Source organism: Elusimicrobium sp., from assembly GCA_015062115.1.
Lineage (GTDB): Bacteria > Elusimicrobiota > Elusimicrobia > Elusimicrobiales > Elusimicrobiaceae > Avelusimicrobium.
The window spans coordinates 173,015-230,685 of the sequence record SUVG01000001.1 but is presented as its reverse complement, the minus strand read 5'-3'; the positions used below and the strand labels follow the sequence as shown (position 1 = coordinate 230,685).

Here is a 57,671-nt window from a genome sequence, read left to right as displayed (position 1 = left end):
TGCTAGAATTCAGGTATCTTATAAAGCGAGGTCCGTTTATGGGCATGATTGCGGTAATAATTATTTTCTTGTGTATCTGTGTGGACAATATGGTAAGTGCCAATATGTCCTCTATGAAAATGACCCTGGAAAAAAAGAACGTATTTTCCATTAAAATGGCGCTTTTCTTTTCCGGTTTTAACGGGTTATTTTTTGCGCTGGGCTATTTAGTCAGTATTATTTTCTTTCGCGATTGGGTACACTTCGCCCACAACTGGGTAGCGTTTGCGTTCCTTCTTTTGTTGGGAATTAAATTTATGATGGAATCTATTGAAAAATCGCCGAGTTTCAGCGATTTGGACGCCGATGATAACCGCAAAATGGTAAAAGTTTCTTCAATCTTTGGGCTCAATGCTTTCCTGGTAGGATATGCCGTGGAAACGATGGACAAATCTTGCTTTCCGCAAATAATCTTCCTGATGCTGATTACCTTTGCGTTGACTATGTTGGGTTTTCATTTGGGCAAAAAGACTTCCAAAACTATTGTCAGCAAACGGGTGGAGTTAGTGGCCGGGCTGATTTTAATTGTGATGGCGATTCAGCAGATCATTATTTAGAAAATTTTATAAGAAAAAAGGGGCGGAATTTTCCGCCCCTTTTTTTGTGCCGTTAAACCCACCATTACCCAATTTATAAAACGCGCCTTGGGGCGACTGATTTTTTGTTTTTTTGGAGCCGTAAAAAAAGAGGGTTTCTCGCCCAAGGCTTGACCCGTTTTTTTTTCTTACAATGTACCTAATCAGCAGGCAGGAAGAATTAAAATGTTGTTTGCTTGCCGAAAACCAGTTTATAAGAGGTTTTGTATGAAAAAGGGTTTTGCTTTGATAGAACTTTTAGTCGTAGTGTTAATCATCGGTATCTTATCTGCGGTGGCACTTCCGCAATATGAGCGGGCTGTGGCCCGCGCCCGATTGTCGGAAATTTTGGTGGTATCCCGCGCAGTGGAAAATGCCGAAAGACTTTATTTTATGGCAAATGGGGACTATAGTTACAATTTTGAGGATTTAGATATCAGCCTTCCGGCCGGTGCGACCAAAGGGGCCGATAATTTTTTCTATGTAGGAGATTTACGTTACAGATTGGAAGGCCCGGAGGGTGGAGCGCGGCTCCATGCTCAATCAGCAAAATTGCCTATTGTTTTTCAGACCCTGTTTTGGGTGAATTCTAACCAGTGTATTGTTACCAATTCAAATAAAAAAGTTTTGGCTGAATACTTATGCAAAAGTATCGGTGGGGTGAATCCCTCCCCCCAGGGGACCGGAGCGACAATTTATCAAGTTCCCAAATGAAAATAAAAACCCCCGCCAAAAGCGGGGGTTTTTATTATGCAAAACTTATTTGGCTAAGTTTTTCCAGGCTTCTTTTTCGGCTTTCAAAGCGGCTTCGGCATCTTTAGCGGCCTTTTTGGCTTCGGCTTTTTTGGCTTCGGCGGCTTCTTTGGCGGCTTTTTCTTTGGCCTTGGCATCGGCTTTGGCTTGTTTCAAAGCGGCTTTTTGTTCTTCGGCTTTGGCTTTGGCAGCTTCTTTAGCGGCTTTGGCTTTCGCTTTGGCTTCTTCTTTGGCTTTTTTAGCGTCTTCTTTAGCTTGTTTTGCTTTGGCTTTAGCTTCTTCTTTTTTGGCTTTGGCTTCGGCTTTAGCGGCGGCTACTTTTTCTTTGGCTTCTTTGGTAGCGTCCGTTTCGGCTTTTTTGGCTTCGGCTTCGGCTTTGGCGGCTTTCACTTTGGCCACGGCGGCTTCTTTGTATTCTTGAATGTTTTTTCTCAACGCGCTGACTTTGGACAAAGTGCAGTTGTTGATGCAGGTAACATCTCCGGCGGTGCAACCGCAGGAATCATTGGCGGCGGCAGCGGGCAACGCGGCAAAAGCCAACGCAAAAGCAAATACGATAATTTTTTTCATGCTTTACTCTCCTTTAATATAACAACTTGATATTTTTATTTTACTATATTTCCACCCCTAAACAGAAAGTGATTTTGAATAAATAAAATTTATTTTAGAAATTCTATTTTGCTACAATATAGGCAGTGGAAACGACCCTAGCTACCCAAACCCCGTTGTGGGTGAATATTTTATTAGGAATAGTGGCCCTAAACTTACTTGTTTGGCCGCTTGTTTCGCGTTGGGTGGAAAGCCACCTGGAACTTTTTTTATTGGGTATCGGCGCGGCGGCTGTAACCGTTAGCGGCGGGTGGAGTGTAGATTTGATTTATGAAACGCTCCAATTCCCCGTAAATGTGGCTTTTATTGTATTGGTTGTCAGCGTTATCTTCAATAATTATTCCCGTTATATTTTTAGAGTCTTGTTCGCTTTCTTTAGGCGTTTGGAACCGCGGTACAGTTTTGCGGCGCTTATTTTCCTGTTGGGCATGAGTTCTTCTCTTGTCAGCGTAACGGTTTCTGCCTTGGTGCTGGCCGAAGTGTTGAAAGTAGTAAACTTAGAGCGAAACGCCACGATTCGTATTACCGTTTTTGCCTGTTATGCCATCGGTTTGGGTGCTGTGCTGACTCCGTTGGCGGAACCCATGGGTTTAACTATCAGCAAAGCTCTTTCCGGCCCGCCGCACAATGCTGATTTCTTTTTCCTGCTTCGCCATTTCTTTTGGTGGATTTCCCCGGCCATTTTGCTCCTGTCCGTAGCCGCCGGTTATTATGCCCGCAACGCAGGGACTACCTTGCGTATGCATATTCGCGAAGATAAAGAAACTTACGCTTCCGTTTTGCGCCGCACCTGGCACATTTATATGTTCGTGGCCGCGCTTAATTTGATTAGCGCAGGGTTGCGTCCTTTGGCACAGAGCACCATTACCCATTTGGGCGGGAAAGTACTTTTTTTGGCCAATGCCGTTTCCGTTATCATTGATAATGCCACCTTGGCCGCTATTGAAATTGTTCCCACCATTTCCACGAGCGATTTGATTTATATGGTTATCGGCCTTGCCGCATTTGGAAGTATGTTGGTACAAGGGAACCTGCCCAACATTGTGGCCGCCGAAAAATTGGGAATCAAAAGCCGTGAGTGGGCGGCTGTTGCCGTGCCGACGGGGCTTGTGCTCATGGGTGGTTATTTTATTCTTCTTTTAATCTTCCTCTAGGCCCTTCCTAAAATTTTATAGGTCTTTTGGCCCTTGTTCCCGTTTTCTTGCTTTTGTATCCTAAAATAAGAACTTAAAATATTGGAGCAAAAATGCGTTCCGTTTTGTATATTTCTTTAATTTGCTTTGCCCTTCCTTGTTTGGCCCAAAGTCTTCCCGCAAAACATGCGGCCAAAGCCTTGGCCGGCCAAGGGGTATTGGAACAAGCCCTCAAGCAAGCCAGCGCACAGCAGTTGCGTGTGGTGCAAGGGAAAATTTTGCTTTCCGGCAAAAACCCTGCTTTAAGCGGCGGCTTTGTTGCCTTGGAACGCCATGAATTGGAACATAATGTGTTTGCCGCTCTTCCGGTACCCCGCTTGGAAAATATGAAGTTGGGTATCGTTGCTCCCACTGCCAAACAAAAAGAAATTATTTTTACCAAATATGCCGACTTGGCCGAAAAGACCCGCGCTTTTAAGGCGGAGATAGACGGCCTTTTGTATTATCAATCTCGCCCTTCGGAACGAAGAGAACTTTCCGTACAGGAAAAACAGTATTGGTTGGAGAAAATTTCCGCACTGAGCCGCGAATTAAATATTTTGTCTCTGTCTGTTGAAGAAACAGATCCGGTATTTATGCGGATAAAAAAATATTTACGATATGCCCTGTCCGTAGTGGCTCCGGAAATGGAAGGGGCCTTTTTAGATTTGTTCCCTACCGATTCCCGCACAGACCGCGTTTTGAAAGTGGAGGAATTTTATTTGCATGACCCCACCGCTAACCGTTTTGAGCTTTGGCGTAATTTTTTCAAAAAAGAAAACCCGACCCAACTGGTTCCCAAAGGGCTCAAAATTGCGGTATTAAACGACCGCCAAAGTTTTTTATGGGCGATAGAAGAATCTTACCAAGAAAAACTATTATTTAAGGGACATTATGTAAAAACATATGCCCATGCCGCCAACTTGCTTGACGATATGCGCGTGGGGAGAGAAACCTTTGATGTTATCTTGTCCGACTTGCATGTTCCCGGAGGAGGCGGATATCATGTGGTGCAGACCTTGCGTGCTCGGGGATACAAAGGCGTTATTATAGCGGCCTCGGCCTATCCCGAATTAACATACATGGCGCAGGCGTTGTATAAGCGAGGTTTTGACGGTATGTTTGCTATCCCCGAAATTTTTGAGTTGAACCCTCATTGGTATGACCGCCTGAACCAAGGTTTGCGTAACTATTTTTATTATCGCCACACAAACGGTTGGATGCGTTAGTTTTTTCCCTGCCTTGACACCGTTTTTAGAAGAAGATAAAATGGAAGAAACGGTTCCCGTTTTTTGTTTCATAATCAAATAAAGTTTTGTGTTGTTGTTTTGCCGTACGCAGTTTGTTATGCTGTGCGTTTTACCACATATATAGGAGAACTTATGACAGACAGATTCAAACCTGCCGTGCAGATCTTAAAAGACCACGACTACGATAGTTCCAAACTAATCCCCATCCTCCAAAAAGTGCAAGATGCTTATCGCTTTTTACCCGAGGATATTATGCGCTTTATTGCCAACGAATTGGAAATTTCTCCCGCTAAGGTTTTTGGAGTAGCCACTTTCTTTGCGCACTTCGCCATTACCCCGAAAGGGAAACATATTATTAAAGTATGTAACGGAACTGCCTGCCACGTAAAAGGTTCTTCTTTTGTCATCAATACCGTAAAAGATAAATTAAAATTGAAAGACGGCCAAGACACGACCGAAGATATGATGTTTACGTTGGAATGCGTATCTTGTTTGGGTGCGTGCGGCTTGGCGCCGGTACTCGTTCTTGATGATGTGGTGCATGGGCAAATTACCCCGGCAAAAGCAGTGGAACTAATTGATGCGGTTATCGCTTCGGAGGCTAACAATGGCAAGTAAAAATATCGAACAAATCGCCAAAGATTATAACGAGGCGTATAAAAAAATTACGGGTCGTGTGGTTATTTGCGGCGGTACGGGTTGTATTGCCGGCGGTTCCATGAAAGTATATGAAGCTTTCCAACAAGAAATGGAAAAACGCAAAATCGGCTTTTGCTTGCAAATCACAAAAGATTGCCACGAAAATTATTTAAGTTTAAGCGGTTGCCGCGGTTTCTGCGCGCAAGGGCCATTGGTGAGCGTGGGTGATATTTTCTATACCAAAGTAAAACCCGAAGATGTGGCTGAAATCGTAGAAAAAACACTTTTGAAAGGCGAAGTAATTGACCGCTTGCTCTATCACAATCCCGCTAACGACCAAAAAGCGGAAACGGTAGCCGAAATTCCTTTCTACTCCAAACAAAAACGCATTTTGTTGGGCGATTGCGGCCGCATCAACCCCGAAGATATCAACGAATATATTGCTCACGGCGGTTATGCCCAGGCTAAACGTGCTTATACCGAAATGACGGACGAAGAAGTCTGCAAAGAAATGATAGCGTCCGGCTTGCGCGGTCGTGGCGGCGGCGGTTTCCCTACCGGTAAAAAATGGGATTTAACCCGCATTGAACCCGGCCCGAAAAAATATGTAATTTGTAACGCCGACGAAGGTGACCCGGGTGCTTTTATGGATCGCAGCGTCATGGAAGGGAACCCCAACGCGGTGTTGGAAGGTATGATGATTGCGGCGCGTGCCATCGGTGCGGACGAAGGGTATATCTATGTGCGCATGGAATATCCGCTTGCCATTGAACGCGTGCGCACCGCTATTAAACAAGCCGAAGAATTGGGCCTTTTGGGCAAAAATATCTTCGGTTCCGGCAAAGATTTCAAAATCAATGTAATGGAAGGCGCGGGAGCCTTCGTGTGCGGTGAAGAAACCGCCCTTATCGCTTCCGTGGAAGGAAAACGCGGTATGCCGAAAATCAAACCGCCTTTCCCCAGCCAAAACGGTCTTTTTGGTAAACCCACCGTCATCAACAACGTGGAAACTTTGGCTACCGTAGCCAAAATTTTGGAAATGGGGGCCGAAGAATTCCGCAAAATCGGTACCTTGGGCAGCCCCGGCACCAAAACCTTCGCCGTTACGGGGCACATTGCCAACACCGGCCTCGTGGAAGTGCCCATGGGTACGACTCTTCGCCAAGTGATTGACGAAGTAGCCGGCGGAACCACCAACGATGACGGCACTGTTAATAAAGACTCCTTCAAAGCGGCCCAAATCGGCGGGCCTTCCGGCGGTTGCTTGACCAAAGAACATTTGGACTTACCGCTCGATTTCGATTCCTTGCGCTCCGCGGGTGCCATGGTGGGCTCCGGTGGGCTCGTGGTTATGAACGAGAAAACCTGTATGGTAAACGTGGCCCGCTTCTTCTTGGAATTTACCCAACGCGAGTCTTGCGGGAAATGTGTTCCCTGCCGCGAAGGTACCGAACAAATGCTTACCATGTTAAACGACATTGTAGAAGGCCGCGCTACCTTAAAAACGCTTGAAAACTTGGAAGATTTGGCCAAAGCCGTTCAAAAAGCGTCCTTGTGTGCGTTAGGTAAAACGGCCCCCAACCCGGTGCTTTCTACCTTGAAACATTTTAGAGAAGAATACCTCGCTCACGTAGTGGAAAAACGCTGCCCGGCGGGTGTATGTAAAGCCCTGGCCCGGTTCGAAATCGTGCCGGAAAAATGTAAAGGCTGTGGTATGTGTAAACGCGCTTGCCCGGTGCAAGCCATTACGGGTGAAGTCGGCAAGCCGCATGTGATTGATGCCAAAAAATGTATCAAATGCGGCGGCTGTAAATCCACTTGTAAATTCGGCGCGGTTGTAACGGGCGCATAACCACGGGAGCATATTATGGAAAACGAAAATTTTGTAACTATTGAAGGAAAAAGAGTTGCCATCGAAGGCGAAAAAAATCTGTTAGAATTAGTGCGTAAGGCTAATTTTAACATCGTAACTTTCTGCTATCACCCCGAACTGGCAGCCTATGGGGCTTGCCGTTTGTGCTTGGTGGAAGTGGAAGGTATGGGGATTGTGGCTTCCTGTACAGTTGCCCCTAAACCCGGTATGAAAGTGCGCGTAAACAGCGACGAAATCCGCAAATTACGCCGCATCAACCTGGAACTTTTGCTCTCCTCCGGCAATCACGACTGCACCCTCTGCAGTAAATCTAACAACTGCAAATTGCAGAAGTTGGCCAAAGATATGGATGTAACGGAAATTCGCTTTAAGTCCAAAAAATTGGATAGCCATAAAGACGAAACCTCCCCGGCCTTGGTGCGCGACCACAGCAAATGTATTTTGTGCGGTAACTGCGTGCGTATTTGTAACGAAGTGCAAGGCATCGGCGCGATTGATTTTGCCTTCCGCGGTTTCCGCTCCAAAATTGCCACCGCTTTTAACAAAGAACTCGGCCAAAGCCATGAATGTGTATCCTGCGGACAATGCGCCCGCGTATGCCCGACCGGTGCGTTGATGCCCAATTCTTCGGAAATCGAAGAAGTTTTCAAAGCCATTAACGACCCGAAGAAAAAAGTGGCCGTGCATATTGCTCCTGCCGTGCGTGTGGGCTTGGGTGAAATGTTCGGTTTGCCCCAGGGCAAAAATGTGGACGGTAAAATCGCTACCGCGTTACGCATGTTAGGATTTGACTATGTGTACGACACCGCCTTCACCGCAGACTTGACCATTTTGGAAGAAGCCACTGAATTTTTGGAACGCTTCAAAAAAGGAACCAACTTGCCGCAATTTACCAGTTGCTGCCCTGCGTGGGTCAACTATGTGGAAAAATTCGCTCCGGAGTTTATCCCCAACCTTTCCACGGCACGCTCCCCGATGCAAATGATGGGCCCCATCTTGAAAGCCGACTTTGAAGAAAAAGGCGGCAAACGCGAAGATTTGGTGGTGGTAGCCGTCATGCCGTGTTCCGCTAAAAAATCGGAAGCCAAACGCGGTGAATTTTATGTAAACGGTAACCCGGATACGGACTATGTAGTGACCACGGTTGGTCTGGCCCGCATGATTAAAGAAGCCGGTATCGACTTTGCCAACTTGGAAAACGAATGGTTTGATATGCCGTTTGGCTATAAAACGGGTGCCGGGGTTATCTTCGGTGCTTCCGGCGGTGTAATGGAAGCCGCCCTTCGCTATGCGCTTGCCGAATTGGATCCGGCCGGGGCTCGTAGCGTGAAATTTACCAGCTTGCGCGAAAGCAAAGTATTTAAGGAAAAAACGCTTACCATCGGCGATATCCAAATTCGTACGGCGGTCGTCAGCGGCCTTAAAAATGCGCGCAAACTCTTGGACGATATCAAAGCCGGCAAGAACCACTACGATTTCATCGAAGTGATGTCCTGCCAAGGCGGTTGTGTGGCCGGGGCCGGTCAGCCTCAGTTTGACGGTTGGGCTCCCCGCAAAGTACGCGCGGAAGGTCTGTATCAGGAAGATACGGAACTGGCCTACAAATCGCAAGATAACAGCGGTGTACAAGCGCTCTACGGGAAGATTTTAGATAAAATCGGCGGCCCGGTGGCGCACAAACTGTTACATACGCATTATCGCGATAAAAAAGACCGCACCGGCAAATAAACCGGAACCGTTCTTTTACTTCCCCGCGTGCTTTGTCGGCCGCGGGGAATTTTATGGATTTATTTTTGCTTCTCGCAGAGCGTATGATCGGGTAAGGAATCGGGAGATAGGGATTCTTGCTTTAATGTATCTAATAATAGTTGTTGCCGTTTAACACTTTTAATCAATATTTCCGGCAGGGTCGAATAAAAAGGGAGTGCATTTTTTAACTGGCCGATTTTTCTTTCCAATCGGCAATAATCCGCCTCTATTTGTTGGAATAGCGATAATAGTTTGTGGTAGGGTTGGGGCATATATTATTTCCGGCCGCCCATAGTAAAAAAGGGGCGGACTTCTAATAGATAGCGCCAACCATCCTAAAAGAAGCCGCCCCCTCCGCGCCCGAAGGCGCGGAAGAACGCGGACTTTCTGCCTCCAGTTGGCGCTATCTCACGGGGGAGAATGTCCGTTCTTCACGGCATGGAGGCAAAAATCCCTAAATTTTATAATAGTATAACATTTTCTGCCGCACCGGAAATATAAAAGGTAAAAAAAGAGGCTTTTTTCCGGCTCTAAAAACGGTAGAATAATAAAAAAGAATAAAAAGGAGCCCTTATGTTTTTACAGGAAGACGGTTTTGTGAAGTGGGTAGTTTTGTCACTTCTTGTATCTTTTGCTCTTTCCATTGCACTGGGGTGGCCCAGATATCAAAAAAGCCGAACTATTCAATTGGCTAAAAAAGCGTTAGAGCGCGGAAAGGAAATTGCTTATTTGCAAGAATCTTTCAAAGCCCGCTACGGTATGTATATGCCCGACTTATCCCGCCTGGATATCGGTTTTACCTGCCAACCTGTGGAAGGCAGCGGGGCTTTGTCTTGCGATGAGTATATTTATGAAATGGAGCAAAATATTTTGAAGGTGCGCCACCGGGTGCGCCCCAGTTGGTTTGAAGTACACATTGAGGAAGGCTGGGTGGACTGCTCTTATGCCGAAAAGATAGTGCAGGAAAGCCGTTTGTGCCGTCCTGACAAAATGCCTGAATTGTTGTAGGAAATATGCTAGGATAAGAGTATCTGTTTATAAGGAGAAAAAACAATGAAAAAACTTTTAGTTGTTTTGCTGGTTGCTCCGCTTTTTTTCGCGTGCAGTACCAGTGTAGAACGCGTAGAAACTAATTTAATAAAAGATGTGAGCGGCGGTTGGAACGATACCGATGCCCAAATGGTTGCCCAAGAAATGATTACCGATTGTTTAGCCAGCGGTTGGTATAACAAGTTTACCACCCGTTACGGCAAAGAACCCACCGTTATTGTCGGCACGGTTAATAATAAAACCATGGAACACATCAATACTTCCGTGTTTATAGAAGAAGTGCAACGCGCTCTTATCAATTCGGGCAAAGTGAACTTTGTTGCCTCTTCGGAAGAACGCGGTGATCTTCGCACCGAACGCTTGGAACAAGATGAATTTGCCAGCGAAGCCACCCGCAAAGCCTTCGGCAAAGAAGTAGGAGCCGATTATATGCTCAGCGGTGTGCTGAACTCCGTGGTGGATAAATCCGGCAGCAAAGCCCTGGTATTCTATCAAACCAACTTGAAACTAATTGATATTGAAACCAACCAAATCGTTTGGAACGGTCAAAAACAAATCAAAAAATATGTAAAACACAGTAAAGTAACCTGGTAGGAACACTTTATGAAGGCGCGCGTATATTTGTTGGGGTTAGTGTTGTTATGCTCCGCGTGTACGGCGCCTTCTTTGCGTTACAAAAAAGAAGTACAAAGTATGTTGGCTTCCCAAAAAATGGAGGAAGCCCAAGCCCGTGTGGAACAAGCCAAAGAAAAACACTATTCCGAGAGGGACGCTTCCCTGTTTTATTTGGATAAAGCCCTAGTTTTGCACGATTCTCACCAACCTTATGAAAGCGATATCCTGTTTTCTTCCGCCCAGCAACATATTAACGAAAATACCGCCAAAAGCATTTCCGGCACGGCCGGGACGCTTTTGATTAACGATTTAACCGCTCCCTATACGGTTGCCTCTTACGAGCAAGCCCTTACTTTTTTCTTTCGGGCGATGAACTTTTTGGAACAAAACAAAATATCTTCTGCCGCGGTAGAAGCGCGCAAAGCGGTTTTTTTCTTGGATCATTTGCGCGGCAGTAAATCTTCCGGCTATAACGACGACCCCTTTGTGCAGTATTTTGCCAGTTTGATTTTTGAATCGGAAGGGAACTTGTCCTCTGCACGCATTGCCCGTACCAATTCTTTGAAAGCCTACGAACGCTTGGGAAAAGATTTGAAAGTCTCCGCCCCCGAATTTTATGTTCCGCAAGATGCCCAGGACTGGGGGGAAATTATTTTATTTCACTATAACGGACTTCTCCCATTAAAAAAGACGGCTACTTTTATGCTCAGTTGGAACGAGTTGGTCAGTTATGCTTCATATCCGGAAGAAGGGCACGGAGTGGTAGCTCCCGAAGTACACAACGCCATTTTAACCGCTATGGTAGGCCGTTCCGCGGGCATTTCCGCCCCCATTTTGGAGCAAACCCCCTATCAGGTAAGTACTTCGTGGGCGGAGGCAAACGGCCAGCGGTATTACACTCAAAAAGTAGCCGATTTTGCAGCGGCCGCTCATTTAGATCTGCAAGAAAAAAGACCCGGCATTTTGTTTAGAAGTGCCACCCGTGCGGTGGTAAAACAAGTGGCCTCGGTACAAGCCGGGCGCGCTATGACGGAGGCCACAGGAGACGAAGGTATCGGGGAGTTGGCGCGTTTGTTGGTAAACATCTTTGGTGCCGTTACCGAAAAAGCGGACACCCGCCAATGGTTTACTTTACCTGCCGAAGTACGCATGACCCGTATTTTTGTGGCTCCGGGTAATCAAAATATCCGCCTGTTGTTTAGCGACGGATATGGTAATATAATAGGAGAACACACCTTTGAAAATGTGTTTGTGCCGAAAGGCGGCCGCGTATTTTTGCACCACCGGACGGCTTATTAGGAGGGGAAAATGAAGAAAATATTTTTACTTGTCTGCGCTTTGGGGTTATGTGCCTGCGCAGGTATGAATAAAAATACGGTTAGTTACAAAACCAATCAGTATAATTCTGCCAAATATTATGTAGTGGCCGGGGAAGGTATGACGGAAACGGAAGCCTCCCAAAACGCGCTGGATAATATGCGCCGGGAAATTATGCAAAACGCTCCGGACGCCGAAGCGCAAGGAGTATTGACCGATTTAATGGCCAATGCCGAAGTGGATAAAGTATGGCGGGATAAGGACTCCGGTTCCAAGCACTACTATGCTCTGGCCGTTCTTTCTCGCGAAAAAGCCCAACGCGTTTTAGAACCCGTTTTGAAACAGTTGGACGGCATGCTTGCCGGTTTGGCTGCTCAATTTACCAATCCTGCCGACCCGATGGCCGATTTGAAAATCGCTTACCGTATGCAACCGCTGGTGGCGCGCCGTTTGGCTGTGGACGAAGCCTACCAATTCCTGTCGGCTACCCGTCAACCTTTCAGCCCGGAAACCTTCCTGCCTTATAAAGATGTGTTAAAAGAAAAAATGGCTGCCGTATTGGTAGCGGTAGAAGTGGAAGGTATGGCCAGCGAAGTAATGGTTACTTATGTGGTGGACGCGTTAAACCAAATGGGACTGGGCGTGGTGGACGAAACCGACCCGGATAAACTTTTAGTGGTTAAAATTCAAACCGAAGTGGACGGATATCACTCTAAAAAAGTGGAAGGCTTAATTTGGGTTTCCAGCAGTGCGGCGGTCAGTTTGCAGGAAGCGCAAAAAGGGGTAACTTTCGCCCGTTTTAATGTGTACGAACGGGCCGGTACTTCCCGTGCGGAAGATTCTTTGCGCAGAAGCATGCAAAGCGTGGGGGAACAATCTGCCGAGCAGATTGTACGCCGTATGGAAGCATATTTGAAAAACAGATAGGAGTTAAAAAATGAAAAAATTATTGTTACTTGTTATGTTGATAACCCCGCTTATGGGGTTTGCGCAAGAAACGCCCTCGGCTACTACGGCGGAGGCCTCTGCCGAACGCAACAAAATGTTGTATTCGTTGGGTTTTTTGCTGGGCAATAATCTTAAAAATCAGTTAGTATTGGATAACGAAGACGATTATAAAGCCCTTTCCCAAGGTATGCGCGATAGTCTGTTGCATAAAAAACCGCAAACCGATGTGGAAAAATACAAACCGCAAATTATCCAAAAATACAAAGATGATGCCAAAACGATTTCCGCCAAATACGAAGCCGAACAAAAAAAATACCTGGCTGATTTCCAAAAAGAAAAAGGTGTAAAAACCTTGGATAACGGGGCGATGATTAAACTTTCCCGCGCCGGGAAAGGCAAAAACCCGAAAGCGGACAGTACGGTAAAAGTGCACTATACCGGCACTTTAATCGATGGGACTAAGTTCGACAGTTCCCGCGACCGCGGCGAGGCCTTCCAAACTAAACTGACCGATGTAATTCCGTGTTGGACGAAAGCCGTTCAGCAAATGAAACCCGGTGCCCGCGCCACGGTAGTGTGTCCGGCCGATACTGCTTACGGAAATCGCCCGGTGGGGAATATCCCGCCTAATTCCACCTTGATTTTTGATGTGGAACTATTAGAATTGGGGCAATAATGTCCAAAACAAGTTACGCTTTGATAGCCCTTATGGTGGCCGCGCTTCTTTTCATGGGCGCGGCCCGCGGCTATCAGTTCTATCAGCAAAAAGTGGCCCAATGGGAACAGGAACGCCAAGAAACCGAAGGCGCCTTTACCTTTCAAAATGTTCCCGTTTCTTTGGCTGCTCCGCGTGCGGAACCCGTGTCGGCTCCGGTGCTGTTCCAAGGAACAAAAGCGGACTATTTTATAGAAGAAAAACCTCTTACCCAAGAACAAGCCGAAAAGCAAGCCGTGGACACTATACACTCCATTTTGGCCGATTTTGCCGATGATGAAAAACTGCAAGCCTTTAATAAGGAACTGGCCGCCGCTTCCAAAGGGGAAGCATTGGATATAGCCGGCTTAAGCGGGGGGAACTTGGCCCAAGTGATGCAACAAAACCCGGAAATCGCCGGGGTCGTCAGTAAGCATATGCAAAACCCGGACTTTGCCAAAACTGTTCAACAAATTTTTACCAATCCTCAGTTTGTTAAAAGTATCGAGCAGTTACAAGGTGCTACCCAAAATGCTCCGCAAGCCCCAAAAAAAGATGAATAAAAACGGAAAAATATTGTATCCTATAGGATATATAGGAGGCCACCCGTGCTGAAAATTTTACTTAAGTCCGTTATTTTAGTTTTTATTATTTTAAGTGTATATTTTATTGTTCACCCGTCTGCCTGTTCCAATTTAATGCTGGGCAGAGTAACCAACCCCAACGGTAAAGAACCCGTGAGAACGGAATATAACCAAAGCCGTGGCGAATTGTTGGTACCGCAAGGGGATACACCGCTTCCCTCTACCGCACCGCAAGGCATTTATGATACCAACACCTTAAATGCCCAGCAAGAGGCTCCTACCTACTCTCAGGAAGATATCGATTATGCCATTGCCAGCCGCTATGTGGAGTTGGAAAACGAATACGCCAAAAACAATGCGGTGGGTAAAGATACCGCCAAAGAGATTTCTTCTATCGTTATGGACGATTTCGAACTGACCCAGCAAGAGTGGGAGTCCTTCCTGCAACGCGCCACGACCACTAACTTGTTTAACAAGGTTCGTAACGAAATGCCGCTTACTTCGGCCAACTAAAGAAAAATCTTTATGATTAACCCGGCTCTTTGCATAGCCGGGTTTTTTCTTGCAGAGTAATACTAAAAGGAAACCCCTGTATTGTGAGATATGTAACAAATTATTTATAATTTTCTTAAGAGGATAGTTTTATGAAACAAGGTTTTACTTTGGTAGAGTTGCTGGTTGTGGTTTTGATTATTGGAATTTTGGCGGCTATGGCCATGCCCCACTATGAAAAAGCTGTTTGGGAGGCTCGTGCAAGTCAATTGTTTGTTAGTGTAAGAAGCCTGGCAAACGCACAAGAAAATTTTTTCTTAAAAACGGGGCGTTATGCCAAAACCTTCCGGGGTTTAAGTTATGATTTTAATAACTTGGAATCTGTGGGGCAGAGTAGTGTAGGGTTAACAACTCCCGGTACGGATGCGGTGCGCTATAAAAATTTGTTTGAATTAGTTATCAATATTCGCGGAGACTCCGAAGGTTCGTTTTCTTTTTCGTCCGGCTTTTTTATAGAAGGACGCTACAAAGGAAGCGGTATTATGTTTGTGCATAGGGAAGGAAAAGGAACTTTGCAGAAGAAAATGTACTGTGGGGAAATTGTATCCAAAGTAATAAAAGCGGGGGATTTCTGCAAAGATGTCATGTCCTGCGAAGGAACTCCTATCACGCAAAACGGAGTTCGTTTTTACGAACTGCCATAGTGTATTATAATTGATAAAAAAGCCCAAGGTTATCCTTGGGCTTTTTTGTTAAAAGCATCTTGATATCAATGGGGTAGCCTGCCGGCTAACAGTTCCGCTACCGGACGGGTATGTTTCATTTTGCTAAGGACAATTTTTACGGAAGCCGTAATCGGCACGGATAAGAAAGCGCCCGGTACGCCCCAAATAAGCGACCAGAAGATTAACGAAGCCACTACCGTTACGGGGTGCAAATCCATACCTTCTCCCAAAAAGCGCGGCTCAAGGATATTTCCGATGGTAAATTCGGTGGCAGTCAAAAGCCCCAATACAACAAAGAAATTCGGCCCAAAGCCGAATTGCAAGAAAAGTACCGGAATCGGTAATAATACTGCCACAATAGAGCCCACGCTGGGAATAAAGTTAAGTAAGAACACAAACAACGCAAACAAGACAGCCAACTTAACCTTAAATGCCAATAAAATAACGGCGGCCACAAGCCCTGTGGCGATAGAAGCCATTAACTTTACCGACAGATAAATGGATACATTGGCAAGCATTTCTTTAATGGCAGGGTTGGTAATAGCGGCGGCTTTTTTGGTGCCGAAGAGAAAAAAGGTCATAAACAGAATAATCAACATGACATTGGAAAAGATATTGAATACTTTGCCGCCGAAATTCTTTACCCAATTAAAAACAGGGAGTTCGCGCAAATAACTTTCAATGAAGTTTTGATCCAATGTGATGCCGTATTCCTGCAAGCGGGTAGCCAAGTTGGACACGGTATCAATTAAGTTTTGGCGATACACTTCCGCTCCTTTCAAAAATTCTCCCACCGAGTTTACCGTAAATATAATAATACCGGCAAATAAGGCAATCGAAACCAAAATAGACACCGTAAGCGCAAGCCAAGACGGAAAGGAAAAACGGTTTTTAAGAGCCAAAGTCATTTGTGCCAAAATGGTGTAAATAAAAATGGAAATAATCAGCGGAATCAGCAAGGCTTTGGTGTAAACCAAAAAAGCCGTCAACACGCCTGCGGCAATTACCGTCAGGCAAATGGCACTTGTTTTTAAGTAATAGTAAGTGTTTTTATCCGTTTGCATGGGATCCTCTGTTTCTTTCGGTTTGTTTTGCAATTTCTCTGGCCAAAAATAAAATCTTTCCCGTCAGGTTATCCAAATCGCTTTGGCAGGAAGTTAACAACCACACATTAAGTTTGGCCGCCGTAAAACTTTTGTAGTTGCGGCAGAATCGGTCGTAAGCGGTGGTAAACTCGTCAGCGGCGCGCGAAAGGGAGCGGGCGCGGCTGTTGAGCCCTTTGGCAGGCAAGGCCAGGTCTTCCGTCCAATCGGCGGCTTTACAGGCACGCACATCAGCCCGGGCTTGGAGCCAAAAGGCTTCCGTATCGTTTACCTGGGTGCGAAGGTCTGCACAAAAAAGGTTAAAATCTGCCGCAAAGGTCGTATCGCGCACTTCTATATTTTTATGCAGTTGTTGCAAAATGGCTTCCAAGCGTTTGTTAAAATCGCTTACCGACAGGGCTGCCGCGTGCAGCCGGGCACGCAAGGCATCGCATTGGGTGTTAATGGTATCTAACAAAGTTTCTGTGTTCATAAGACGGGAAAGTTAATGGTGAAAATAGAGCCGAGGCCCCTGTCGGACACTACACTAATGGAACCGCCGTGTAAATCTAAAATGCGTTTAATCATGGGTAACCCCAATCCCCAACCGTTGATTTGCCCCGTGAAATAATCGTCCACCTGGTAGAAGGGTTCAAAGATAAGGTTTACATCTTGCGGACGGATACCGGCCCCGTAATCGCGCACGGAGATAGAAATACTGTCGCCGTGGTTGGCGCATTGAACTTTAATCACTTTTTCCATTTTGTTGTTAAACTTAATGGCATTAGATAAAAGTTCCTGTATGCATAAACGCAACATTTCCGCATTGGCAAAAAGGTTCAAGCGCTCCGGGCAATCTATTTCCACAAAAGTTCCGCGCTTGACGGAAGAATCTTCCTTTACCGTTACGGGAACGGCAGGCACTTCTTCGCGTGCCACGGCACAACTGGCGCAATCTTTAATAAGCGGTTTTAAGGCAACATCTTCCCGTTCTAAGTCTTCCGCTTTGGCGGAAGTAACTTTATTAAAATCAAACAACTTGTTTACTAAGCGCGACATTTTGCCGCCTTGCTTGTGAATTTCTTCTAAAGCCTTAGAGGTGAAAGGGGAGAATTTTTCTTTCCCGGCTTGAGATAAAATCGCCTCGGAATATCCGTTGATAATGGAAAGCGGGGTTTTGAGTTTGTGAGAAATCAGCGTAAGGGCACGCGAGCTGATAATTTCGTTCTTTTCTTCGCTCATAGTTGGCCTCTTTTAGAAAGACATACCTAAACGGATATAGAAAATATCGCGTTTGTCTTTATTATGTACGGAACGCACATGGTTGTAAGCCATGTCGGCGGATACTAAATTCCCTACAATAAACGAGTTACCCACTACAAACGAGTGTTGGGAATCGGTTGTGTGGTATTCCCCAAAGCGGTAACTGAGATAAATGGAAGACCCGTCGTCCGCCCACATACGGGTTAAGCGGGTACCCACGGCATATTTGGGCAATTCGCGCACGATGTCCAAGGTTTGGGTGGAGGCCAAGTCTTGCTGGTCCATAATGCCGCGGAAACTTTCGACACCGGTTATGCCGTCGGGATATTGAAAAACGGTTCCGATGAGTTCAAAACCGAACGCACGGTAAAAATCTTTGTGTAAACCCAAGGTGTAGGCGGCTTCGGAGTAGTATTGGTTGGAGTCGGCCCCTTCCAAGGTAAGCGTGCCTTTTTGACGCGCAAACGAGGCCCCGATAAAGGCATGGGTGTATAAATCGTTTACTTCATCGTCCTGCATGGTAATAATCAGGCGGGAGTTCAAGCCGAACGCGGACGCGTCTTGATATCGGGCATCATCGCTTTTGTTTTTGAAATAATAAAAAGGCGTAAAGTTAAATTTCAAATAATCAAAGTCCATGTGAATCGGAAGATAGACGGAGTAGATAGGATCTTTGAATACATCATCGTTGACATAACGGGCTTGGATACCGGCCAATGTGTTTAACGATAAAGCCACCGTGGCCCCGGCATCTGCCTTGGTAAAGTGGGAAGCCCCCGTGTAGGCGGCGGTTACGTCCACCGTGCGCGCTTGCGCGGCGGCGGAGAGGATACAAACGGATAAAATAGATAAAAGTAATTTTTTCATATATTCCCATTTAACCAAATTTTAAGCATTTTTGGCTATAGGGTTTTATTTTGTAATAAAAAGATATTTTGTAGAATAAAAGAGATGAGAAAATTAACCTTTTTATTTGCTTTTTTATTTATTTGTTCCGGTGGATACGGAGCGCAGATTTTGCGCGGCCCGTATATCGAAGACCCTACCCAAACCACTATGATTCTGCGTTGGGAAACGGACGAGCCCACCCCTGCCTGGTTGGAATACGGCCCCACCCCTCGCTGTAACCAGATTATGACCGTGACCCCGGAAGGGACTTCGCACAAAGCCGTTTTGTACGGCTTGGTGCCTAATCAAGATTTTTGCTACCGTGTGCATGTGTACAACCACGCCAAAGACGGCACGCAAAATCCGGTGGAAGGTTCTTTCCGCACGCTTTTTTCGCCGGAACGCAAAATCGTTAATTTTTTAGCCATGGGGGCTACCGGTGCAGAGCCCGCAGCGCCTGCGGACGACTTCTTGCCCGTTACGGACGATGCGGCTATCGCGCGTGCCAATGTGGCCGCGTTAATGAGTGAGGAAAAAGCCGACTTTTTGATTCACACCGGTAACCTGACCGCCAGCGGCTTAAACGAAGATACCAACCGCGAGTTTTTTGACCCCTTCAAAGATGTATTATTAAAAACCCCGCTTTTTGTGGCTTTGGGCCCCAACGAATACGGCCCCAACCGCGAATCGCGCGACAGCAAATCTTTTCTGCGGGCGAATTATTCCCGTTTTCATAATATGAGTTGGAGCACCGCCACTCCCAAGTATTATTCGTTTGATACGGCCAATGCACGCTTTATCTTTTTAGATACCAATGTGGCCGAGGGAGCTGTATGGGCGCCGGAAATCGGTGAAAAATCTGCCCAAACCAAATGGCTTAAAACCACTTTGGCCGGGGCTGGCGAAAAATGGAAAATTGTGGTGATGAATGCCCCGGCATATTCTTCCGGCGTAAAAGGAACCAACAACGAAGTGTTCCATAATTGGGTAAAAATTTTTGAAGATTACCGTGTAAAATTGGTATTGCAAGGCGGCGATGCCGATTACGAAAGAACTTTTCCCATGTATCGCGGCGAAGTGGCTCCGCACGGCGTAACCTATGTAACCTTGGGTACCGCGGCCCCCAAACCGGGTAAGCGCGAAAACCCACACCCCTCTACGGCGCGTTTTGTGTCGGCTCGCCACTATGCTTCGGGCAAAATTGTGGATAGGAAATTAACACTTAAAGTGCATAGCGATAAAGGCAAGTTATTGGATACATTGGAACTTTATTTGTAGAAATTATTTTTTGAATAAAAAGGTACAGAATTTTTCTGTGCCTTTTTTGTTTTATAGGTTTTTTGAGTATCAAAGTTCAAGTTCTTGAATCGTTTGTTTTTTCCCTTATAATAATTATAAGCGGGAAACAGGAAAAATCGCATGGTTTTCTGCTTACCGTAAATCTATTTACAAGAGGTTTTTTATGAAACAAGGTTTTACTTTGATAGAACTTTTGGTTGTAGTGTTAATCATCGGCATATTGGCGGCGGTGGCCCTTCCGCAATATGAAATAGCGGTATGGAAAACGCGCTTCAGTTCTTATTTGCCGACACTTCGTGCCATTAAAGATGCGCAAGAGGTATATTATTTGGCCAATGGGGAATATGCCACAAATTTTGAAGATTTGGGTTATGAATATTCCGGAACGCTTAATGATGCCAAAACGCAATATACGGATAAAAAAGGATTTAAAATATCAATAAGTAAAGTAATGGTTGCTGCCCAACGGGGCGGAGATAACGGCCGCCCTTACGGAAGGGTTCATTATATTTATGATAATGTAAGCGGAAAGGATAATAACCATTGGCCCTATACTCCGGGAAAATTGGTGTGCGGGGCATGGATGAACCACCACGAAGGAGGGTATGGGATTATGAGCCGTATTTGTAAAAGTTTAACGGGTAAGTCCACCACCGGCGGGTGCTATTCTCCCAACGGATTTTATGCCTACTGTTTTAATTGATAAGAGAAAAATAAAAAAACCCCCACTCAAACGAGCGGGGGTTTTTTTTACTAAACTTATTTGTTTAAGTCTTCAGCGGTTTTTTTGCTGGATAAAATCGCCCAACTTAATACCGCCAATAACGCAATCACTACCACCCAGCCGATTTTTCCGAGGGGGGTAAAATCGTTATGGTAGTTCACCACAATCGGCGCTACGATTACGGCCACCATGTTTACCACTTTAATCAAGGGGTTCACGGCGGGGCCGGCCGTATCTTTTAAGGGATCGCCCACGGTATCGCCCACCACACTGGCTTTGTGGCGTTCGGAACCTTTACCCGTGTTATTTTCAATGCTGGAAGGTTCGTCTTCCACCACTTTTTTGGCGTTATCCCAACTGCCGCCGGCGTTGGACATAAACACCGCCAACAATTGGCCCGAAATGATGATACCCGCTAAGAAACCGCCCAAGGCTTCTACCCCGAAGGCTAACCCTACCACAATGGGAGAGATAATGCCCAAGAGAGCCAGGATAATCAGTTCCTTTTGGGCCGCCACGGTGGAAATTCCTACCGCGCGTGTATAATCGGGTTGAGCAGATCCGTCCAATACCCCGCCTTTGAATTGACGGCGGACTTCCTGCACAATAAGTGCCGCAGCACGGCTGACCGCATTGATAGCAAAAGACGAGAACAACCACGGGAGTGCTCCGCCAATCAGCATACCTACAAACACAACGGGGTTGGAAACCACAATCCCTACTTGAGAAAGAAGCGGAAGAACTTTGTCTTCCCCGGCAGCGGCCCAAGCATCATTAAGCAACCGTTGCACATTGCTGACATCTACCATGTAGGAAGCAAACAACGATACCGCCGCAATAACGGCCGAGCCGATAGCCACCCCTTTGGTAATGGCTTTAGTGGTGTTTCCCACACCGTCTAAGTCCGCCATGATTTGGCGCGCTTTTTTAGTTTCTTCGTCTTCTTGTCCGTGCCAGGCCATTTCGCCGATACCGTTGGCGTTGTCGGCAATGGGGCCGAAGGAGTCCATGGCTACGTTATTACCGGTAAGGGTAAGCATACCGATACCCGTCATGGCTACACCGTAGAGGATAAAGTTGAATTTTTCCGTCGGGGAAAGTCCGTCAATTGTGCCGAAAATAACCACCGAGCAGAAAATAGAAGCCGCAATAACCAAAGTAGTCCATACGGCCGATTCAAAACCTACGGCAATACCGGAAAGAATGGTGGTAGCCGAACCGGTAGCGGTAGATTTTTTGATTTCTTGTACCGGTTTATTTTCCGTACCCGTAAAATATTCAGTCAGGCGGTCAATGCCGATGGCCAAAATAATACCGATAGTGGTAGCCGCAAACGGACGCCACCACCCGCCGGGAACGGTGTTCATATAGAAATAAGCAAGTACGCCGAAAATAGCCACCGAAATCGCGGCGGAAATAGAATAGCCTTTGAAAATGGCTTTCATGGCGTTACCTGCATTGCGTTTGGAATCTTTTACCGCATAAGTACCGATAATGGAGCATAACACCCCAATCCCGCGTACCAAAAGCGGATAAACAATCCACTCGTGGTGGCCCGTAATGCGCCACAAAGCAATCCCTAAAATAAGGCCGGATACAATGGTTACTTCATACGATTCAAAAATATCCGCGGCCATACCGGCACAATCGCCCACATTGTCGCCCACCAAGTCAGCCACAACGGCGGGGTTGCGCGGGTCGTCTTCGGGGATACCCGCTTCCACTTTACCTACCAGATCGGCGCCCACATCGGCGGCTTTGGTGTAAATACCGCCTCCTACACGCATGAAAAGAGCCAAAAGCGTTCCGCCGAAACCGAAACCGAGCAAGGCGTCCGGCGCGGCAATACCGAAAATGATAAAAATAATCGTTCCGCCAAAAAGGCCCAAGCCGTCCGTTAACATACCGGTAACAGTACCCGCACGGTAGGCAATGCGCAAGGCATCACCGAAACTGCGTTTAGATGCGGCCGCCACGCGTACGTTGGCATCTACCGCAATACGCATACCGAGTTGCCCCACGAGCAGCGAGAATACCGCCCCCAAAATAAACGCGCCTGCGCGCCCGAAAGCGGCAATCAATTTCACCTTTTCGGGAGAAAGACCGGCGAAGCGTTCCATGGAGTCTTGCGATACCGGAACAATATAAACCGAGAGGAACAAACATACGGTCAATAAACCGATAAGGGGCAAAATGGTTTTGAGTTGTCTTTTTAAGTAAGCATTGGCCCCTTCGCGTATAGCTCCCCAAACTTTTTGCATTGCCGGGGTGCCGCAATCTTCGTTAATTACTTGCTTGCGTAGAAATAAGGCATATAAAAGCCCCAAAACCGCAATAAACAATACGCCAAAAAGCGCATACTGTTCAAAAGGTCTTAGGGCACTGATTCCGTACCACATAAGTTATCTCCTTTTTAGTATTGGTAAAACTTCCCCTATATTATAATAAAATACTTCCAAAAAGGAAGGGGGAATCTGGACTTGTTCGTAAGAAGAATATAGGACTTATGGCCCTTGTGGGGAAAAACCAGTTTTTCTATACTATATCGTATGAGAAAAATATTGGCTTGTTTACTTATGTGTGTATGTGTATCGGTTGCCTGGGGGCAACCGGGGGTGCCGCTTGCCAAATTTTCTTCCGTTTTACAAGCAAAGATTCAGGCCTCGCATTTGATACAGCAAAACCCCGCCTGGGGACGGCTGATGTATATGCGTTTTTATTTTCCTCATAATACAATTTACGAAGAGCCCGGATTTTGGCAAAAACTTTTTTCTCCTTCTGCAGAAGAACAGGAAAGAGCGGTGGCTTTTTATTTGTTCAATATGTATGTGTCGGCCTCGGCCTATGGGGAATATGCCCCAACCCAATTAACCTTAGAGTATTTGGGCGCATTGGACAGGCTTTCTCTTATTCATAGTTTTGATGTCCGCAATGCCGAAAAATTTTATTTGCAACATAAGGACTCAATTAAAAAATATCTGCAGGAAATGTTTGCTTCCCACCCGTTTTTTCCCACCTATCATGGTAAAAACGAAGCAAACGATGCGCGGGAATTGGCCTTTATGCGTTTATTGTCCAAGGCTCCGCTTTTGGGAGGGAAACCCAGTTACCGTTTGCCCGTCAACAACCGCCTGCATGCCAGCGTGTCCGATAGAGATGTAAAATTTGTAAAAGATATGTTGCGCCGTGCGATTTTTAACGGGAAAGGTAAAGTAATCACCTACCAAACACCGCAAATGCGCCCCGAAGATGTGGATAACGGAGGGATTACTCCGCGTACTTCCCGCACCTTAAAAACCTACCGCTATGCTATTGAGGAGTGTACATATTGCAGTTATTTGTTCGGCAAACAAGTATGTGAGACGGTATCTGTCCCCAGTACCCAGTGGGGAGCGTTACGGGTGTACAAGATAATTGCCAAGGCGGAAAACGAAGAATTTTTGAAGTCCTCCGCGCCGGATGGGAACTTTATGCAGGCGGACGGAACCCCTGCGCTTAAGTGGCGTTATCATACGGCATCACTGGTGATTTTGAATCAAAACGGACAATATACGCCGTTGGTGGCCGATAAATTTTTGGCAGGGGAAACCCCCGCTTTATTAACCGATTGGCTTAACAAATTTTCAAGCAAGACTATTTTTTTCGCCGTACCTTTTGTGCGGGAGGCCGAAATGGAAAAAGCCTTCAAACACCCCGAGCGCAAGGTGGGAGATAAAGTAATGGTGGACGGAGTTCTGTTTGAGCCTCACCCCGTAATTCCTTAAAAATACCTAAAAAAGCCCTCCTTGCGGAGGGCTTTTAATTTAGCGGCAACCGCAGGAACAACTGGGGAAAGATTCTCCCAGAAAGTCAAACCCCAGGTTTTCCAAATCTTGTTCATGTTCTACTTCTTCTTCCAAAATTTTACGGATCATATTTCCCGTAATCATATCTTTTCCCTTCACAAAATTTAGAATTTTGTTATAAACTTCAATAGCACAGCGTTCGCCCTGTAAATTTTGTTTAAGAAGTTTTACCGCGTCCGGGTTTTCCGGTACTAAGTATCCGCAGGTGCTTTCTTCGTACCACCCTTCCGGACTGAGTACAGGCGTGCCTCCCAATTCTAAAATGCGTTTGGCTAATTTTTTGGCGTGATCCAGTTCCTCTTGCGCGTGTTCTTCCAATTCCGGTATCAAATCGGCGGCCATGGGCCCCGTGGCTACTTGAGCCCCTACCCAGTATTGATAATAAGCCAGCCACTCATCGCTGTAGGCTTTATTGAGCAGTTGAATTAACTCCTCTACATGCACTCCGGCTCTTTCTACAATTTCGCGTCCTTTCATTCCCATAATACTACCCCCTAATTTCAAACTGCTTCCGGGCTTATATCGGGCCCGGTGCATACCTTGAGTATATAAATTGGTTTGTTTGTCGCAAGCCGAAAAAAAGGGTTAGAAAAAACAGGGGCTTTCCAGCCCCTGCAGGTAATAAAAGAAAAGATTAAAAAGTCCCACCTACTACAAAGCCTATTTGGTTGCTGCCGTCTTGTAAGTTGTGGGTATAGTTAATTCCAATGGGTAGCGGAAACCGCCACAGTTTGTAAGTTAAAGTGGCTCCGGCTCCGCTATGTGGACGGTAAGCCCCGTCAGTATACACATAGGCAATTTCATAAAAAGGAGCGAGAGATAAAAGGCCTGTTTTGTTTCGCAAAATATAATAAATCCAGGTCGCAGCCGTGCCTGCCCCGCGAGAACCGCGGATATGGCGGTCGTAACGGCCGGCACCGCTTAACAAATCGGTTGAAAAAATTTCGTCACTAAACGAAGCCTTAAAAGCATCGGCGGCTTTGGCTTCCAAAACAAATAAATGGCGGCTTTTTGTTTCCAAAATCCAGGCCGCTTCGGCTTGTAATTTGGATAGGGTATAGTCGCTCCCCGTCCAACTTCCGCCTGCGCTGTAAGCCACTTCTGCCATATATCCGCTGCGTGCGCGGGGTAAGTCCTGCAGGCTTTTGGTTTTATCTGTCAGCCCATAACCGGAGAGCGCCCCCATATTGGCCCCGGGGCGGATATCGTCCGTCCAACGGAGCCCTGCCTGGATTTGATTGTGCAATCCGCCGTCAAACCCTTCTTTTCCATAGGAATAATAAATATATTGGGGTTTCACAAATGCGCGCAAAATGCGGTTAAAACGGCGGGTGTAGATAAGGGAAACGCTTTCTTTTTTGGTATGTACGGAACCAAGAAGGGCTGAAGCATATTCTTTTTCGTCATCGGTAGTGGAAAAGACACCGTAAGTGTTACTCCAATAATGGGAATAAAACCGTTGGTCAAAATTCAGTTTGGAATAATGGATAGAAAGAGAGTTGTCTGCCAAAACGGCCCCAGCCGCGGCGGAAAAACCGTCCGTACTTCCCCCGACAAAGAAGAAGGAACTTTCCCCTTGCTTAAATAAATTTCCGGCAGCCAATGAAACCCCGGCGGCATTTTTGCTCCCGCCCGATAAGAAAGCCATGGGAAAAATGTAGGAGCCGTCCTCGGCATCTATATGGATATCTACTTTATTTTCCGCGGAAGGGGAGGTGGAGAAAGATAGTTTCTTAAACACGCGCAAGCGGTGCAGATCGTCTTGTGCTTTATCAAAAAGTTCCGCATCAAAATTGTCTCCCGGTCTCAAGGGAAAATGACGCGTGAGCGTCTGCGGACTCATACGGGTGGTACTGGCCGTTATCTTGCCTACGGTGAGCTGTTGGGCTAAACAAAAGACGGGTAAACCCAACAGAAAAATAATTAAAAGAGATACTTTTTTCATATCTTTCTAAAGTATATAACAAAACCCTCCCGCGGGGGAGGGTTTAATTGTACTATTTTAGAAAGGAAGTCCCTTCGGCTTAAACCCAGCCTGAGCCGAAATTTTCGGATAGCAGTGAAAAAAGAATTAAGGCATATAGAACCCAAGCGACAATAGAGGAAATAACGCAAACCCGAAAAACCAACGGTTTTTTTGTCCCTACAATACAGAATGCCACAAAGGTTCCCAGATAAATAATACTTGCAGTAAACGGAGCGGCCAGTAAGCTGAGCAGGGAAAGCCAATCTATATAGGAATTTTCATGTCCGATCGCAATTCCCATTAAAGTGATTAACCAACAAAAGACGGCCGGTATAAATGTGACGCCCGTCGGTATCAGGGAATATAACAAACAGTGTCCGTAATTTTTCATAATAAGTTCCTTTTCTCTGTAGTTTTAATATAGGCCTTTTCCGCAAAAGGTTAGGAATGTCCTTTTGGCTATATATTATCATACATAAAAAAACCCGCCATTAGGCGGGTATTATTGTAAATGGCGGTGCTTCTAGTTTCCCTAGCACTATGCTGATTTTTCAAACAGGCAATAAACAGGCGAGAAATACTATTTTCCCTGTAAAACAGGGTAAATACAGGGAAAAGTAAGGGATTTATTTTAAATTTTAAAGATTTTTCTTGCTAGCACCCAGTATAAATTCCTCCAATTCCCTACAACCCAAAACAGGGAACAAGCAAGGAATTTATTTGTTTAACTTGTATTTACGGGCTTTTTTGGAGGGTTCTGCTACCACCACAAAACCTTGCTTTACCCACTTTTGCAGTAACTGCCTAGCCGTTCTGCCGGCAAAGTGGAACAGTTCTTCTATATCTTTAGACGTGATAAACTCTTTCTTTTCAAACAAGATGAGTGCTTGTTTTTGTCTTGCATCTAGCGCGTTAATGGCATATCCTTTACTTGCTCTTTGATTTGGTCTATTTTATAGAGCTTTTCAAGGATAGATTGGGTAATTTGGTAATTGGGATGAAATGTTATTGGCATATATTGGCGCTCCTATGTGCCATTATTATGCCATTAAATAAGTGAGGATGTTAAGAAAATATTTATAATAATACTTGAAAAATAAATAATTTATTAGTAAAGTATTTATATGAAAACAAATAAACCGAACTTACGTCCTTACGGTATCAATCCGGAAAAAGGACGTGTGTATGAAAATATTACGTATGTGTTGGCGCTGGTTTATAACCTGTTGCAAACGCGCGTGGAAAAATTCCTGCTTCCGCATGGTTTGTCGGCTGTGCAGTTTAATTTGCTGATGCTTGCCGCTTATCAAAATAATGGCAAAGGACTTAGCCAAGTGGAGCTATCCAAACGCCTCATTGCCTCGGCCAGCAATATTACTAAACTAGTGGAAAAATCAGTTCATGCCGGTTGGCTTACACGCCAAACAAATCCGCAAAGCCGTCGCGAAAATATTATTTGTATTACGCAAAAAGGGCAAAATTTGATTGATGAGGTATGGCCGGAATATGATACACTAGTAAGGGAATTGACGGAGAGGATTCCGTCTGCCAATCGAGCCCAATTTGAAACCATTTTATGTAATTGGTTCGTAACTTTACAAGAGGATAAATAATTATGTTTGCACTTCTTAAAACTTTCTTTAATCGTCCGTTTTTAGCTTTGTTTTGCACTCAGTATTTGGGTGCGTTTAATGACAATTTTTTTCGTACTGCTATGGCCACATTCATTACCTATAAGGTAACTAGTATATCGGCAGGGAGCAAATCAGTAATAGTTTCTTTGGCAGTTGCATTATTTATGTTGCCGTTTTTCTTGTTCTCGGCACTAGCCGGTGAACTGGCGGATAAGTTTCGCAAAGATATCCTTATTAAAGCCACTAAAGGGTTGGAAGTTGTTATCGTTCTTTTAGCCGGAGTTGGGTTTTTAACGACCAACGTACCGCTTTTGCTGGGTGTATTATTTTTAATGGGTACGCAATCCGCCTTCTTTGGCCCGGTCAAATACAGTATCTTGCCTGATATTTTAGGTGAAAAACAACTGATTGCCGGTAATGGTATTATTGAAGCGGGTACGTACGGCTCTATTTTGCAAGGCACTATTTTTGGCGGGATTATCATTGCCGCTAATGAATTGTGGTTGCCTGGCATTATTTTAGGGGTAGCTATATTAGGGTTGCTTGCCAGTTTGTTCATCCCGGCTCAAAAACCGGCCAATGCGGATTTGAAGATAGATAAAAATTTCATCCGCAGTACATGGAAGAATATGGCGTTTGCTAAGCAGAACCACGATATTTTCCTTTGTATTTTGGGGATTTCCTGGTTTTGGATGTTGGGCACGGCGTTGATTGCCCAAATGCCTTCCTTGGCACATGACATCTTAAACGGTACGCCCGGTTTGTTTACCTTCCTTTTAACTCTTTTTTCCTGTGGAATCGGGTTGGGCTCTTTGCTTTGCCAATTTTTGGTAAAGGGGGAAATTACCAGTAAATATGTGCCGATAAGTGCCCTTTTGATGACGGTATTTTTGGCTGATTTGGCTTGTGCCACTGCCGGCTATATTCCGGCGGAAACGGCCCTGGATTACAAAGCCTTCTTAATGACTTTTGCCGGCAAGCGTATTACCTTGGATTTACTCGGCTTTGCGGTGTGTGGCGGGCTCTATATTGTGCCGCTTAATGCGATGCTCCAGTTTTTGGCTACGGAGAATACCCGCTCGCGCGTGATTGCTACAAACAATATCATTAACTCCCTTTTTATGGTATTGGGTAGCGGTTTGTGCGCGGGGTTGTTGGCTATGAAATTTACCATTCCTGCCGTTTTCGGTGTGATTGCGTTTGCTAACGCGTTAGCTGCCATTTACATTTGTGGTCTATTGCCGCATCATATTATCCGTATGATTATGACGCGGGTATTAAACTTTGTGTACGGTGTGAAGGTAAACGGGATTGAACATTGGAAAAACCTGCAAGGCAACGCTCTAATTATTGCCAACCACACTTCCTTTTTAGATGCTGTTTTGTTGTGGGTGTATCTGCCGGGAAATTTGTATTTTGCCATTGACACTTATGTCAGCCAAAAATGGTGGGTAAAACCCTTTTTGCACTTGGTAAAATACTTCCCGATTGACCCCACCAACCCGATGGCGGTAAAGTCCATTATTGAAGAAGTAAAAGCCGGTAAACGGGTGGCTATTTTCCCCGAAGGGCGTATTACCACCACAGGCGGCCTTATGAAAATCTATCCCGGCCCGGCCATGATCGCCGACAAAAGCGACGCCCAGTTGTTGCCCGTCTGTTTGGAGGGGAGCCAATACTCGTTATTTTCGCGCTTTGGTACGCAATTAAAAACGCGCCCGCAGAGCAAAATTACCATTACCATTCAATCGCCTAAAACCTTGAAACTTGACGAAAGCGTAAAAGGGAAGGCCCGCCGTTTGGCAGCTGCCCGTGGACTTTACGATATCATGGTCAATATGAAGTACGAAGCCGGTAATGCACAAGAAACCTTGTTTGATTCTTTGATAGATGCGTACAAGTTAGTGGGCCGTAAAAAACGTATTATCAATGATGCTACGCGCAAGCCGCTTAATTTTGGGCAATTTTTAACCGCTGTATTTATACTAGGGAAGAAAATTGCTAAACATCAAAAACCAGGCGAAATGGCGGGTTTTTTACTCCCCAATATGACGTCCAGTGTGGTGGCGTTCTTTGGTATGCGTGCTTTTAACATTACGCCTTGTATGCTTAACTTTTCTACGGGTGTGAAAAACATGCTTGCCTGCTGTAAAGCCGCAAAAATCACAACCATCTTTACTTCCAAATTATTCCTGCGGCAAGGTGGACTGATGGAAACAGCGGATGCTTTAAAACGGGCGGGTTTTCAACTGGTGTACTTGGAAGATTTGAAAAAGGAGATTTCTGTTTGGGATAAAATAATTGGTTTAATGGCATCTTACTTCCCAAGGCGGTACTACAAAAAAGTGCGTGGCAATGTAAGCCCCAAAGATCCAGCAGTGGTACTTTTTACCTCCGGAAGTGAAGGAACCCCCAAAGGAGTCGTGCTCTCACACGAGAATATTCAAGCCAATCGTTTGCAACTGCAAAGTGTGCTAGATTTTGGGCTTAAAGACCGTGTGTTTAATGCAATGCCTATTTTCCATTCCTTCGGTTTAACGGTAGGCACATTGTTGCCAATCTTGTGTGGCGTTCCGGTATTTTTCTATCCGTCTCCGTTACATTACCGCATTGTGCCAGAGCTGGTTTATGATAGAAATGCCACTATTATTTTTGGAACGGATACCTTCTTCAGCGGTTACGCCAAAATGGCTCACCCGTATGATTTCTATTCTGTGCGTTTAGCGGTGGTGGGAGCAGAAAAACTAAAAGAAGAAACTATCCGCAATTACTATGACCAGTTCGGTTTGCGCATTATGGAAGGATACGGAGCCACCGAAACGGCCCCTGTTATGGCCGTTAATACTCCCATGTACTTTAAGCGGGGCAGTGTGGGCCGTCTGTTACCGGGCATTGAATATAAGTTGGAACAAATCCCCGGTGTGGAAGAGGGAGGAAAACTGCTTGTCAAAGGAGCTAACATTATGGCTGGGTATCTGCGCGATAGCAACCCCGGTGTATTAGAGCCTCCGCAAGGCGGTTGGTATGATACAGGCGACATTGTGCGCGTGGATGAAGACGGTTTTGTGTTTATTCTAGGTCGTGCCAAACGTTTTGCTAAAATTGCGGGCGAGATGATTTCTTTAACCGCTGTTGAAACGGAAATCAATGCGCTGTGGCCCGACAAAACGCATGCGGTAGTCAATATTCCCGATGAGAAAAAAGGTGAACAACTGGTGCTATTTACCACAGAACCTACCGCTGAACGCGGAGCCTTGCTTGCCGCTTTCAAAGAGAAAGGCCTTAGCGAACTGGCCGTGCCCAAAACGATTCGTGTAGTGGAAGAAATTCCGCTTATGGGAACCGGGAAGGTAGATTACGTAAAACTTAAAGAAATGGCTACATCCAATGAATCTGTTTAAGAGATGTTGGTATTCAAGTTTTATTACACTTATCACGCTTGTATATTTTCGTAAGATTTCTTTTTATGGAAAAGAAAATATACCGGCTGAAGGTTCTGTTCTTTTTATCGGCCTGCATAAAAACGGTGCGGTAGATGGTTTTGTATATCATCGGGCATTAACCCCGGTGGTATTTATGTTGGCAGCGCAACTGCGGCGTAACCCGGTTGTCCGTCTGTTTTTTGACGGGATAGAAGTTACACGCGACAAAGATAAAGGCGTACGTAGTAATATCGCTGCACTGAAAAAGTGTATTTCATTTTTGGAAGAAAACGGCCGTTTATTCGTTTTTCCGGAAGGTACAAGCACTTTGGGCCCCCGTCATTTGCCTTTTAAGGAAGGGGCGGCTATTTTGGCTTCCCGTTTCAATTTTGAAAAGGGGAAATCATTAACGGTGATACCTTGCGGTGTATTTTATGATGACCCAACACATTTAGGCGGCAGGGCAGAAGTGGTGGCAGGAAAACCCATCGTTTTTACTCAACCGGTAGACCGTAAAGAAATTCACCGTTTATTTACAGAAGCACTGGAAAGAATGGGTATAGATTATGCAGATGAAGAAGAACAGCGCACAATACAACAGGCTGCGGTGTTGTTGTCTTTATATGGGGATGTCCCCTATCACATTTTCCTGCGCAAAATTTACGAGGATAAGGAATTATATAGACAATCAGCTGATATATTAGCTCAATTAAATCATGCGGGACTCAAATTATATAAAGGAGTGCCGATTTTCCCGCGTTCAGTGATAAATAGCGTATGGACGTGGTGTATTACGGTGCCTTTTGTATTATATGCTTTTTGTTGGAATCTACTTCCGGTATTAGCGGGATATTTTTGCTCTAAAAAATTTGCTGATGATAACAACGTGATTTCTCTGTGGAAAATTATTCCCTCTTTCACGTTATGGTTATTACTAACGGTTTTAGAACTTGTGTTGTTCCCCAAATTAACCATACTGTCGTTGGCTGTTTCTTTACTGGGCTTTATTGTTTACGGCGCCTGGAAAAAGCATACGATTAGTTTATACAACTGGCTGCGTTGTCCAAAAGGTATGAAAAAATTTAATGAGTTGCGTAAGAATTTGTATGAAAAAATTATTCACTAAAATTTTACCTCACGAACTATTATTTAATTTGTTTTTATTCATTACGGCTCTTCGGTTGTGGTGGATGACTGGATTTTCTGTTAATAGCGTATTATATACGTTACTCCCCTTGGTGTTAGCTTGGTATGGCTATGTATTTCGCAATCAATGGAAATGGCGACTGGTAATTTATTTTGTAGTAATGAATTTAGTCTTTGGCAGTTTGGGAACAATTTCTCCGCTTATCAATCCGCAAGGTAAAATGGATACCCTTTTACAGCATTGGGATAATTTGCTTATTGGCGGTAATTTATCCGTATGGTTAACGCCCTATATGCGCACGTGGATGACGGAAATTTTAGCGGCCTGTTATATGCTGTTTATGATACAACTACCCGTAGCATGTATTTATTATTTGTTTCAGCCGCTTAAAACAGCAAAAGGTTTTTACGTGGGGTTGTTTAGTTTGTATGCTTTTGGCTTTATGGGATATTTACTCGTTCCGGCAGTGGGTCCTTATTTGGCTATGTCAGATGTTTTTGGCGGACCTATACAGGCAGGACCCGTAATGGATTTTTTGCATTATATGTACCCTAAGGGGACAAACTATACGGACGTTTTCCCAAGTTTACATTGTGCGGTTTCTTTGTTTATTTTACTTTTTGATTCCAAATATCATAAGTTGCGGTTTTGGGGATATTTGGTGCCTTGTGTTGGGTTATGGATTTCTACGGTGTATCTGCGGTATCATTATACGGTAGATTGTTTGGTCGGATTTGTATTAGCAATTACCATGTTCTTATTTGCTGAGTACTATATGAAACATTGGGAGAAAAATTGATATGAAAGATATTTTGTTATTCACGGATGAACAAGCCCAAAACATTGCTTTTAGCGGCGGAAAAGGAGCTAATCTATCTAAAATGACGCGTGCCGGATTTCCGGTACCGCAAGGATTTATTGTAACGGCACAGGCGTATAGCCATTTTATTGCGCAAGCAGATTTTCTGGATAAAGAAATCGCACGCTTTGATTATACTCATCCTCAAAAATTAGTTAAACAAACAGAAGCCCTGAAAAAGAAATTAGCCGGCTTGGCTTTGCCGCTTTCTTTGCGTAAAGAAATTCATCAGGCATTGGGCAAATTTAAGAATATCAAAGCGTTTTCCGTACGTTCTTCTTCTACGATGGAAGATTTATCGGGAGCGGCCTTTGCCGGACAGCACGATACTTTCTTAAATTGCGTCGGAGAAAAAGAAATTGAAGATAAAATCAAGCAATGTTTCCTCTCTTTGTGGCATGACCGTGCCGTTGCTTACCGCCATAAACAAGGGTTTAACCAGCACGATACTACCATGGCGGTAGTAGTGCAGCGGATGATCCAGGCGGACACGGCCGGAGTCGGTTTTTCTATCAATCCGGTAAACGGAAATGTGCATGAAATTTTAATCAATGCCAACTACGGATTAGGCGAATCTGTTGTGAGCGGAGAAAGTACTGTAGATCAGTTTATTGTATCCAAAAAAGATAGCCGTATTCTGCAGAGCTCTGTGGCTGAAAAAGAAGAAAAAATTGTTTCACTTGCTCGCGGTACAAAAACAGTAAAATTAAGCGGTAAGGAAGCCTTAAAACCCTGCCTAACCGATAGTCAAATTAAACAAGTTGCTGCTTTAAACGCAAAAGTGGAAAAACACTATGGTTTTCCGCAAGATATTGAATGGGCCTTCCAAGGACGTCAATTATTTTTACTTCAAGCTCGTCCCATTACTACCTTGCCAGCCCGTTGGACGCGGGATGAATCTGCAGAACGTTATCCAAGTGTTATTACTCCTTTTACTTGGGATTTTGTGGAAAAAGCATTTCATATTTCACTTAATCACTCTTTCCGTTTGATGGGGCTTCCTCCTTTTGAAGGAAAATGGTTTGCCATGTTCGATAATTATATTTACGGTAACCAAAATGCCGTGTGGCTCTATATGGGGCAAACACCTGTACAAATTGCCAATTTGGATGACTTACGAAGTAAAATTGGTTTTTTAAAGGACCGTTTTTCCTACGTCCAAGAATTGCCTGTTAAGTGGACGCGTAATTTGGACACCTATTTGCTCGGTATTGGGGCCTTGATGTCAGAAGATTTGTCTAAGAAAAATGTTTCACAAGTGTGGGACTATCTGCTGCGGGTGGCGGATTTGGGAACAAATTATTTCCGTCCGAATATTGCTATTTCCATTACACAAGCGCTTTTGTATAAGATGTTTTTGTATTTCATTACATTGGCGGTGGGGGAAACTGAAGCCAAACACTTATTTCCCTTGTTGATTGCTACTACTGAAACAAAAACAAATTTGGTAAATACCGAACTGTATGGGCTAGCACAACTTGCCAAAAAAGATAAAGCTCTTTTAACGTTGCTTTCCAAAACACCTTCCCGGGATATTATCCAAAAACAAAGTCTAAAGAAATTCCCGGCTTTTGACAAAGCATTTAGCAATTTTTTAAGCATGCACGGGCATCGGGAAACAGATTTTGATTATTACGTTCCTACTTGGGTGGAAGCGCCTTGGGTGGTGTTGGATAATTTGAAACTTATTATCACTACTCCGCAAACGAAAACACCTTTGGAAAAGGAATATGAAATCAAAATAGCCAATCAGGCAGCACAAGCTCAATTATTTAGTAAATTGCCACAAGATTTACATTTCTTTTACTATGAAATATTGCGTTTGGTGCGAGCGTATACTTCGCTAGATGATATTGAGCATTATCAAACGACGCGGCTTACCTTACCTATCCGGAAAGGAACTTTGGCAATGGGGAAACTGCTAAAAAAAGCTGGAATTGTTAAAGACCCGTATGATGTGTTTTTCTGTCATATGGATAGTTTGCAACAATTTGTAGAGGGGAAATTAACAAAAGCGCAATTAAAAGAAGTAATTTCCACGGAAAAAACCTCCTATTTGAAAAACAAGGAACGTACCCCCGTATGGGATTTACAAGCTGAAGAAGCCACCCAAAATTCATCTAATTCTTCGCAAATGACGGGGTTGGCCGGTAGTCCCGGTGTGGCCGAAGGAAAGGTATTTATCGTGCACTCCACCGAAGATTTTGCCAAATTCCCTAAAAATGCGGTATTGGTAGCCCGAACCACCAATCCGGCATGGACACCGCTTTTTTATAATGCGTGCGCTCTGATCACAGAAAGTGGCGGGCCCTTATCGCACGGGGCTGTTACGGCGCGTGAGATGAAGTTGCCGGCAGTTATGTCGGTACGCAATGTGCTTAAGACGCTTAAAAATGGTCAAAAAGTACGTGTAAATGGGAGCAAGGGAATTGTGGAAATCGTAAAATAAGAGTGTTATATATTAAAATACCCCAGCGGAAAGCTGGGGTATTTTTGTAAGTAGAAAGGGGGTTATTTTTTGCTTTTGCCCCAATTAAAATAAAAACAAAACAATACACAGGAAACTATAGAGCCCAGCGTATCCATCAGCATATCTTTTTGGGCATCCCAAATATCACCTTGCGAGCCCAAGAAAGCCAGCCCGGCTGAGCCGCCGTCAATTTCAGCATATGTCCATTCCACCAGTTCCCAAAAGTTTGCAACTGCCATAATAAACACAACGCCAAAGAAGGCTGCCCACTTAAAGGACGTGATAATTTTTTTGCGCCACAGAAATTCGCTGACTAAAAATCCGCTTAGACCAATGGTAAAATGGGCCACTCGGTCGTAGTGGTTACGCTCAAATCCAAAGAGTTGGGTTATATAGTCAAAAGGTACCCGCTCAAAGGTATAATGGGCTCCTATAATTTGCAGAAAACAAAATAAGAACATCAAGAAATAGGCTAAATTGGAAAATTGAAATTTTTTATAAGTACATACAAAAAGAAGGACTAAGAATAGGGCGGTCAAAAATTCAGTCCACCATACTTGTATGTCATAGGGAGAACAGGCAGACCAAATAGTCTCTGCAAATAAAATGAATAGAAGGGAAAATAGAAATTTTTTGTTTTTTATCATAGTACTGATATTATACATCAAAATGATGAATTATAGCTTTACCGATAAGGAGTTATAGGTATGAAGAGGTGTGTAATGATGAAGCCTTGTCTCTCTTTCTAGCGGCCTCGGTCGGCATAAAAAGAGAATTTTTGCCGAAAATTTCACAAACACGCAAAAAACCACATGCTGAAAGTGGCGCACAAAAAAATCCCCGTCGGAGCCAAACTCTAACGGGGATTTATGCTATAAACTCAAAACTAAAATACGGAGCCGACGAGATTCGAACTCGCGGTCTCTGCCTTGACAGGGCAGCGTGTTAACCAGGCTACACCACGGCTCCATTTACTTCTCAAATTCTTTCGTACATATATTGTAACTTAAAACAGGGCACATCGTCAAACAAATTTTTAAGAAAATAAATTTTTCGACGGAGGAGTTAATTAAACTCACCCCATAAAATTTGTTCAGGTTCCAGTTCTATGCCATGTTTTTCCTGCACTTTTTTGCGCACTTCGTCCATGAGAGTTTTGATGTCTTCAGGCGTGGCATGATTGAAATTGACAATAAAACCGGCATGTTTTTCGCTCACTTTGGCCCCGCCGATAGATAATCCCCTTAAGCCGGTATCATCTATCAGCCGCGAAGCATAATCACCCACCGGACGCTTAAACACACTCCCGGCGGAAGGCAAATCGAGCGGTTGCTTTTCTATGCGTTTATGAAGCACGGTGTTGCGGGCGGCAATCAGTTGTGTAAAATCGCCTTTTTGCAACTTAAAAGAAGCGGAAAGAACAATATAGTTCTCGATACCTTCCACTTTGCGGTAGGCATATTTAAGGTCTTCTTTTAATAAAGTGGCGGGGCGACCTTCAAAATCAATTACATCGAAGTATTCCAGACAATCAAAGGTTTCTTGTCCAAATGCGCCGGCGTTCATGTAAACGGCTCCGCCGACACTTCCGGGAATGCCCGATAATTTTTCCATGCCGCCCAGACCCGCTTCGCAGGCTAATTCACAAACTTTATCCAAAGCGGCGCCTGCTTCGGCTTTGATGTTTTCTCCTTCGCAAAAAACACGATTCATTTGCTTGGTGGAGCAGACGATTCCGCCCAACCCCTTGCCGCTTACTAAAATATTGGAACCGAACCCGATGATGCGCAGAGGGATATTCTCCGTTTGGGCCAGTTTTAGAACAAAACTCCATTCTTCGCGCGTTTGGGGGTAAACATATACTTCGGCCGGGCCGCCTACCCGATAGGTAGTGTGGCGGGCCATGGGTTCGTCCAGCAGGCAACGATCAGCGAAGAAATTTTTGAGTTCTTGTTTGTAATCCATAAGAAATCCTAGAAGTTAATACCCACCCCGCCTTGAAAACCGTGGTTGTATTTGGTGTAAGTGTATGCTCCATATACATATACAAGCGGTAACGGGTGGAAATTGACCCCGGCGGTATAGCGCACAACACCGTCGTCCGTTTTATATCCGGCGAGATAGTTTTTAGTTTCCATTTCGCTGTAGTCGTACCCAATACCTACATAAGGCGTAAGGAACAATACATTTACGGAAGCCGAGGCAGAGGCGGAATAGTGGTTCCCGTCATAGTAATCGGTTTTATAGCGGTCGTAAAAAGCCGAGGCGGAGAGGTTGATTAACGCCAAAGAACCGTGCCATTTCAGCCCGCCGCCGATAGATTGGAAGTCATCATAAGATGTTCCGCGTAAGGCTACTCCCATGCCCAAAATCGGGATTTGGGTTTCGGCTGTAATAAAGGGAAGATACTGATAATCGTCCCCGGAAAAAGAACCGTCCGAGGTTTTAACAGTTGATACCGAAGCCCCTACATCAAATCCGGGGAAAGAGACCCCCTTCCCGGTATGAAAATCGGCTTGTCCTATCAAGGTGGAAATGTCGCGGTTGTAATCGGCAAAACCACTAGTATTAAAACTACCTGAAAAGTCACTGTTCATACCTGCAAAAAGCGGCGTTGCGGCAAAAGCAAAAAGTACGGCTAACAACAATTTTTTCATGAGTCCTCCTGTTGCGGATTTGAAAGATATATAATATGATAGAAAAAGCGGGGCGCTCGTGCAACCCACCTAATGAAAAGTTTTGTTTGTTTTTATAAAGGAGAAAATGTATGGTCAGTGAACTTGCAGGAACATTAACGAAACAAAAAATTGATGTAGATTTATTGCGTAAAGAATTTTATGAACCTTCCACAACACCTGTTCCTGTAAAATTCGGTACCTCCGGTCATCGCGGAGTACTCGGTGCCGGTTTTTGTGCGGCTCACGCGCGTGCTATTGCTCAAGCCGTTGCCCGTATCCATTTGGAAAACAGCATCATGGGCCCCATTTTGGTAGGAGGAGATACGCGCCTTATGTCGCACGATACGGCCCTTATCTGTGCCGAAGTGCTGACGGGGAACGGTCTTCCCGTTATTTTGCCGGATATGCCGCTTCCGACTCCCGTTTTTTCGTATGAAATTATCAGTGGCCGCGCTTGCGCTTCCTTAAACGGAACTGCCAGCCATAATCCTCCGCAAGACATGGGGCTTAAATACAACCCTTCCAACGGCGGCCCGGCCGATTCTTCCTTGACCTCTCTTATTGAAAAATACGCCAATGAATACATGGCCAAACCCGAAGAAATCAAAAGCATTTCCCTGGAAGATGCCCGCAAATGGGGGCTTATCCGCCAAGCCGATTTGGTAACCCCTTATGTGGAAGCACTTTCTCGCTTTGTAAACTTTGAAAAAATTGCTTCTTCTCCGTTGAAATTTGCCGTGCATCCGTTGGGTGGCAGCAGTTTGGCTTTTTATAAAGCGATTAAAGAAAAATATCATTTGGAAAATTTGGATATCGTGGACGAAACCCAAGACCCGACTTTCCATTTTATTCCGATAGACCACGACGGGAAAATCCGCATGGATCCCTCGTCCAAATATCCCATGAGCCCGCTGATTGATTATGTGAAAAGCGGTAAATACGATTTTGCCGGTGCCAGCGACCCGGACGCCGACCGCTTCGGCTGTGCCACCCAAAAAGGCGGTTTAATCTCGCCGAACCATGCGCTTTGTGTAATGGCTGATTACTTAATTCGTCACTTCCGTATTCGCGATGCACACTCCCTGGGACGCACCTTGGGCACGACTTCGTTGTTGGATCGTATCGCCGACGAACATGGCATGAGACTTGATGAAGTAAATGTAGGTTTTAAGTATTTTGTGGAAGGCATCGTTCGCCGCAGATATGTACTCGCCGGTGAAGAAAGTGCGGGTATGTCCGTCAGCGGTTGGACTCCGGAAAAAGATGGCATTTTGGCTGTTTGTTTGCTGATGGAAATTATGGCGGCGGAAGGCGATATCGCCGACTTGTATGCCAAAATTACCGAGAAACACGGCACTCCGTACTATGTGCGGGTAGATGTGCCCACCGATGATGAAACCAAAGCGCGTGTAAAAGCCTTGCGTGCTAAAGATTTTGCGGAAGTGTACCAGGTTGCCGGGGAACGCGTAACTCGCGTGCGGGATACGGACGGTATCAAAGTTTATCTGCAATCTTCTTGGTTTTTGGTGCGCCCGTCCGGCACGGAAAATATTTTGAAAATCTATGCCGAAACTTTTGTCAGCCAAAAGCATTTGGAAAACCTGATAGAAGAAGCCAAAGGTTTGTTGAAATAGAACGGGAATCTTTGAGATAAAAAGGGGAGAAACCGATTTGGTTTCTCCCTTTTTTTAGACTGATAAATTAAGAGGCTCGGCGGTCTAACACATAGTAACTGCCGCCCTCGTGTTTTTTGGCTAAACATTTTAATTCACTGCCGATGTTGCTGACCATGGCAAACGAGGTGAGCGGTTTTTTGGTATTGTGTACCACGCCGATACCGATGGAAAGAAATTTGAATTTTTCCGTTTCTCCCCGGCGGTTAGTGGATACCATGTAACCGTTTTTGCGGTCTTCTTCATTATAAAAAGAAGGAGCGATTTGATCGGTTTTGGAGGCAATTTCCTGCGCGATGGCTTCGGCTTTATCGAACGCGCAGACAACAATAAAATCATCTCCGCCGATATGTCCTACAAAAGAATTGGGGTCTTGTGTGGCGGCGGCTACAATAATTTCGGATTCCGTTTTAAGCACGCGGTCTCCGGCTTCAAACCCGTATTTATCGTTAAAAGACTTGAAGTTGTTTAAGTCGCAATACAACACGGCAAACGGTTGCCCGGCGGCAATTTGGTTTTCCACCCGTGCTTGGATAGACGGGTTGCCCGGCAGGCGGGTAAGCGGGTTGCAGTCCATTTTTTGTTTATTGCGTTTTAAGAGTAATTTTACGCGCGCTACAATTTCGTCTTCGTCGGCCGGTTTGGTTAGGTAGTCGTCGATATCCAACCCCAAGCCTTCCAACTTGGTAGATTTATCGGTTACAGCGGTAAAGATAATAATAGGCGTGTGTAAATACCCGGTGCGGCTGCGCACTTCCTGCACAACCTCAAACCCTGTTTTTCTCGGCATTTCGTAGTCCAAGATAAGCAAATCCGGGTTTTCTTTATAAGTTTTTTCAATGGCTTCCTGTCCGTCTTCTGCTTCCACAACGGTAAACCCGGCAGAAGTGAGTATTTCGGATACCAAAAAGCGAATTGCGTGCGAATCATCGGCTAAAAGAATTTTTGCATTGTGTTCCATAAGGATATTAAAATAAATATTTCTATGCCTGGCAAGGGTTCCTTTTCGTATAATAAACGATATGACTTATACCATTTTATTTATTGGCCTTTTGCTTTTTTTAGGGCATGTTTTTTCTTCTTTGTTCGAAAAAACCCGCCTGCCCGATGTGTTGCCGCTGATGTTTTTGGGCATTTTGTTGGGCCCTGTTTTTCACTTGGTGGAACCAAGCGATTTTGGCGAGGCGGGCCATATTTTTACTACCTTGGCACTTATTTTGGTTTTATTCAAAAGCGGGCTTAATTTTCGGTTGTTATCGCTTCGCGGTGCGGTGGGGCAGGGTTTTTTTCTTACCACGGTTTGCTTTGCTTTGGTGATGTGCACCACGGCTTTTTTGGCATATTTTATGTTGGATATTCCCCAAACTTATGCCTTTGTAATCGGGGCCATTATAGCCGGGAATTCCCCTGCGGTAATCGTGCCGATGCTGGCTAAATTGCGTATTACCAAAACGACCAAAACCATTTTGTTTTTAGAGGCAAATTTAACGGGTGTTTATACGATTATTTTAGCCTTGGCCTTTCTGTCGGCAGCGCTTCACGGGGAAGCCGTCTCCGCGCAGAAAATTGCATGGGACGTGGCCAAATCTTTCGGCATCGGCTCCGTTTTTGCGGTATTGGCCGGGATTTTTTGGATGGGTATTTTGAACCATGTTCGCCGGTTAGAAAATGCTGTTTCCCTTACTTTTGCTTTTGTGTTACTGGTGTATAGTATCAGCGGGCTTATCGGGGCGGACGGAGCAATTGCCACCTTGTTTTTTGGTATCACAGCGGGCAATATGCGCCTGATTCGACGGGCGTTTTTGCACCGGTTGGATATCCGGCGCCTTTTGTCCTTAAATAAAGGGGAAAAAAGTTTCTTTGATGAAGTGGAGTTTATTTTTAAGACGCTCTTTTTCGTGTATATGGGTATTTGTATGCGCTTGGGGCGGGAAGATTTACTTTTGTTGGGGCTTTTTTTGGTATTTGCCAAGTTTCTGTTTCGCACGCTTCCGGTCAATTATTGTATTTCGCGTCAAATCCCGCGGCAAGACTGCTCCGTTATCTTGGCTATGTGTCCCAACGGGCTTGTCAGTGCGGTTCTCGCGGCTATGATTGCCGTTCAACTTCCCGAGAGCGGTGCCGTGATACAAGATGTTATTTATGCGGTCATTTTCTTTAGTGTGTTATTTTCTAATTTAATGTCTTACCGAATCGAAAAAGGCGGATTGAAATGGGTGGGGAGAATTTTTTTCCACCGTCATATTTCTTTGGAAAATACGCATGCTCCGTCGCTTCCCCAACCAGAAAACCAACCATAAAAAAACCACCTTTTCAGGTGGTTTTCTAAATTTTACCGGCATAGAAGTGAAATGAGGCCTCTTTTGGATTCGTTTATAGAGCGTGCCAAAGAGATACGGATACTTCGTCAGCACTTGGAAGAAGCAAAAGAAATTCAGAAACGTATGGAGAATTCTGATTTTGTTTACGTAAAAACAGGAATTCTAACTTTTTAAATGGAGCTAACTTAAAACAAGTAAGGTTGATGGATTGTTTTATGTATATGATTGTGTTCTTTCTGATTTAGTTAAAATATATTAAGTGTTGTGTAAGTGAACTTAAAAATTACATCATCTCCCCTATACAAAATGCTTTTTGGTATTGCATTTCTCGTCTAAAAATAAATGTTATAATAGGTGTATGATTAGAAAAATAATTTTTTTGTGTTGTTTTTGTTTGGTTAGCCTGTGTTCATTAGCAGGAGAGATAACTATTTCTAATTATAAAGGCTTTATTGGAAAGAAAATCAAGTTTGCAGATACAATTTCCAAAGGAGAAAGATATAAAATTGCAAACAAGAAATTTAAAACCAAGGCATTTGCCGGAAAAACTTTAGTTATATCCAATATCGAATTAGATAAAAGAGAAAATTTAGTTCTTCTTTTAACTATGGAATTGGAAAAAGGCAAAACAAAAGAAATAAAAGTTAAAACAAAAACACAGGATGTGGAACTGGAAAACATCAAAGTAATATGGCCTAAAATTAAAAGACAGGTCTCTCAAGCTAAAATAAACCGATATACTGAATATACCAACCATGACGATTTTAGCGGTGTTTGGTGGCTAGGTGTTTGGTGGCTAATAATACTTTTGGCTCTTTTAGGTTTTTTCTGTTGCTATATATTTAATTGGATACAAGACCGTAAAACTTTGGAAGAAATAACAGAAATAGGAATAGGTGAAAAATCTGAAGAACGCTTAATTTTGATGTTAAGAAATCTTGGATATTCTGCCGAAGACATCTATCACAACCTGTACATACCATTAAAAAATGGGAATTTTTCTCAAATAGATTTACTGCTTTTGACATCTGTGGGTATTATTGTCTTTGAGGTAAAAGATTATAGTGGTTGGATTTTTGGTAAAGGCAATCATAATCAATGGACTCAAGTGCTAAATTATGGAAAGGAAAAACACAGATTCTACAATCCAATCAAGCAGAATGAAAAACATATATCCAATTTAAAAAATTATATTGGTAAATCTATTCCTTGTTTTTCAGTAATTGTTTTCTATGGAAACTCTGAATTAAAAGATATAAGTTTTATTCCAAAAGACACTTATATTGCTAAACCAAGACAAATTTCTAATGTCCTAGATAGAATTTTGGCAGAAGATAGATCCGTGTTTTATGATATAAATATCAAAAAAAGACTATCTCAAGCCGTAGAGTATGGAAGAAATGATTTCATCAAAACCAAGCATATTGAAAATATTAAAGACATGAAAGGGGAAGACAGACTTTATCGTTAAAATTTGATTGGCGTTAATTTCTACATAACTGAATAAATCTATCTATTGCGTCAAAATGCCTGCAGGCCGGGCTCGCGGTTTTTGCCTTTCACGGAGTTTCTCCGCTCAAACAAAAACATCGTTGCGCCTTTCAAGTCCTTACGCGCATATAGCAGTTTATGCGCTCTCTGCGGCAAAATAAAAAACCACCTTTTCAGGTGGTTTTCTAAATTTTACCGGGGAAGGGACTTGAACCCTTAAGCCCGTGCGGGCAATAGTTTTTGAGACTATCCTGTATACCAATTCCAGCACCCCGGCATGAAATCGTGTACATTTATTATAACAAATTTACACGCAAAAGCAAACTTTTATTTTTTTATTTCGTTTTCTAAATATAAAATAATCCCCCGTTTTTGGACGGGGGATAAGAAAAAGTTTATTTGGTGCGTTTTTCCAATTGTTCTTTGAATTCCGTTTCCAAAGAGGGGCTGAAACCTTCCCATGTTTTTACAATTTGATGTTTTTTATCAAACAAAATAGCATGGGGCAAGCCCGATACACCCAACGCTTGGGCAGCGGCACCGCCGGCATACAAAGATTTTACGGTAAATTCGTGTTCTTGGGCTACTTCTTGCACGGTTTTGGCATCTTGGTCTACAAACACGGCTACAATTTCCGCTTTATCGCCATAGGCTTCGGCGGCGGCTTGAACGGCGGGCATGCTCTTTTTGCAATAAGGACACCAAGACCCCATAAAAACCATAATCATGGGTTTGCCTTTGTAATCGGCCGATTTCCAAATGACTTCTTCTTCGGCGACAACAGGCAATTCTACATCACCCAATACCGGAACTTCCGGAAGGGGTTTGAACATACAGGCACCGGCAAATACAGCCAGGGCAACAGTCCATAACAATTTTTTCATAGATTCTCCTTTTTACGAAAACCGCCCTGTAAGGGCTCTGTATATGATAGAATACAAAAGATGGGTAAAATAATCAATTCTTTGAGCCGCGTATTGGGAGAACGGGTGGACATCATGTTGATGCCTCGCCTGAGTTCCCCTGTTAAGTTCAAAGTGCGTGTGGTTACGTTGCTGTTAGCGGGAGTGGCGTGGTTGGCGGTAACCCTGTGCGGATTTTTATTTTTTATCCGCGGGTACGACTATAATATCACCAAAGCCGACAACGAACTCATGCGCGTGAAAATGAAATTGATTGCCGACGAGTTGGAGCGTGGCCGTCGTTATTTGGAGATGACCCGCACCACCGATACCCAAATGCGCCAAATGCTGGGTATGCCGGGCGGTAAATTTATTAACCTGCCCAAAGGGTGGGAAGATGCCAAAGCCAAAGAAGATGCCCGCGCCCAGGAACTTTTGGGCAAAGATTTGAAAGATTTAGATGCCGTAGAATTTGAAAAATACATCGATTCAATCGAAGAAACTGCCAAAGCGCGCCTGGCCAGCTTCCAGGAAATCGCCTGGTACTTTGCCAACCGACGCGAAGGCTTAAACTCCACTCCGTCTATCCGTCCGTCCACGGCGCGGATTAGTTCGGGTTTTGGCTACCGGTTGGATCCGTTCGGCCGACGCACCACCAAACGCCACAACGGGTTAGATTTTGCCGGCAAGCCGGACAGCCCCATTTTTGTAACGGCGGACGGAGTCGTGCGTCACGCGGGGTGGGTGCCCAGTTATGGGCAGGCTATTTTGGTGGATCACGGTTTTGGTTATTCCACCCTTTATGCCCACGCCACGGATATCCGCGTAAAAGCGGGAGATGTGGTAAAACGCGGGGCGGTAATTGCCACCATGGGCTCGAGCGGTCGTTCTACCGGCACGCATTTGCATTATGAAGTGTGGAAGGACGGCCAAGCCGTTAATCCGCGAAACTATTTTAAGTAATTTTTAGGAGGACGTATGGGATTTTTGAAAAAAGACTCTGATTTTTCTTCCGGCGAACATTTTTCTGTTGTGAGCGCGGAATGTTATTTCCAAGGGACGCTGAGCGTGCAAGGTTCTTTGCGCGTGGACGGCACCTTGGAAGGTTCTGTGGATAATGCCCGCCACGTAATCGTGGGTACGGACGGCAAAATTGTGGGAGATGTAACCGGAAAAATTGTGGTTTGTGGAGGCGTGATTGAAGGAAATGTCTGTGCCGAAATGTTGGAAGTATTGGCTCAAGCCTCTATTCAAGGCGATATCCGCGCCAAAAAAATGATTGTAGAAGAAGGCGGCCGCATTGACGGACAATGCAAAATCGGCGGTGGGGAAGAAACTGCTACCGACGAGCCGGAAGAAGATAAATAACTAGGGAGCGAAAAATATGATTTCGTTTTTAATTACACATAAAAAAAGTATTCTCATCATCACCTTGGCTTTCTTTTTAGGAAGCATCGTGTACTTGGGCGCAGATGCCTATAGCCGCGGCGATTTCAGTTCCGTAGCCGCCCGCGTGGGTTCTCAGGAAATCGAAAACCGCCTTTTGTACCGCGTTACCGAAGACCGTGCCCGTATCCTTCGCAACCAAGGTATCGATGTGGACGAAAATATCCTGAAATTTTTACGCCAACAAATGTTAGCCTCTTTAATCAGCGAAGAAGTATTGAATCAGGCCGTCGAAAAAGCGGGTTTGAGTGTGTCCGATTACGAAGTGGCTTACGAAATTCAAACCTCGCCGTTCTTTGCACAAAACGGGCAATTTAACAAGGCTGCTTACGAAGCTGCTATCAAACAATCTACCGGTTTAACACCGATGGAATTTGAAAACCAACTTCGCCGCGGTGCTTTATCCAACCGTTTCCGCGGGGTGTTGTATTCTTTTTACAAATTGACTCCCGCCGAAATCAAACATGCCTACCATGTGCAACACGGCAATATGAAAGATTTTGAAAAGAATAAAAAAGATTTTGCCAACCAGTTGATGGATAGCAAAATGGAAACGGCCCAACAAGGGTTCTTTGATGATTTCAACGAAAAAGTAGAAATCGAAACCTTCTTACAGGACTAGTCTATGGCGAACGAAATATTAGTGGTAGGGTCGGTTGCTTTTGATACGATTGAAAATGCCAACGGGCATGTAAAACGCGTGTTGGGCGGCGCGGCCAGTTATTCTTCTATTTGCGCCAGTTACTATGCCCAGCCTTCCATCGTGGCCGTGGTAGGGACTGATTTTACCGAAGCCGATCGTGCGCCTTTTGTTAAAAGAGGCGTAGATTTGACGGGACTGGAAATTAAAAAAGGCAAAACCTTTCATTGGGGCGGCAGTTATGATAAAGATTTCAACACGGCCGTTACCAAGTTTACGGACTTAAATGTTTTTCAGGACTTTAACCCCGTTTTGACTGCGGAACAGAAAAATGCCAAGGCCGTATTTTTAGCCAATATCGATCCGGAACTTCAACTTTCCGTATTGAAGCAGGTTAAAAAACCGCGCTTAGTGGCTTGCGATACCATGAATTATTGGATTTCTTCCAAAAAAGAAACCTTAATGAAGGTTATTAAAAAGATTGATATTCTGTTCTTAAACGAAACCGAAGCGCGCCAATTAACCGGGGAATATAACCTGGTAAAAGCGGGCCGCCTGCTTTTGAAACAAGGTGTAAAATACGCCATTATCAAATTGGGTTCCAACGGTTCCATGTTGGTAAGCAAAAAAGGTATTGCCCAACTTCCGCCGTATATTTTGGAACATGTGCACGATACCACCGGTGCAGGTGATACATTTGGCGGTGGTTTTACCGGTTACCTGGCCAGCCAAAAGAACTGGAACACCTTGCAAGCCATTAAACGCGCCATGATGATTGGAAACGTGATGGCTTCGTTTACGATTGAATCTTTCAGTGTGGATCGTTTGGCCAATTTAACCCGCCGCGATATTAACAAACGCTTGAAGGAATATACTTCTATGCTTAAATTTTAAGCTTGGAATTTTTAATATAAACCGCCCGGCTAAGGGCGGTTTTTTTATGCCGATTTTTTCAAAAGTGTTATAATAGACGTAGAGGATAAATCGAATATGAAAAAGAAATTGGGTTTCACGCTGATAGAAATGTTAGTGGTTGTTTTGATTTTGGGTATTTTGGCGGCCATCGCGCTTCCTCAATATGAACGCTCTGTGTGGGAAAGCCGCAACTCCCAATTAAAAACAGCCGTTCGGTCGGTACTCCAGGCTCAAAAAGTTTATTTTATGGCAAACGGCCGTTTTTGTGATGATTTTTCTTCCTTGGATTTGGACTTACCCCTTACACCCGTTAAAACTTCTGCCGGTACGGGCGGAAATGTTTGCCAACTGATTACGGGTGCGGGGGACTCTATCCGGAAAGGGAAAAATTTTATTGTCGTTTTGAATAACAACTCTTCCAATAATGCCGGGGGAAGTATAACGGCCGTATGGAGCGAGGGGAAATATAAGTGCAACGGGTTTAGTTGGAGTGTAACCCAAAATGAACAGGACTTTATGAGATGTGTAGAAGCCCGCAACGGAACTTCTACCATTAAAGCGGGAGACTTCTGCGAGAAATTGGAAAGTGCCACTTATTACGAGGAGCCCTGGGGTTGGGCCCGTTATAAAATGCCCTAAAATTTATAAACAAAAAACCCCCGAGTAATCGGGGGTTTTTCTTTTTAGAAAAATTATTTTTGTAACTTGTTTAATTTGCCTTGGGCGCGGGAAGCGCGTTTATCCGTAGGATAGTTGATGATGAGTTTTTTATAAATCTCAATGGCTTGGGCGGTTTTGCCTTGATCTTCGTATCCTTGTGCCAAATCAAACATGAGTTCGGGCGCTTGAGTTCCTTTGGGGTAGGCCAAGAGGGCTTTTTCCAAGGTTTGGGTGTATTTGGCCGGTTCGCGTAAGCGTTTTTCAGCAAGTTCGGCGGCCTTTACCCAGCACGAAACGGCTTTGTCTTCTTCCGCGGCATAAGCGGCGGCTGTTTGGTGCAGTTGGTTATAAGCCTCTTCGTAATTTTTCATTTTTACAAATACATCGGCTTTGCCGCGATAGGCTTCATAGGCATTGGGGGCTGTGCCCAATAATTCAATGGCTTTATCGTAATTGATGAGGGCGCTGTCGTAATTCTTGTTGTTTTCATCCATGATGGCCATGTGTTTATAGACGATGCCGATTTCATTGGAGCCTTCGAACTCGCGCAAAACTCTGGTGTAAGCCTCGGTGGCTTTTTCGGTATTTTTCAAATCTCCGGCATATACATCACCCACCATGCGTAAACTGGCCGCTTTGTAGGGAGATTTCGGGTAGAGCTCGTGGGTTTTTTTGTACTGCACAATAGCGGCTAAATAGTTGCCGTTTGCGCGGTGCAAATCGCCATACCACAGTTCTACGCGGTCGTTGCTTTTATGATTCGGGTTACGGGCGAAGAAATCTTCAAATGCTTGGGTAATAGCCGGGTACATTTCCTTTCCCGAGATTTTGGAAAGCGCATAGAGCATTTCGGCTTCGCGGTCTTGCGGTGTTTGGGCATCTGCCGGGAGCGTAGCCGAAAATAAACGAAGAGCCAGGTTGCGTTGTTCTTTGGGCAACGCAGGCAAAGTGTCGGCCAGTAACGGTTTTAACAGGGCCATATCCATTTGCGGATAGAGGTTGCGCAGTTTGAATAAAGTAACAAACGCAAGTCCGTTTTCCTGTGCACGCAAATAAAGGCGCGCTTGCATCAGGAGGGCATCTTTGGCGGCGGGTTGATTTTCGTTTTGGCGGGCCCAAGTACCCAGGCCGTCCGCCAAGGATTTGGCATAGGCGCGGGTTTCGCGGTTATTTTCGGGGTGAAAATTTACCAGTTCTTTTTTGTAGAACTCCAAACCGGCAGCCGCCGGGTTAGCAAAGGCCGCCGGAGCCGTTAAAAGTAAAACCAAACAGAGGATCAGTACTTTCTGCATAAACCTACCGATAGTTGGTAAATTGCAATTCCACACCGTAATCTCCGTTGCGTAAAACGGCCATGGTGTTTTGCAATTCGTCTTTAGATTTAGAGGAAACACGCAGTTGATCCCCTTGAATAGAAGCGGAAACTTTTAATTTGGCATCTTTGATGGCTTTGGAAATTTCTTTGGCTTTATCGGAAGGGATACCTTGTTGAATTTTTACCGTTTGTTTGGCGGTTCCGCCCAAGGCCGCTTCGATTTTTTGGGGTTGCATGTTTTTAAGCGGAATACCGCGTTTGGCGATACGGGTAAAAATAATATCACGCAAAGTGTTTACTTTGTATTCATCGCTGGACGCCAATTTTAACTCATTGTCTTTTTGGTTGAGTTCAATAGAGGAATTGGTGCCTTTGAAATCGTAGCGGTTTGTGATTTCTTTATTGGCGGCGCTGACGGCTTCCGCAATAACATTTAAGTCCACTTTGGACACAACATCAAAACTATAATCTGCCATAAGTATAACCTCCGGGGTCGGCCTGGGCCGGTGTGTTTCCTATATTATATCTTTTTTTGTACAATGGTTTTAACGGCAGGATTGGCCTGCCAAATTTATGAAGGAGAGCGTTCGTCGTGTGCTGGCCCGGGTGTTGAGTCCGGGTTAAGAAGAATATGAATATCAAAATTCGTTTGACTGTCATGAACTTCCTTCAGTTCGGGCTTTGGGGTGCTTATTTAACTTCCATGGGCACTTTTTTAGCCGGGGCTGGATTTGCTGATAAGATTGGTTTGTTTTATGCGACACAAGGTTTTGTGTCTATTTTTATGCCTGCGTTAGTGGGTATTGTGGCCGATCGTTGGGTTCCTGCTCAAAAAATGTTGGGCTTGTGCCATTTGTTAGCGGCGGCGGCCATTGCCGGTGCCGGGTATGCCGGTGCGCAACCCGTCATTAACTTTGGCGTTATGTTTACGCTTTATACCGTCAGCGTGGCTTTCTATATGCCGACGATTGCTCTTTCCAACTCGGTGGCCTACACGGTACTCCGCCAAAACAATATGGATACCGTAAAAGTTTTCCCGCCGATTCGTGTATTCGGGACGGTCGGTTTTATTTGTGCTATGTTAACCACCAACTTTGCCGGTTTCCAAACCAGCTATACCCAATGGTATTTCTCCGGTATTTTGGGCTTGTTGTTGGGTGTTTATTGCTTTACCTTGCCCGCCTGCCCGGTGGCCACCACGGCCAGAACTTTGGCTGAAGCGTTGGGGTTGAAAGCGTTTGCTTTGTTCAAAGAAAAGAAAATGGCCATTTTCTTTATCTTCTCTATGCTTTTGGGTATGTCCTTGCAAATTACCAACGGTTTTGCCGGCCCGTTTATTACCGGTTTTAACTCTTTGGAAGGCTTTGCCGGTTCTTGGGGGGCTAACAATGCCAATGCGCTTATTTCCCTTTCCCAAATTTCGGAAACTTTGTGTATCTTGCTGATTCCGTTCTTCTTGAAACGCTACGGTATTAAGAAAGTGATGTTAATCAGTATGTTTGCCTGGTTCTTGCGCTTTGGTTTCTTGGGTATCGGTAACCCCACCACGGCTACCGGTATCGTGTTTTTGGTTGCTTCCATGATTGTATACGGGGTAGCCTTTGACTTCTTCAACGTTTCCGGTTCTTTGTATGTGGATCAAGAAACCGACCCGTCTATCCGCTCCAGCGCGCAAGGCGTGTTTATGTTGATGACCAACGGTTTGGGCGCGGCAATCGGTTCTTTGGCGGCCCAAAAAGTAATTAACTCTTTGGTCAATGTCCATATGAATCCGGCCGAAATGGTAAACGGCGTGTACCCGACGGCGATTTCCCAACAAATTATGCAAGGGTGGAGCAACTCTTGGTTTGTGTTTGCCGGATTCTCGTTAGTGGTGGCTATTTTGTTTGCTATTATTTTCAAATACAAACATACCCCGGCCGAAAACTAATAAACTATGTTTACTTAAAACGGCGCTCCTTGCGGAGCGCCGTTTTTTTGGGCCTAGAAAAATATAGGCCCAAAAAACGGAGGGTTCTGGGTCTTGTGGCTCTCGTTTTTTTATGAATAAAAAGATAACCTATTAGTAAGATAGATTTCAAAAGGAGAAAAAACTATGAAAAAGATTATTTTTGTTTTATTGTTGGCCCTCATTACTCCGCTATGTGTGTTTGCCCAGGCGGACAAGGTAAATGAAGACCTTATTAAAGCCAAGGCTGACTTCGCCCGTGCGGAAAGCCAATTGAAAAACTTGGCCGCCAAAAACACTTCCGTAGAGGCCGAACTTAAAGCGGTTATCGGTAGTCATGCGGTATTGAAAGAAACGGCTTTAGATGCCAGAAGAGACATTACTAACCGCGATAGAGCCGAAAACTTTATTTACCAAACCTTAACTTACAGATTGGAAGATTTGTACGAAGACTTGTACAACCTGAAAAAGAAAAATGAAGGTGTCTATTACGAAGCCTATAAAATCTGCAATCACTTGTATTGGATTGAATTGGATAAAGAGGCCTTGAACTTGTACGGGATTCAAAATGCCGTAGAAAGACAGTTTCCTTTCTTGGAAGTACATGATGTAACTTGGCTCCAAGAAAACGACCCCCAAAAATAAGCCTTCTCTCGGATTTAACTATAAAAACTCCCCAAGCAGTATCGGGGAGTTTTTTTGTTGGGTAAGAAACCAAAAGACAAAAAAAATTCCCGCGCTCTAGAAACGCGGGAATTTTTAGTGAACGAAAACCTTATTTGGCAGTCGCTTTGTTGGCTTCTTTGGCCAAGCGAGATTTCTTGCGGGCAGCCGTTTTCCAGTGAATTACTTTCTTTTTGGCGGCTTTGTCAATGCAAGAAGCAGCTTTGTTTAAGTCTTCCTTCAGCGTGGCGGCCTGCGTTTTGGCGGAGGCTTTCACGGCTTTGGTGGCCAAGCGAACTTTTTTGATTAAACCTTTGTTTTCAGAAGTTCTTTTTTCAGCTTGGCGTTGCGCTTTGATGGCGCTAGTGTGTCTACCAGTTTTTAATTTTGCCATTTAATATTTCCTCTATATAGAAAAATCGGATTATTAATATTTTAGCCAATTATTAGCCCCGGGTCAACCCGTTTTTAAGGCTCCCCGTTCGGCCGGCTGCGGGAAATGTTAGAATATATCCATGGATCCGCGCCTTAATATTTTACCAAATAAACCCGGGGTTTACATCATGCGCTCGAAAGAGGGCACGATTTTGTATGTGGGGAAAGCCAAAAATCTGGCCGACCGGGTGAAACAATACTTTCAAGAGTCCAACCTCTATTCGCGCGGGTGGAAGTTGCCCAGTCTGCTCCCGCTTATTGCCAAGATTGACTATGTTACCTGTGCCAGCGAGCGTGATGCTTTGGTACTAGAGGAAAAACTGATTAAGCAATATCAACCGTTTTTCAACTCCTTGGGCAAGGACGGCAAAAGTTACCCTTATCTAAAAATTACCATGAGCGAAGACTACCCCCGCCTGGTTCTTACCCGCCGGGTGGTGCGCGGAAAAGATTTGTACTTCGGCCCTTATCCAAAATCTAGCATTATCAAAAGTTTAATGCGCTTTTTATGGAAAAGTAAGTACGCTCCCTTGCGCCCGTGTAAGTGGAATTTTTCGCGAGAAAAAGAACTGGACGATCGAAAAATAAACACTTGTATTTACTACCATACGGGGCAATGTCCTGCGCCGTGTGCGGGGAAGATATCGTACGAAGATTACCGGGCACTTGCCGAGAGGTTGGCAGAATTTTTAGACGGGAATTTTGGCAGTATTACCGAAAAAATTACCGCTTTGATGAAGACCCACTCCGCTCATATGGAATACGAACAGGCGGCTGTTTTCCGCAATTTTTTACAGGCTCTTTCACACATGAAGGAACGGGTACTGGTCGGGCGCTTTAATGATGAAAAAATTACTACTTCTATGCAGAATACCGATAAATTAAAACGCCTGGCGGAAGTAATCGGTTTCAAAAAATTACCTGCGCATATAGAAGCCTTTGATAATTCCCACTTGTTCGGCCGGGAGGCGGTGGGGTGTATGGTCTGTTTTATCAACGGAGAAAAGCATCATGAGCACTACCGCCGTTTTAAGATTCGTTCCAAACTGCCCACCCGCGGCGGAAGTGATTTTGCCATGATGGAAGAAAGTGTCTATCGGCGTCTTAGGCAACTCAAGCGCGACCCGTCCCAAATGCCCGACCTCTTTTTGTTGGACGGCGGGAAAAGCCAAATTTCTGCCGCGCTAAATGCCTTTGAGCGTGCCAAACTTTTTGTTCCGTTTATTTCTTTGGCCGAAACCCACGAGGGAATTTATCTGCCCGGAAGCGAAGAAAGCATTAAACTGCCGCTGGGCGACCCGGCACTTAACTTACTAATGGAAATCCGCGACGAGGTTCACCGTTTCGCTGTAACCTATCACCGAAAACTGCGCGACAAAGCCACTTTCTGCGGTCATCAAAAACAGGAAGGACTTTTGGACGGAAAAGACCCGGCCGGCCGCCAATAAGCCAATCATTTTTATTAAGTATTTCCTTGGACTAGCCGCTCCGAAGGGGGGATTTTTCGAGGTGTGGGAAGGAAGGAGTTACTGGACGAGGGATTGACCCAGTTTTTCTTTTTTTCTTACAATGTACCTAATCGGCAGGCAGGAAGAATTGTAGTGTTTTTTACTTGCCGAAAACTTATTTATAAGAGGTTTTATATGAAAAAGGGTTTTACTTTGATAGAACTTTTAGTTGTAGTGTTAATCATTGGTATCTTATCTGCGGTGGCTCTTCCTCAATATGGAAAAGCGGTTATGAAAGCTCGCTTGACGGAGGCTACCACCATTGCTAATACTTATAGCAAGGGGCTATCCTCCTATGTGTTAGCTAATGGTAGCGTTCCGGCGGCTATTACGGGGACATCAGGAGAAGGTTTCTTAGATGTAGAGGTCGTTGGAAGTGCAAACTCCTCCAATGTTTCTTGCAATGATAAAATAGGTTGGTGGTCTACCTGTAGCGGTACTAAGTGCACCATGCAAATCGGTTCCAGGCATAAAAAAAATGGTAGTGGTTGTGGCGGTAGTAGCGACGGTTGGTCCGTGGCGTTTATTTTGGACGGAGTAGACGGCTCTATTACTTGGAACCCCGGTATTAAAGTCCTTCAGACTGCTGGAGTTTCCAGTTTGGGGCAAGCAGAAAAAAAAGCGGTGTGCGAGTGGTATAAAACTATAAATCCCAGTTTGGCTGCTCCTTGCTGAAAAACGGAAATACAATTTGAAATAAAACAAAAAACCCGCTCGTAAGTGAGCGGGTTTTTTGTATCCAACTAAGCTTATTTGAAATTGGCGGTTCCCAATTTTTGTTGTAAGTAGGTTTTGAGCCCGGACGGATCGCCCGAGTGACCCAAGGCTTCTTGGTAGCTGATTTTCTTTTGGATATACAAATCGCCCAAGGCTTGGTTCATGGTAATCATACCCATACCCACGTTGGTTTGCATGGTGGAAAGGATTTGTTCCGGTTTCCCGTCGCGAATTAAACTGCGCACGGCGGAGTTAGCAAGCATTACTTCGCACGCCATGGCGCGTTTGCCGTCCAAGGTAGGAATTAACTGTTGGGACATGATGGCTTCCAACACGAAGGACAACTGCGTGCGGATTTGCGGTTGTTGGTTCGGCGGGAATACGTCAATGATACGGTTGATAGATTGCACCGCGTCGTTGGTGTGCAAGGTGGCAAACACTAAGTGCCCCGTTTCGGCTAAGGTTAAGCAGGCTTCCATAGTTTCGATGTCGCGCAATTCCCCTACCAGAATAATATCCGGGTCTTGGCGGAGGAAGTGTTTAAGGGCGGCGGCGAAGGTGTGAGTGTCGGCACCTACTTCGCGTTGGTTTACGATACTGCGTTTGTGCGGGTGTACGAATTCGATAGGGTCTTCTACTGTCATGATGTGGTTACTTTCGTTCATGTTCAGGTAGTTAATCATGCTGGCCAAAGAGGTAGATTTACCGGAACCGGTACAACCGGTTACGAGTACGAGCCCTTTGTTTAATTTCATGATGTTGTACACCACAGGCGGAAGGTTTAATTGTTCAAAGGTCTTAAAGTCGTTAGGAATAGAACGGAGTGCGGCAGCCACACAACCTTTTTGTTTGTAAATGTTTACACGAAGACGGCCCAAGGCTTTCAAACCGAAGGAGAAGTCCAACTCCAATTCGTCTTCGAAGCGTTGGCGTTGTTCGTCGTTCATGATAGAGTAAATAAGCGTTTGTGCGCTTTCTTTGGTTAAGGGTTCAAACGGGGTTTGATACAAACGCCCTTGAATACGAAGTACCGGAGGAACGCCTACGGTTAAGTGAATATCGGACGCATTTTTCGCCTTCATCAGTTTGAACAAATCGTCCATGTTTGCTTTTGCCATCGGTTGTTGTTCTGCCATAATAAACCCTCTCTTATAAGTTTGCCAAAATAGCGTGTGCCAGGTTGGCTAAATTTTTCCCACTAAATCGAGTGCGATGTTGTTAAGCGCCCCGGTTAAACGTCCGCGGGTCGCATCCGCTTGGAACACATACACAATGGGTTCCATGCGGGTCTTCGTTAGTCTGTATTTTACAATATATGTGCTTCTATGCAAAGGCTCGGCAGACCAAGAGGCCGTGTAGCCTTTGTCCAACTTGTCTTTATAAATGCGGTCAAAGTAAGAGGCAATCGTTCCTTTCCCGCCGGGAAGTTGATAATTTTGTACGGCGGCCAGCACTTTGTCTTCCGCGGAGAGCGGGGCCGGCGGCGGAACGGGACGAACGGGTTGTTGCACGGCAGGCACCGGGGAAACAGTTTCTGCCTGGATTGTTTTTTCGTTTTTTGCAGAACTAGCCGTTCCCGGGAAAAGGGTGTTGATATAAAGGGCTACCCCTACAGCCAACAAGGCAAGCAGCAGCATAAAAACCGTTTTCATTTTTTTATTGGACGGTTTTATTTTGATGCGTTGGGTATTTAAGAAATTTTCAATTTCCGGCGTGTTTTTTAATTGCGAGCGTATTTTGTTTATTTCCGGATATAATTTTTTTTCTTCGGCCGGTTCTTCTGCTGTTTCGTCCGCATTTTGTTTTTCTGGTGTTTCTTTTTCTGTAGCAAGGATCGGCTCGCTTTCGTGGGCAACAGGGGTTTGTTCTTCCGGTTGATTTTCTGCCGCTATTTCCTCGGTTTCTTCTTCCTCTTCTTCGTTCGTGGGGAACGGAAACCAGGCTGTTTGGTCGGGCAGGTTTTCTTTTTTTTCAGGGACAGATTTTTCGTCGGCAGAAGGCTTTTCTTCTTCATCGCAAGAAGGTTGGGTAATGGGTTCTTCTGCTTGCGGGGGCTCTTCCTGTGTTTTATTTTGCAAAAGCGGATTTTCCTGTTCTACCAAGGTGGGCAGTTCGCACGGTTGCACGGGCTCAGCCTCTTCCGTCGGTTCATACACGGGAACAGAAGGTTTTTCTTCTTCCGGTTCTTTCGTTTCCTGCTTTTCTTGCTCTTGGGAAGAAGGCGTCCCTAAAGATAAAAATTCTTCACTTTCATCCGCCTTTGAAATCGGCACGGAAAGCGGCCCTGTTTCCTGGCGGGTGGTTTGCGTAAGCACCGCCGGTTCCGTTTCGTCCGCCTCGGGTTCTGTTTTTTTGTCGGTTACCGGTTCGGGTTCTGCCTCATCTTTTGCGGCAGAAGGATCCGCTTGGGCGGAAGATTCTTGTGCGGGCGGAAGCGTTTTGGTTTTTTCTTCCTCTTGGGAGAACTCGTCAAAAGGGTCGTCCTCTATCGGTGTAATTTCTTTATCGGTAGGAGGGTTTGTTTTGCCGAATTGGCTTTCCAACGCGCGGGCTAAATTCATATCCGAAGATTCATTGGGGTCGGGAATTCCCAAAATATCCCCTAAATCTTCGCCGTTAATGGTGTTGAAGTATTCTTCTATCGGGCCGGGTTTGGAAGGTTTTTTAGGAATTTCA

At 44.8% G+C, this 57,671-nt stretch carries 52 protein-coding genes, 2 tRNA genes and 2 pseudogenes (2 of these 56 running past the window's edge); 37 read left to right on the top strand and 19 right to left on the bottom strand.

All coding sequences use genetic code 11. From position 1 onward, the window contains the following. The 17 genes and pseudogenes from E7027_01060 to E7027_00980 form a co-directional block, all read left to right on the top strand. Window positions 1-6, top strand: the final stretch of a protein-coding gene (locus tag E7027_01060) for a manganese efflux pump MntP family protein (protein MBE6420727.1). 558 nt of this gene lie to the left of the window's left edge; only the last 6 of its 564 coding nucleotides appear in the window; its start codon lies off the left edge, out of view; it ends in the stop codon at window positions 4-6. 32 nt (window positions 7-38) lie between these two features. Beyond that, entirely contained in the window at window positions 39-596 is a 558-nt protein-coding gene (locus E7027_01055) for a hypothetical protein (protein MBE6420726.1), read from the top strand. Window positions 597-800: 204 nt separating this feature from the next. Beyond that, window positions 801-1,328 carry a prepilin-type N-terminal cleavage/methylation domain-containing protein gene (locus tag E7027_01050; protein ID MBE6420725.1) on the top strand — a complete coding sequence of 176 codons (528 nt, stop codon included), beginning with the start codon at window positions 801-803 and terminating at the stop codon, window positions 1,326-1,328. 114 nt (window positions 1,329-1,442) lie between these two features. After that, window positions 1,443-1,613: pseudogene (locus E7027_01045) on the top strand (YafY family transcriptional regulator). Window positions 1,614-2,062: 449 nt separating this feature from the next. Continuing rightward, window positions 2,063-3,130, top strand: a complete 1,068-nt coding sequence (locus E7027_01040; GenBank protein MBE6420724.1) for a DUF1646 domain-containing protein — start codon at window positions 2,063-2,065, stop codon at window positions 3,128-3,130. A 92-nt stretch (window positions 3,131-3,222) separates the two neighbouring features. Next, the gene (locus E7027_01035) at window positions 3,223-4,377 is read left to right on the top strand and encodes a response regulator (GenBank protein MBE6420723.1); all 1,155 of its coding nucleotides are present in this window, start codon (window positions 3,223-3,225) and stop codon (window positions 4,375-4,377) included. A 153-nt stretch (window positions 4,378-4,530) separates the two neighbouring features. Then, window positions 4,531-5,016 carry an NAD(P)H-dependent oxidoreductase subunit E gene (locus E7027_01030; GenBank protein ID MBE6420722.1) on the top strand — a complete coding sequence of 162 codons (486 nt, stop codon included), beginning with the start codon at window positions 4,531-4,533 and terminating at the stop codon, window positions 5,014-5,016. Then, a complete protein-coding gene (locus E7027_01025; GenBank protein MBE6420721.1) occupies window positions 5,006-6,889 on the top strand; it encodes an NADH-quinone oxidoreductase subunit NuoF in 1,884 nt (627 codons plus the stop codon). The genes E7027_01030 and E7027_01025 overlap by 11 nt, the downstream gene beginning before the upstream one ends. Window positions 6,890-6,904: 15 nt before the next feature. Further along, the gene (locus E7027_01020) at window positions 6,905-8,638 is read left to right on the top strand and encodes a 4Fe-4S dicluster domain-containing protein (GenBank protein MBE6420720.1); all 1,734 of its coding nucleotides are present in this window, start codon (window positions 6,905-6,907) and stop codon (window positions 8,636-8,638) included. A gap of 594 nt (window positions 8,639-9,232) precedes the next feature. Continuing rightward, window positions 9,233-9,667, top strand: coding sequence for a hypothetical protein (locus E7027_01015; protein MBE6420719.1), 435 nt, complete (start codon window positions 9,233-9,235; stop codon window positions 9,665-9,667). 45 nt (window positions 9,668-9,712) lie between these two features. Continuing rightward, window positions 9,713-10,303 (top strand): penicillin-binding protein activator LpoB, encoded by a 591-nt coding sequence (gene lpoB, locus E7027_01010; GenBank protein ID MBE6420718.1) that lies wholly within the window; start codon window positions 9,713-9,715, stop codon window positions 10,301-10,303. A gap of 9 nt (window positions 10,304-10,312) precedes the next feature. After that, complete coding sequence (locus E7027_01005; GenBank protein MBE6420717.1) at window positions 10,313-11,623, top strand: hypothetical protein; 1,311 nt, start codon at window positions 10,313-10,315, stop codon at window positions 11,621-11,623. Window positions 11,624-11,632: 9 nt separating this feature from the next. Then, window positions 11,633-12,568 (top strand): hypothetical protein, encoded by a 936-nt coding sequence (locus E7027_01000; protein MBE6420716.1) that lies wholly within the window; start codon window positions 11,633-11,635, stop codon window positions 12,566-12,568. Between the two features lie 10 nt (window positions 12,569-12,578). Beyond that, entirely contained in the window at window positions 12,579-13,265 is a 687-nt protein-coding gene (locus E7027_00995) for an FKBP-type peptidyl-prolyl cis-trans isomerase (GenBank protein MBE6420715.1), read from the top strand. Beyond that, complete coding sequence (locus E7027_00990; GenBank protein MBE6420714.1) at window positions 13,265-13,846, top strand: hypothetical protein; 582 nt, start codon at window positions 13,265-13,267, stop codon at window positions 13,844-13,846. The genes E7027_00995 and E7027_00990 overlap by 1 nt, the downstream gene beginning before the upstream one ends. Before the next feature lie 45 nt (window positions 13,847-13,891). Beyond that, window positions 13,892-14,380, top strand: coding sequence for a hypothetical protein (locus E7027_00985; protein ID MBE6420713.1), 489 nt, complete (start codon window positions 13,892-13,894; stop codon window positions 14,378-14,380). A gap of 131 nt (window positions 14,381-14,511) precedes the next feature. Continuing rightward, the gene (locus E7027_00980; GenBank protein MBE6420712.1) at window positions 14,512-15,063 is read left to right on the top strand and encodes a prepilin-type N-terminal cleavage/methylation domain-containing protein; all 552 of its coding nucleotides are present in this window, start codon (window positions 14,512-14,514) and stop codon (window positions 15,061-15,063) included. A 65-nt stretch (window positions 15,064-15,128) separates the two neighbouring features. Here the strand turns inward: E7027_00980 and E7027_00975 are convergent, their stop codons facing one another. The 4 genes from E7027_00975 to E7027_00960 are packed head-to-tail and all read right to left on the bottom strand — an operon-like array spanning window position 15,129 to window position 18,296. After that, window positions 15,129-16,148, bottom strand: coding sequence for an AI-2E family transporter (locus E7027_00975; GenBank protein MBE6420711.1), 1,020 nt, complete (start codon window positions 16,146-16,148; stop codon window positions 15,129-15,131). Further along, window positions 16,135-16,659 carry a hypothetical protein gene (locus tag E7027_00970; GenBank protein ID MBE6420710.1) on the bottom strand — a complete coding sequence of 175 codons (525 nt, stop codon included), beginning with the start codon at window positions 16,657-16,659 and terminating at the stop codon, window positions 16,135-16,137. The genes E7027_00975 and E7027_00970 overlap by 14 nt, the downstream gene beginning before the upstream one ends. Then, a complete protein-coding gene (locus E7027_00965) occupies window positions 16,656-17,408 on the bottom strand; it encodes a HAMP domain-containing histidine kinase (protein ID MBE6420709.1) in 753 nt (250 codons plus the stop codon). The genes E7027_00970 and E7027_00965 overlap by 4 nt, the downstream gene beginning before the upstream one ends. A 12-nt stretch (window positions 17,409-17,420) precedes the next feature. Beyond that, window positions 17,421-18,296 carry a hypothetical protein gene (locus E7027_00960; protein ID MBE6420708.1) on the bottom strand — a complete coding sequence of 292 codons (876 nt, stop codon included), beginning with the start codon at window positions 18,294-18,296 and terminating at the stop codon, window positions 17,421-17,423. A gap of 84 nt (window positions 18,297-18,380) precedes the next feature. On the opposite strand from E7027_00960, the gene E7027_00955 reads away from it, so the two are divergent. Both E7027_00955 and E7027_00950 read left to right on the top strand, forming a co-directional pair. Further along, a complete protein-coding gene (locus E7027_00955) occupies window positions 18,381-19,595 on the top strand; it encodes a metallophosphoesterase family protein (GenBank protein MBE6420707.1) in 1,215 nt (404 codons plus the stop codon). 184 nt (window positions 19,596-19,779) lie between these two features. Then, a complete protein-coding gene (locus E7027_00950; protein ID MBE6420706.1) occupies window positions 19,780-20,319 on the top strand; it encodes a prepilin-type N-terminal cleavage/methylation domain-containing protein in 540 nt (179 codons plus the stop codon). Window positions 20,320-20,375: 56 nt separating this feature from the next. On the opposite strand, the gene E7027_00945 is transcribed toward E7027_00950, so the two are convergent. Next, window positions 20,376-22,739, bottom strand: coding sequence for a sodium-translocating pyrophosphatase (locus E7027_00945; protein MBE6420705.1), 2,364 nt, complete (start codon window positions 22,737-22,739; stop codon window positions 20,376-20,378). A 150-nt stretch (window positions 22,740-22,889) separates the two neighbouring features. On the opposite strand from E7027_00945, the gene E7027_00940 reads away from it, so the two are divergent. Further along, a complete protein-coding gene (locus tag E7027_00940) occupies window positions 22,890-24,104 on the top strand; it encodes a hypothetical protein (GenBank protein ID MBE6420704.1) in 1,215 nt (404 codons plus the stop codon). Between the two features lie 39 nt (window positions 24,105-24,143). Here E7027_00940 and E7027_00935 read toward each other — a convergent pair whose 3' ends face one another. Next, complete coding sequence (locus E7027_00935; protein MBE6420703.1) at window positions 24,144-24,668, bottom strand: ferritin; 525 nt, start codon at window positions 24,666-24,668, stop codon at window positions 24,144-24,146. Between the two features lie 151 nt (window positions 24,669-24,819). After that, window positions 24,820-26,130: a hypothetical protein gene (locus E7027_00930; GenBank protein ID MBE6420702.1), complete on the bottom strand. Its 1,311-nt coding sequence runs from the start codon at window positions 26,128-26,130 to the stop codon at window positions 24,820-24,822. Between the two features lie 1,145 nt (window positions 26,131-27,275). Between E7027_00930 and E7027_00925 the strand changes: the two genes are divergently transcribed. Genes E7027_00925 through E7027_00905 form a run of 5 tightly spaced genes read left to right on the top strand, consistent with a single transcriptional unit; the run spans window position 27,276 to window position 35,662 of the window. Next, window positions 27,276-27,764 carry a MarR family transcriptional regulator gene (locus E7027_00925; GenBank protein MBE6420701.1) on the top strand — a complete coding sequence of 163 codons (489 nt, stop codon included), beginning with the start codon at window positions 27,276-27,278 and terminating at the stop codon, window positions 27,762-27,764. Window positions 27,765-27,766: 2 nt separating this feature from the next. Continuing rightward, window positions 27,767-31,186, top strand: a complete 3,420-nt coding sequence (locus E7027_00920) for an acyl-[ACP]--phospholipid O-acyltransferase (GenBank protein ID MBE6420700.1) — start codon at window positions 27,767-27,769, stop codon at window positions 31,184-31,186. After that, window positions 31,173-32,333 (top strand): hypothetical protein, encoded by a 1,161-nt coding sequence (locus E7027_00915; protein MBE6420699.1) that lies wholly within the window; start codon window positions 31,173-31,175, stop codon window positions 32,331-32,333. Before E7027_00920 ends, E7027_00915 begins: the two co-directional genes overlap by 14 nt. Continuing rightward, window positions 32,293-33,153, top strand: a complete 861-nt coding sequence (locus tag E7027_00910) for a phosphatase PAP2 family protein (protein ID MBE6420698.1) — start codon at window positions 32,293-32,295, stop codon at window positions 33,151-33,153. The genes E7027_00915 and E7027_00910 overlap by 41 nt, the downstream gene beginning before the upstream one ends. Before the next feature lies 1 nt (window position 33,154). Then, on the top strand, window positions 33,155-35,662 hold the full coding sequence (locus E7027_00905) for a phosphoenolpyruvate synthase (GenBank protein MBE6420697.1): 2,508 nt from the start codon (window positions 33,155-33,157) through the stop codon (window positions 35,660-35,662). 62 nt (window positions 35,663-35,724) lie between these two features. Here the strand turns inward: E7027_00905 and E7027_00900 are convergent, their stop codons facing one another. The 4 genes from E7027_00900 to E7027_00885 all read right to left on the bottom strand — a co-directional run bounded on the left by E7027_00900 (window position 35,725) and on the right by E7027_00885 (window position 38,340). Beyond that, window positions 35,725-36,330, bottom strand: coding sequence for a DUF2238 domain-containing protein (locus tag E7027_00900; GenBank protein MBE6420696.1), 606 nt, complete (start codon window positions 36,328-36,330; stop codon window positions 35,725-35,727). A 247-nt stretch (window positions 36,331-36,577) separates the two neighbouring features. Continuing rightward, window positions 36,578-36,652 (bottom strand) — tRNA-Asp (locus E7027_00895). Between the two features lie 96 nt (window positions 36,653-36,748). Then, entirely contained in the window at window positions 36,749-37,648 is a 900-nt protein-coding gene (murB, locus tag E7027_00890; GenBank protein ID MBE6420695.1) for a UDP-N-acetylmuramate dehydrogenase, read from the bottom strand. Window positions 37,649-37,656: 8 nt separating this feature from the next. Beyond that, on the bottom strand, window positions 37,657-38,340 hold the full coding sequence (locus tag E7027_00885; GenBank protein ID MBE6420694.1) for a hypothetical protein: 684 nt from the start codon (window positions 38,338-38,340) through the stop codon (window positions 37,657-37,659). Window positions 38,341-38,450: 110 nt separating this feature from the next. Between E7027_00885 and E7027_00880 the strand changes: the two genes are divergently transcribed. Further along, window positions 38,451-39,995, top strand: a complete 1,545-nt coding sequence (locus tag E7027_00880) for an alpha-D-glucose phosphate-specific phosphoglucomutase (GenBank protein MBE6420693.1) — start codon at window positions 38,451-38,453, stop codon at window positions 39,993-39,995. Window positions 39,996-40,062: 67 nt separating this feature from the next. Here E7027_00880 and E7027_00875 read toward each other — a convergent pair whose 3' ends face one another. Further along, complete coding sequence (locus E7027_00875; GenBank protein MBE6420692.1) at window positions 40,063-40,995, bottom strand: response regulator; 933 nt, start codon at window positions 40,993-40,995, stop codon at window positions 40,063-40,065. A gap of 61 nt (window positions 40,996-41,056) precedes the next feature. Between E7027_00875 and E7027_00870 the strand changes: the two genes are divergently transcribed. After that, on the top strand, window positions 41,057-42,334 hold the full coding sequence (locus E7027_00870; protein MBE6420691.1) for a hypothetical protein: 1,278 nt from the start codon (window positions 41,057-41,059) through the stop codon (window positions 42,332-42,334). 379 nt (window positions 42,335-42,713) lie between these two features. Continuing rightward, window positions 42,714-43,826: an NERD domain-containing protein gene (locus E7027_00865; GenBank protein MBE6420690.1), complete on the top strand. Its 1,113-nt coding sequence runs from the start codon at window positions 42,714-42,716 to the stop codon at window positions 43,824-43,826. A gap of 213 nt (window positions 43,827-44,039) precedes the next feature. Here E7027_00865 and E7027_00860 read toward each other — a convergent pair. Continuing rightward, window positions 44,040-44,123, bottom strand: a tRNA-Leu gene (locus E7027_00860). Between the two features lie 118 nt (window positions 44,124-44,241). After that, complete coding sequence (locus E7027_00855; GenBank protein ID MBE6420689.1) at window positions 44,242-44,730, bottom strand: TlpA family protein disulfide reductase; 489 nt, start codon at window positions 44,728-44,730, stop codon at window positions 44,242-44,244. A 60-nt stretch (window positions 44,731-44,790) separates the two neighbouring features. Between E7027_00855 and E7027_00850 the strand changes: the two genes are divergently transcribed. From E7027_00850 to E7027_00830, 5 genes are all read left to right on the top strand, one after another. Then, window positions 44,791-45,711, top strand: a complete 921-nt coding sequence (locus E7027_00850) for a M23 family metallopeptidase (GenBank protein MBE6420688.1) — start codon at window positions 44,791-44,793, stop codon at window positions 45,709-45,711. Window positions 45,712-45,726: 15 nt separating this feature from the next. Then, the gene (locus E7027_00845) at window positions 45,727-46,116 is read left to right on the top strand and encodes a polymer-forming cytoskeletal protein (GenBank protein ID MBE6420687.1); all 390 of its coding nucleotides are present in this window, start codon (window positions 45,727-45,729) and stop codon (window positions 46,114-46,116) included. A 16-nt stretch (window positions 46,117-46,132) separates the two neighbouring features. Continuing rightward, entirely contained in the window at window positions 46,133-46,816 is a 684-nt protein-coding gene (locus E7027_00840) for a hypothetical protein (protein MBE6420686.1), read from the top strand. A gap of 3 nt (window positions 46,817-46,819) precedes the next feature. After that, entirely contained in the window at window positions 46,820-47,728 is a 909-nt protein-coding gene (locus tag E7027_00835) for a sugar kinase (GenBank protein MBE6420685.1), read from the top strand. A gap of 96 nt (window positions 47,729-47,824) precedes the next feature. Further along, window positions 47,825-48,388, top strand: coding sequence for a type II secretion system protein (locus E7027_00830; GenBank protein MBE6420684.1), 564 nt, complete (start codon window positions 47,825-47,827; stop codon window positions 48,386-48,388). A gap of 53 nt (window positions 48,389-48,441) precedes the next feature. On the opposite strand, the gene E7027_00825 is transcribed toward E7027_00830, so the two are convergent. Both E7027_00825 and E7027_00820 read right to left on the bottom strand, forming a co-directional pair. Then, a complete protein-coding gene (locus E7027_00825) occupies window positions 48,442-49,701 on the bottom strand; it encodes a tetratricopeptide repeat protein (protein MBE6420683.1) in 1,260 nt (419 codons plus the stop codon). 4 nt (window positions 49,702-49,705) lie between these two features. Next, window positions 49,706-50,200 (bottom strand): YajQ family cyclic di-GMP-binding protein, encoded by a 495-nt coding sequence (locus E7027_00820; GenBank protein MBE6420682.1) that lies wholly within the window; start codon window positions 50,198-50,200, stop codon window positions 49,706-49,708. Window positions 50,201-50,355: 155 nt separating this feature from the next. Between E7027_00820 and E7027_00815 the strand changes: the two genes are divergently transcribed. Both E7027_00815 and E7027_00810 read left to right on the top strand, forming a co-directional pair. Further along, on the top strand, window positions 50,356-51,654 hold the full coding sequence (locus E7027_00815; GenBank protein MBE6420681.1) for an MFS transporter: 1,299 nt from the start codon (window positions 50,356-50,358) through the stop codon (window positions 51,652-51,654). Between the two features lie 165 nt (window positions 51,655-51,819). Continuing rightward, the gene (locus tag E7027_00810) at window positions 51,820-52,317 is read left to right on the top strand and encodes a hypothetical protein (GenBank protein MBE6420680.1); all 498 of its coding nucleotides are present in this window, start codon (window positions 51,820-51,822) and stop codon (window positions 52,315-52,317) included. A 130-nt stretch (window positions 52,318-52,447) separates the two neighbouring features. Here E7027_00810 and E7027_00805 read toward each other — a convergent pair whose 3' ends face one another. Further along, window positions 52,448-52,729 carry a 30S ribosomal protein S20 gene (locus E7027_00805; protein ID MBE6420679.1) on the bottom strand — a complete coding sequence of 94 codons (282 nt, stop codon included), beginning with the start codon at window positions 52,727-52,729 and terminating at the stop codon, window positions 52,448-52,450. Between the two features lie 121 nt (window positions 52,730-52,850). Here E7027_00805 and E7027_00800 point away from each other — a divergent pair, with 121 nt between their 5' ends. Both E7027_00800 and E7027_00795 read left to right on the top strand, forming a co-directional pair. Beyond that, window positions 52,851-54,218, top strand: coding sequence for an excinuclease ABC subunit UvrC (locus E7027_00800; GenBank protein ID MBE6420678.1), 1,368 nt, complete (start codon window positions 52,851-52,853; stop codon window positions 54,216-54,218). A gap of 195 nt (window positions 54,219-54,413) precedes the next feature. After that, window positions 54,414-54,530, top strand: a pseudogene (locus E7027_00795) (prepilin-type N-terminal cleavage/methylation domain-containing protein). A gap of 497 nt (window positions 54,531-55,027) precedes the next feature. Here the strand turns inward: E7027_00795 and E7027_00790 are convergent. Both E7027_00790 and E7027_00785 read right to left on the bottom strand, forming a co-directional pair. Beyond that, entirely contained in the window at window positions 55,028-56,113 is a 1,086-nt protein-coding gene (locus E7027_00790; GenBank protein ID MBE6420677.1) for a type IV pilus twitching motility protein PilT, read from the bottom strand. 66 nt (window positions 56,114-56,179) lie between these two features. After that, window positions 56,180-57,671 carry the 3' portion of a hypothetical protein gene (locus tag E7027_00785; protein MBE6420676.1) on the bottom strand. It continues 302 nt past the right edge of the window, so 1,492 of the gene's 1,794 nt are visible here — the last part of the coding sequence; its start codon lies off the right edge, out of view; it ends in the stop codon at window positions 56,180-56,182.

Excerpts from the sequence above, each read along its gene's own strand:
- E7027_01055 (MBE6420726.1), top strand. The coding sequence starts at position 39 with ATGGGCATGATTGCGGTAATAATTATTTTCTTGTGTATCTGTGTGGAC.
- E7027_01050 (MBE6420725.1), top strand. The coding sequence starts at position 801 with ATGTTGTTTGCTTGCCGAAAACCAGTTTATAAGAGGTTTTGTATGAAA.
- E7027_01035 (MBE6420723.1), top strand. The coding sequence starts at position 3,223 with ATGCGTTCCGTTTTGTATATTTCTTTAATTTGCTTTGCCCTTCCTTGT.
- E7027_01030 (MBE6420722.1), top strand. The coding sequence starts at position 4,531 with ATGACAGACAGATTCAAACCTGCCGTGCAGATCTTAAAAGACCACGAC.
- E7027_01025 (MBE6420721.1), top strand. The coding sequence starts at position 5,006 with ATGGCAAGTAAAAATATCGAACAAATCGCCAAAGATTATAACGAGGCG.
- E7027_01020 (MBE6420720.1), top strand. The coding sequence starts at position 6,905 with ATGGAAAACGAAAATTTTGTAACTATTGAAGGAAAAAGAGTTGCCATC.
- E7027_01015 (MBE6420719.1), top strand. The coding sequence starts at position 9,233 with ATGTTTTTACAGGAAGACGGTTTTGTGAAGTGGGTAGTTTTGTCACTT.
- lpoB (MBE6420718.1), top strand. The coding sequence starts at position 9,713 with ATGAAAAAACTTTTAGTTGTTTTGCTGGTTGCTCCGCTTTTTTTCGCG.
- E7027_01005 (MBE6420717.1), top strand. The coding sequence starts at position 10,313 with ATGAAGGCGCGCGTATATTTGTTGGGGTTAGTGTTGTTATGCTCCGCG.
- E7027_01000 (MBE6420716.1), top strand. The coding sequence starts at position 11,633 with ATGAAGAAAATATTTTTACTTGTCTGCGCTTTGGGGTTATGTGCCTGC.
- E7027_00995 (MBE6420715.1), top strand. The coding sequence starts at position 12,579 with ATGAAAAAATTATTGTTACTTGTTATGTTGATAACCCCGCTTATGGGG.
- E7027_00990 (MBE6420714.1), top strand. The coding sequence starts at position 13,265 with ATGTCCAAAACAAGTTACGCTTTGATAGCCCTTATGGTGGCCGCGCTT.
- E7027_00980 (MBE6420712.1), top strand. The coding sequence starts at position 14,512 with ATGAAACAAGGTTTTACTTTGGTAGAGTTGCTGGTTGTGGTTTTGATT.
- E7027_00975 (MBE6420711.1), bottom strand. The coding sequence starts at position 16,148 with ATGCAAACGGATAAAAACACTTACTATTACTTAAAAACAAGTGCCATT.
- E7027_00970 (MBE6420710.1), bottom strand. The coding sequence starts at position 16,659 with ATGAACACAGAAACTTTGTTAGATACCATTAACACCCAATGCGATGCC.
- E7027_00965 (MBE6420709.1), bottom strand. The coding sequence starts at position 17,408 with ATGAGCGAAGAAAAGAACGAAATTATCAGCTCGCGTGCCCTTACGCTG.
- E7027_00960 (MBE6420708.1), bottom strand. The coding sequence starts at position 18,296 with ATGAAAAAATTACTTTTATCTATTTTATCCGTTTGTATCCTCTCCGCC.
- E7027_00955 (MBE6420707.1), top strand. The coding sequence starts at position 18,381 with ATGAGAAAATTAACCTTTTTATTTGCTTTTTTATTTATTTGTTCCGGT.
- E7027_00950 (MBE6420706.1), top strand. The coding sequence starts at position 19,780 with ATGAAACAAGGTTTTACTTTGATAGAACTTTTGGTTGTAGTGTTAATC.
- E7027_00945 (MBE6420705.1), bottom strand. The coding sequence starts at position 22,739 with ATGTGGTACGGAATCAGTGCCCTAAGACCTTTTGAACAGTATGCGCTT.
- E7027_00940 (MBE6420704.1), top strand. The coding sequence starts at position 22,890 with ATGAGAAAAATATTGGCTTGTTTACTTATGTGTGTATGTGTATCGGTT.
- E7027_00935 (MBE6420703.1), bottom strand. The coding sequence starts at position 24,668 with ATGGGAATGAAAGGACGCGAAATTGTAGAAAGAGCCGGAGTGCATGTA.
- E7027_00930 (MBE6420702.1), bottom strand. The coding sequence starts at position 26,130 with ATGAAAAAAGTATCTCTTTTAATTATTTTTCTGTTGGGTTTACCCGTC.
- E7027_00925 (MBE6420701.1), top strand. The coding sequence starts at position 27,276 with ATGAAAACAAATAAACCGAACTTACGTCCTTACGGTATCAATCCGGAA.
- E7027_00920 (MBE6420700.1), top strand. The coding sequence starts at position 27,767 with ATGTTTGCACTTCTTAAAACTTTCTTTAATCGTCCGTTTTTAGCTTTG.
- E7027_00915 (MBE6420699.1), top strand. The coding sequence starts at position 31,173 with ATGAATCTGTTTAAGAGATGTTGGTATTCAAGTTTTATTACACTTATC.
- E7027_00910 (MBE6420698.1), top strand. The coding sequence starts at position 32,293 with ATGAGTTGCGTAAGAATTTGTATGAAAAAATTATTCACTAAAATTTTA.
- E7027_00905 (MBE6420697.1), top strand. The coding sequence starts at position 33,155 with ATGAAAGATATTTTGTTATTCACGGATGAACAAGCCCAAAACATTGCT.
- E7027_00900 (MBE6420696.1), bottom strand. The coding sequence starts at position 36,330 with ATGATAAAAAACAAAAAATTTCTATTTTCCCTTCTATTCATTTTATTT.
- murB (MBE6420695.1), bottom strand. The coding sequence starts at position 37,648 with ATGGATTACAAACAAGAACTCAAAAATTTCTTCGCTGATCGTTGCCTG.
- E7027_00885 (MBE6420694.1), bottom strand. The coding sequence starts at position 38,340 with ATGAAAAAATTGTTGTTAGCCGTACTTTTTGCTTTTGCCGCAACGCCG.
- E7027_00880 (MBE6420693.1), top strand. The coding sequence starts at position 38,451 with ATGGTCAGTGAACTTGCAGGAACATTAACGAAACAAAAAATTGATGTA.
- E7027_00875 (MBE6420692.1), bottom strand. The coding sequence starts at position 40,995 with ATGGAACACAATGCAAAAATTCTTTTAGCCGATGATTCGCACGCAATT.
- E7027_00870 (MBE6420691.1), top strand. The coding sequence starts at position 41,057 with ATGACTTATACCATTTTATTTATTGGCCTTTTGCTTTTTTTAGGGCAT.
- E7027_00865 (MBE6420690.1), top strand. The coding sequence starts at position 42,714 with ATGATTAGAAAAATAATTTTTTTGTGTTGTTTTTGTTTGGTTAGCCTG.
- E7027_00855 (MBE6420689.1), bottom strand. The coding sequence starts at position 44,730 with ATGAAAAAATTGTTATGGACTGTTGCCCTGGCTGTATTTGCCGGTGCC.
- E7027_00850 (MBE6420688.1), top strand. The coding sequence starts at position 44,791 with ATGGGTAAAATAATCAATTCTTTGAGCCGCGTATTGGGAGAACGGGTG.
- E7027_00845 (MBE6420687.1), top strand. The coding sequence starts at position 45,727 with ATGGGATTTTTGAAAAAAGACTCTGATTTTTCTTCCGGCGAACATTTT.
- E7027_00840 (MBE6420686.1), top strand. The coding sequence starts at position 46,133 with ATGATTTCGTTTTTAATTACACATAAAAAAAGTATTCTCATCATCACC.
- E7027_00835 (MBE6420685.1), top strand. The coding sequence starts at position 46,820 with ATGGCGAACGAAATATTAGTGGTAGGGTCGGTTGCTTTTGATACGATT.
- E7027_00830 (MBE6420684.1), top strand. The coding sequence starts at position 47,825 with ATGAAAAAGAAATTGGGTTTCACGCTGATAGAAATGTTAGTGGTTGTT.
- E7027_00825 (MBE6420683.1), bottom strand. The coding sequence starts at position 49,701 with ATGCAGAAAGTACTGATCCTCTGTTTGGTTTTACTTTTAACGGCTCCG.
- E7027_00820 (MBE6420682.1), bottom strand. The coding sequence starts at position 50,200 with ATGGCAGATTATAGTTTTGATGTTGTGTCCAAAGTGGACTTAAATGTT.
- E7027_00815 (MBE6420681.1), top strand. The coding sequence starts at position 50,356 with ATGAATATCAAAATTCGTTTGACTGTCATGAACTTCCTTCAGTTCGGG.
- E7027_00810 (MBE6420680.1), top strand. The coding sequence starts at position 51,820 with ATGAAAAAGATTATTTTTGTTTTATTGTTGGCCCTCATTACTCCGCTA.
- E7027_00805 (MBE6420679.1), bottom strand. The coding sequence starts at position 52,729 with ATGGCAAAATTAAAAACTGGTAGACACACTAGCGCCATCAAAGCGCAA.
- E7027_00800 (MBE6420678.1), top strand. The coding sequence starts at position 52,851 with ATGGATCCGCGCCTTAATATTTTACCAAATAAACCCGGGGTTTACATC.
- E7027_00790 (MBE6420677.1), bottom strand. The coding sequence starts at position 56,113 with ATGGCAAAAGCAAACATGGACGATTTGTTCAAACTGATGAAGGCGAAA.